The organism is Clostridium sp. DSM 17811, assembly GCF_018861905.1.
GTDB classification, from domain to species: domain Bacteria; phylum Bacillota; class Clostridia; order Clostridiales; family Clostridiaceae; genus Clostridium_AD; species Clostridium_AD frigoriphilum.
The window spans coordinates 172,036-229,706 of the sequence record NZ_JAHLDU010000001.1 but is presented as its reverse complement, the minus strand read 5'-3'; the positions used below and the strand labels follow the sequence as shown (position 1 = coordinate 229,706).

56 protein-coding genes, 2 pseudogenes, 1 riboswitch and 1 other annotated feature (2 of these 60 only partly in view) are annotated in these 57,671 nt (G+C 30.8%); of the genes and pseudogenes, 43 read left to right on the top strand and 15 right to left on the bottom strand.

The genetic code is table 11. From position 1 onward, the window contains the following. The 3 genes in view from KPL44_RS01190 to KPL44_RS01180 are tightly spaced (at most 45 nt apart) and all read left to right on the top strand, a layout consistent with a single transcriptional unit that may run on beyond the window. Positions 1-1,074: the end of a hypothetical protein gene (locus KPL44_RS01190; RefSeq protein ID WP_216246618.1), read on the top strand. 1,245 nt of this gene lie to the left of the window's left edge; only the last 1,074 of its 2,319 coding nucleotides appear in the window; its start codon lies off the left edge, out of view; its stop codon occupies positions 1,072-1,074. A gap of 45 nt (positions 1,075-1,119) precedes the next feature. Beyond that, complete coding sequence (locus KPL44_RS01185; RefSeq protein WP_216208160.1) at positions 1,120-1,386, top strand: EscU/YscU/HrcU family type III secretion system export apparatus switch protein; 267 nt, start codon at positions 1,120-1,122, stop codon at positions 1,384-1,386. A gap of 42 nt (positions 1,387-1,428) precedes the next feature. Then, positions 1,429-2,118, top strand: coding sequence for a metallophosphoesterase (locus KPL44_RS01180; RefSeq protein WP_216246617.1), 690 nt, complete (start codon positions 1,429-1,431; stop codon positions 2,116-2,118). Between the two features lie 167 nt (positions 2,119-2,285). On the opposite strand, the gene KPL44_RS01175 is transcribed toward KPL44_RS01180, so the two are convergent. Then, positions 2,286-3,164, bottom strand: a complete 879-nt coding sequence (locus tag KPL44_RS01175) for a DUF2225 domain-containing protein (protein ID WP_216246615.1) — start codon at positions 3,162-3,164, stop codon at positions 2,286-2,288. Positions 3,165-3,384: 220 nt separating this feature from the next. Here KPL44_RS01175 and KPL44_RS01170 point away from each other — a divergent pair, with 220 nt between their 5' ends. Beyond that, positions 3,385-4,176 carry a GTP pyrophosphokinase gene (locus KPL44_RS01170; RefSeq protein WP_216246613.1) on the top strand — a complete coding sequence of 264 codons (792 nt, stop codon included), beginning with the start codon at positions 3,385-3,387 and terminating at the stop codon, positions 4,174-4,176. Between the two features lie 48 nt (positions 4,177-4,224). Here KPL44_RS01170 and leuS read toward each other — a convergent pair whose 3' ends face one another. From leuS to KPL44_RS01145, 5 genes are all read right to left on the bottom strand, one after another. Further along, on the bottom strand, positions 4,225-6,687 hold the full coding sequence (leuS, locus tag KPL44_RS01165) for a leucine--tRNA ligase (protein WP_216246611.1): 2,463 nt from the start codon (positions 6,685-6,687) through the stop codon (positions 4,225-4,227). Between the two features lie 118 nt (positions 6,688-6,805). After that, positions 6,806-7,023 (bottom strand) — a binding site (T-box leader). A gap of 95 nt (positions 7,024-7,118) precedes the next feature. Continuing rightward, on the bottom strand, positions 7,119-7,622 hold the full coding sequence (locus tag KPL44_RS01160; protein ID WP_216246609.1) for a hypothetical protein: 504 nt from the start codon (positions 7,620-7,622) through the stop codon (positions 7,119-7,121). A 25-nt stretch (positions 7,623-7,647) separates the two neighbouring features. After that, entirely contained in the window at positions 7,648-8,280 is a 633-nt protein-coding gene (locus tag KPL44_RS01155; protein WP_216246608.1) for a J domain-containing protein, read from the bottom strand. After that, entirely contained in the window at positions 8,264-9,205 is a 942-nt protein-coding gene (locus KPL44_RS01150; RefSeq protein WP_216246606.1) for a DUF5685 family protein, read from the bottom strand. Before KPL44_RS01150 ends, KPL44_RS01155 begins: the two co-directional genes overlap by 17 nt. After that, positions 9,205-9,753 (bottom strand): class IV adenylate cyclase, encoded by a 549-nt coding sequence (locus KPL44_RS01145; RefSeq protein WP_216246604.1) that lies wholly within the window; start codon positions 9,751-9,753, stop codon positions 9,205-9,207. The genes KPL44_RS01150 and KPL44_RS01145 overlap by 1 nt, the downstream gene beginning before the upstream one ends. A gap of 307 nt (positions 9,754-10,060) precedes the next feature. Here KPL44_RS01145 and KPL44_RS01140 point away from each other — a divergent pair, with 307 nt between their 5' ends. Continuing rightward, positions 10,061-11,110 carry a nucleoid-associated protein gene (locus tag KPL44_RS01140; RefSeq protein WP_216246602.1) on the top strand — a complete coding sequence of 350 codons (1,050 nt, stop codon included), beginning with the start codon at positions 10,061-10,063 and terminating at the stop codon, positions 11,108-11,110. Between the two features lie 276 nt (positions 11,111-11,386). Here the strand turns inward: KPL44_RS01140 and KPL44_RS01135 are convergent, their stop codons facing one another. The 3 genes from KPL44_RS01135 to KPL44_RS01125 all read right to left on the bottom strand — a co-directional run bounded on the left by KPL44_RS01135 (position 11,387) and on the right by KPL44_RS01125 (position 13,527). Then, on the bottom strand, positions 11,387-12,334 hold the full coding sequence (locus KPL44_RS01135) for a ketose-bisphosphate aldolase (RefSeq protein ID WP_216246600.1): 948 nt from the start codon (positions 12,332-12,334) through the stop codon (positions 11,387-11,389). A gap of 126 nt (positions 12,335-12,460) precedes the next feature. Further along, positions 12,461-12,841 carry a DUF4363 family protein gene (locus tag KPL44_RS01130; RefSeq protein ID WP_216246599.1) on the bottom strand — a complete coding sequence of 127 codons (381 nt, stop codon included), beginning with the start codon at positions 12,839-12,841 and terminating at the stop codon, positions 12,461-12,463. Further along, complete coding sequence (locus KPL44_RS01125; RefSeq protein WP_216246597.1) at positions 12,838-13,527, bottom strand: DUF421 domain-containing protein; 690 nt, start codon at positions 13,525-13,527, stop codon at positions 12,838-12,840. Before KPL44_RS01125 ends, KPL44_RS01130 begins: the two co-directional genes overlap by 4 nt. A 126-nt stretch (positions 13,528-13,653) precedes the next feature. Here KPL44_RS01125 and KPL44_RS01120 point away from each other — a divergent pair, with 126 nt between their 5' ends. From KPL44_RS01120 to KPL44_RS01105, 4 genes are all read left to right on the top strand, one after another. Beyond that, positions 13,654-15,312, top strand: a complete 1,659-nt coding sequence (locus KPL44_RS01120; protein WP_216246595.1) for a nucleoside kinase — start codon at positions 13,654-13,656, stop codon at positions 15,310-15,312. 888 nt (positions 15,313-16,200) lie between these two features. Next, entirely contained in the window at positions 16,201-16,878 is a 678-nt protein-coding gene (gene sdaAB, locus KPL44_RS01115) for an L-serine ammonia-lyase, iron-sulfur-dependent subunit beta (RefSeq protein ID WP_216246594.1), read from the top strand. A 71-nt stretch (positions 16,879-16,949) separates the two neighbouring features. Continuing rightward, positions 16,950-17,825: an L-serine ammonia-lyase, iron-sulfur-dependent, subunit alpha gene (gene sdaAA, locus KPL44_RS01110; RefSeq protein WP_216246592.1), complete on the top strand. Its 876-nt coding sequence runs from the start codon at positions 16,950-16,952 to the stop codon at positions 17,823-17,825. A gap of 58 nt (positions 17,826-17,883) precedes the next feature. Then, complete coding sequence (locus KPL44_RS01105; RefSeq protein WP_216246590.1) at positions 17,884-18,213, top strand: hypothetical protein; 330 nt, start codon at positions 17,884-17,886, stop codon at positions 18,211-18,213. Between the two features lie 149 nt (positions 18,214-18,362). Here the strand turns inward: KPL44_RS01105 and pssA are convergent, their stop codons facing one another. Beyond that, complete coding sequence (pssA, locus tag KPL44_RS01100; protein WP_216246588.1) at positions 18,363-18,875, bottom strand: CDP-diacylglycerol--serine O-phosphatidyltransferase; 513 nt, start codon at positions 18,873-18,875, stop codon at positions 18,363-18,365. A gap of 269 nt (positions 18,876-19,144) precedes the next feature. Here pssA and KPL44_RS01095 point away from each other — a divergent pair, with 269 nt between their 5' ends. From KPL44_RS01095 to KPL44_RS01085, 3 genes are all read left to right on the top strand, one after another. Then, positions 19,145-19,576: a CBS domain-containing protein gene (locus KPL44_RS01095; protein ID WP_216246586.1), complete on the top strand. Its 432-nt coding sequence runs from the start codon at positions 19,145-19,147 to the stop codon at positions 19,574-19,576. A 131-nt stretch (positions 19,577-19,707) separates the two neighbouring features. After that, positions 19,708-20,595 (top strand): YegS/Rv2252/BmrU family lipid kinase, encoded by an 888-nt coding sequence (locus KPL44_RS01090; protein WP_216246584.1) that lies wholly within the window; start codon positions 19,708-19,710, stop codon positions 20,593-20,595. 64 nt (positions 20,596-20,659) lie between these two features. Further along, complete coding sequence (locus KPL44_RS01085) at positions 20,660-21,295, top strand: hypothetical protein (RefSeq protein ID WP_216246582.1); 636 nt, start codon at positions 20,660-20,662, stop codon at positions 21,293-21,295. Positions 21,296-21,366: 71 nt separating this feature from the next. On the opposite strand, the gene KPL44_RS01080 is transcribed toward KPL44_RS01085, so the two are convergent. Then, positions 21,367-23,373, bottom strand: a complete 2,007-nt coding sequence (locus KPL44_RS01080) for a YgiQ family radical SAM protein (RefSeq protein ID WP_216247111.1) — start codon at positions 23,371-23,373, stop codon at positions 21,367-21,369. Positions 23,374-23,819: 446 nt separating this feature from the next. Here KPL44_RS01080 and KPL44_RS01075 point away from each other — a divergent pair, with 446 nt between their 5' ends. The 4 genes from KPL44_RS01075 (at position 23,820) to KPL44_RS01060 (ending at position 28,319) form a co-directional block, all read left to right on the top strand. Continuing rightward, entirely contained in the window at positions 23,820-25,082 is a 1,263-nt protein-coding gene (locus tag KPL44_RS01075) for a magnesium transporter (RefSeq protein ID WP_216246580.1), read from the top strand. A gap of 151 nt (positions 25,083-25,233) precedes the next feature. Beyond that, the gene (sleB, locus tag KPL44_RS01070) at positions 25,234-25,902 is read left to right on the top strand and encodes a spore cortex-lytic enzyme (RefSeq protein WP_216247109.1); all 669 of its coding nucleotides are present in this window, start codon (positions 25,234-25,236) and stop codon (positions 25,900-25,902) included. Between the two features lie 463 nt (positions 25,903-26,365). Continuing rightward, positions 26,366-26,878 carry an RNA polymerase sigma factor gene (locus KPL44_RS01065; RefSeq protein ID WP_216246571.1) on the top strand — a complete coding sequence of 171 codons (513 nt, stop codon included), beginning with the start codon at positions 26,366-26,368 and terminating at the stop codon, positions 26,876-26,878. Beyond that, complete coding sequence (locus KPL44_RS01060) at positions 26,865-28,319, top strand: TolB family protein (RefSeq protein WP_216246570.1); 1,455 nt, start codon at positions 26,865-26,867, stop codon at positions 28,317-28,319. The genes KPL44_RS01065 and KPL44_RS01060 overlap by 14 nt, the downstream gene beginning before the upstream one ends. A gap of 53 nt (positions 28,320-28,372) precedes the next feature. On the opposite strand, the gene KPL44_RS01055 is transcribed toward KPL44_RS01060, so the two are convergent. After that, positions 28,373-29,413, bottom strand: coding sequence for a M42 family metallopeptidase (locus KPL44_RS01055; protein ID WP_253201572.1), 1,041 nt, complete (start codon positions 29,411-29,413; stop codon positions 28,373-28,375). 199 nt (positions 29,414-29,612) lie between these two features. On the opposite strand from KPL44_RS01055, the gene KPL44_RS01050 reads away from it, so the two are divergent. The 22 genes from KPL44_RS01050 to KPL44_RS00945 all read left to right on the top strand — a co-directional run bounded on the left by KPL44_RS01050 (position 29,613) and on the right by KPL44_RS00945 (position 53,696). After that, positions 29,613-30,959 carry a VanW family protein gene (locus KPL44_RS01050; protein WP_216246568.1) on the top strand — a complete coding sequence of 449 codons (1,347 nt, stop codon included), beginning with the start codon at positions 29,613-29,615 and terminating at the stop codon, positions 30,957-30,959. Between the two features lie 56 nt (positions 30,960-31,015). Further along, positions 31,016-32,572 (top strand): MutS-related protein, encoded by a 1,557-nt coding sequence (locus KPL44_RS01045; protein WP_216246566.1) that lies wholly within the window; start codon positions 31,016-31,018, stop codon positions 32,570-32,572. An 11-nt stretch (positions 32,573-32,583) separates the two neighbouring features. Continuing rightward, positions 32,584-33,051 (top strand): tRNA (cytidine(34)-2'-O)-methyltransferase, encoded by a 468-nt coding sequence (locus KPL44_RS01040; RefSeq protein ID WP_216246563.1) that lies wholly within the window; start codon positions 32,584-32,586, stop codon positions 33,049-33,051. 89 nt (positions 33,052-33,140) lie between these two features. After that, a complete protein-coding gene (gene trxB, locus KPL44_RS01035) occupies positions 33,141-34,064 on the top strand; it encodes a thioredoxin-disulfide reductase (protein ID WP_216246560.1) in 924 nt (307 codons plus the stop codon). A gap of 51 nt (positions 34,065-34,115) precedes the next feature. Then, complete coding sequence (locus KPL44_RS01030; protein WP_216246558.1) at positions 34,116-34,445, top strand: thioredoxin family protein; 330 nt, start codon at positions 34,116-34,118, stop codon at positions 34,443-34,445. 74 nt (positions 34,446-34,519) lie between these two features. After that, entirely contained in the window at positions 34,520-35,002 is a 483-nt protein-coding gene (grdA, locus tag KPL44_RS01025; protein ID WP_216247105.1) for a glycine/sarcosine/betaine reductase complex selenoprotein A, read from the top strand. Positions 35,003-35,152: 150 nt separating this feature from the next. Continuing rightward, positions 35,153-36,523: an RNA polymerase factor sigma-54 gene (rpoN, locus tag KPL44_RS01020; RefSeq protein WP_216247104.1), complete on the top strand. Its 1,371-nt coding sequence runs from the start codon at positions 35,153-35,155 to the stop codon at positions 36,521-36,523. Positions 36,524-36,668: 145 nt separating this feature from the next. Further along, complete coding sequence (locus KPL44_RS01015; protein ID WP_216246555.1) at positions 36,669-37,703, top strand: sugar-binding transcriptional regulator; 1,035 nt, start codon at positions 36,669-36,671, stop codon at positions 37,701-37,703. A gap of 81 nt (positions 37,704-37,784) precedes the next feature. Beyond that, positions 37,785-38,792 carry a type I glyceraldehyde-3-phosphate dehydrogenase gene (gene gap / locus KPL44_RS01010; RefSeq protein WP_216120825.1) on the top strand — a complete coding sequence of 336 codons (1,008 nt, stop codon included), beginning with the start codon at positions 37,785-37,787 and terminating at the stop codon, positions 38,790-38,792. A gap of 176 nt (positions 38,793-38,968) precedes the next feature. Continuing rightward, on the top strand, positions 38,969-40,165 hold the full coding sequence (locus KPL44_RS01005) for a phosphoglycerate kinase (RefSeq protein WP_216246554.1): 1,197 nt from the start codon (positions 38,969-38,971) through the stop codon (positions 40,163-40,165). A gap of 78 nt (positions 40,166-40,243) precedes the next feature. Continuing rightward, entirely contained in the window at positions 40,244-40,990 is a 747-nt protein-coding gene (tpiA, locus tag KPL44_RS01000; protein WP_171295607.1) for a triose-phosphate isomerase, read from the top strand. 169 nt (positions 40,991-41,159) lie between these two features. Then, positions 41,160-42,689, top strand: coding sequence for a 2,3-bisphosphoglycerate-independent phosphoglycerate mutase (gpmI, locus tag KPL44_RS00995; protein ID WP_216246551.1), 1,530 nt, complete (start codon positions 41,160-41,162; stop codon positions 42,687-42,689). A gap of 159 nt (positions 42,690-42,848) precedes the next feature. Then, positions 42,849-44,144: a phosphopyruvate hydratase gene (gene eno, locus KPL44_RS00990; RefSeq protein ID WP_216246549.1), complete on the top strand. Its 1,296-nt coding sequence runs from the start codon at positions 42,849-42,851 to the stop codon at positions 44,142-44,144. Positions 44,145-44,376: 232 nt separating this feature from the next. Next, positions 44,377-44,607: a preprotein translocase subunit SecG gene (secG, locus tag KPL44_RS00985; RefSeq protein WP_216246547.1), complete on the top strand. Its 231-nt coding sequence runs from the start codon at positions 44,377-44,379 to the stop codon at positions 44,605-44,607. Positions 44,608-44,790: 183 nt separating this feature from the next. Next, positions 44,791-45,093 carry a YerC/YecD family TrpR-related protein gene (locus KPL44_RS00980; protein WP_216208072.1) on the top strand — a complete coding sequence of 101 codons (303 nt, stop codon included), beginning with the start codon at positions 44,791-44,793 and terminating at the stop codon, positions 45,091-45,093. Positions 45,094-45,341: 248 nt separating this feature from the next. After that, positions 45,342-47,621: a DNA helicase PcrA gene (gene pcrA / locus KPL44_RS00975; protein WP_216246539.1), complete on the top strand. Its 2,280-nt coding sequence runs from the start codon at positions 45,342-45,344 to the stop codon at positions 47,619-47,621. A gap of 245 nt (positions 47,622-47,866) precedes the next feature. Beyond that, complete coding sequence (ligA, locus tag KPL44_RS00970) at positions 47,867-49,861, top strand: NAD-dependent DNA ligase LigA (protein ID WP_216247101.1); 1,995 nt, start codon at positions 47,867-47,869, stop codon at positions 49,859-49,861. A gap of 173 nt (positions 49,862-50,034) precedes the next feature. Continuing rightward, complete coding sequence (locus KPL44_RS00965) at positions 50,035-50,322, top strand: ArsR/SmtB family transcription factor (protein ID WP_216246536.1); 288 nt, start codon at positions 50,035-50,037, stop codon at positions 50,320-50,322. 86 nt (positions 50,323-50,408) lie between these two features. After that, positions 50,409-50,587, top strand: a riboswitch (cobalamin riboswitch). A 171-nt stretch (positions 50,588-50,758) separates the two neighbouring features. Further along, complete coding sequence (locus tag KPL44_RS00960; RefSeq protein WP_216246534.1) at positions 50,759-50,899, top strand: hypothetical protein; 141 nt, start codon at positions 50,759-50,761, stop codon at positions 50,897-50,899. Positions 50,900-50,917: 18 nt separating this feature from the next. Continuing rightward, positions 50,918-51,862, top strand: a complete 945-nt coding sequence (locus KPL44_RS00955) for an ABC transporter substrate-binding protein (RefSeq protein ID WP_216246532.1) — start codon at positions 50,918-50,920, stop codon at positions 51,860-51,862. A gap of 16 nt (positions 51,863-51,878) precedes the next feature. Continuing rightward, positions 51,879-52,931 carry a FecCD family ABC transporter permease gene (locus KPL44_RS00950; protein WP_216246530.1) on the top strand — a complete coding sequence of 351 codons (1,053 nt, stop codon included), beginning with the start codon at positions 51,879-51,881 and terminating at the stop codon, positions 52,929-52,931. Beyond that, complete coding sequence (locus KPL44_RS00945; RefSeq protein WP_216246528.1) at positions 52,932-53,696, top strand: heme ABC transporter ATP-binding protein; 765 nt, start codon at positions 52,932-52,934, stop codon at positions 53,694-53,696. It abuts the gene before it with no gap. An 85-nt stretch (positions 53,697-53,781) separates the two neighbouring features. Here the strand turns inward: KPL44_RS00945 and KPL44_RS00940 are convergent. Continuing rightward, positions 53,782-54,465: pseudogene (locus KPL44_RS00940) on the bottom strand (metal ABC transporter solute-binding protein, Zn/Mn family); the annotation flags it as partial. Positions 54,466-54,627: 162 nt separating this feature from the next. Between KPL44_RS00940 and KPL44_RS00935 the strand changes: the two are divergent. From KPL44_RS00935 to KPL44_RS00925, 3 genes and pseudogenes are all read left to right on the top strand, one after another. Beyond that, positions 54,628-54,802: pseudogene (locus KPL44_RS00935) on the top strand (ATP-binding cassette domain-containing protein); the annotation flags it as partial. A gap of 16 nt (positions 54,803-54,818) precedes the next feature. Then, positions 54,819-55,049: a metal ABC transporter permease gene (locus KPL44_RS00930; protein ID WP_216246527.1), complete on the top strand. Its 231-nt coding sequence runs from the start codon at positions 54,819-54,821 to the stop codon at positions 55,047-55,049. 55 nt (positions 55,050-55,104) lie between these two features. Next, positions 55,105-55,503, top strand: coding sequence for a ribosomal maturation YjgA family protein (locus KPL44_RS00925; protein WP_216246526.1), 399 nt, complete (start codon positions 55,105-55,107; stop codon positions 55,501-55,503). Positions 55,504-55,788: 285 nt separating this feature from the next. Here the strand turns inward: KPL44_RS00925 and KPL44_RS00915 are convergent, their stop codons facing one another. Further along, a complete protein-coding gene (locus KPL44_RS00915; protein ID WP_216246525.1) occupies positions 55,789-56,181 on the bottom strand; it encodes a rhodanese-like domain-containing protein in 393 nt (130 codons plus the stop codon). A 283-nt stretch (positions 56,182-56,464) separates the two neighbouring features. Here KPL44_RS00915 and KPL44_RS00910 point away from each other — a divergent pair, with 283 nt between their 5' ends. Then, a complete protein-coding gene (locus KPL44_RS00910) occupies positions 56,465-56,785 on the top strand; it encodes a thioredoxin family protein (protein ID WP_216246524.1) in 321 nt (106 codons plus the stop codon). Positions 56,786-56,865: 80 nt separating this feature from the next. On the opposite strand, the gene KPL44_RS00905 is transcribed toward KPL44_RS00910, so the two are convergent. Next, positions 56,866-57,372 carry a hypothetical protein gene (locus tag KPL44_RS00905; RefSeq protein WP_216246523.1) on the bottom strand — a complete coding sequence of 169 codons (507 nt, stop codon included), beginning with the start codon at positions 57,370-57,372 and terminating at the stop codon, positions 56,866-56,868. Between the two features lie 184 nt (positions 57,373-57,556). On the opposite strand from KPL44_RS00905, the gene KPL44_RS00900 reads away from it, so the two are divergent. Next, a protein-coding gene (locus KPL44_RS00900) for a response regulator transcription factor (protein WP_216246522.1) crosses the window boundary here: on the top strand, positions 57,557-57,671 show its 5' portion. It continues 578 nt past the right edge of the window; only the first 115 of its 693 coding nucleotides appear in the window; its start codon is at positions 57,557-57,559; its stop codon lies beyond the right edge, outside the window.

Below are 57,671 nucleotides of genomic sequence, written 5' to 3'. Positions count from 1 at the left end.
TCAAGTTCTACTATTAAAAGTTTAGGAACGGGTGAAACTTTAGGATCGGGTGAAACTTTAGGATCGAATGAAAAATTGGAACAAGTTGAAAATTTACAACAAGATAAAAATTTGGAACCAAGCAAAAATTTGAAATTACAAATTGGAAGTTTTAATAAAGGAGAACTTAAAACTTTAGTGGACAAAATTTTAAAAATGGAAAATATAGAAATAAGTTCAGATAGTAGTACTAAAATTATAGACAATCTAGAGGAAAAATTAAATACAAAAGAAATTGAGCCTAGCAGTAAAAATTTAGACAATATAAAGCAAAATGGAGAGATTCCTTTGAATAAGTTGGATAAAACTACTGTTAGTGATGGTAAAATAGATAATAAAAGTTCTACAAATACCAAGGTTAATGGCTATGGTAAAAACAATTCACTTAACGAAATTATAAATATGATAAAAAAAGAATTGAATTTTTCAGAGATAGATAAAAAAGTTATAGATAATGTAGAAAAGGAGATAGCAAAAACAACTACGGATATCCTTATTAAGGATCAAATCAAATTAAAGACAGGTGAGATTAAAGATATAGTTAAGGATATTATTCAAAATAAGCTTAACCTTAAACCAGAGACTTATGAGAAGGTTATGGATATGTTTAATCAAAAACTTAATGATATAAAAATATTTAATTCTATTTCTCAGCAGTATTATTATTTGGATTTGCCTATAAATGTTAAAAATGATGAGTATCAACTTAAATTAATCATTAAAGATGATAGAAATAAGGGCAAAAAGATTGATAGTACAAATGTAAAGATTGCTACTAGTATAAAAACAATAAATATGGGAACAGTTGATGCATATATTAAAATTAGTAATAGTAGTATGAATATTGATATTAATTGCAATAAAATTTTTGTCGAAGTTTTGGATATTAGCAAGGAAAAGTTAGTTAAGGATTTATCAAGTTTAAGTTATAGAGTTAGCATTAATGTAAACAAGAAGGTTAACGAGTTTACGTTAGCCGAGTGTGGGGAATTTTTTAATGATAGAAGTTTTAATGCAATCAATATAAAGGTATAATGTAATTAAGGTGTTTAAGACGATTAGCATATGAGGTGTGTTAAAATGAAAAAGATAAAAAAAGCTACTGCAATAAAATATGAAAATGGATATGATGCTCCTATAGTGACGGCAGCTGGAATAGGATACATTGCAGATGAAATTCTTAGAACTGCAGAGGAGAGTAAGGTTGCCATAGTACAAAATGAAGAATTAGCGAATCTGCTCTCAAATGTTGATATAGGATCGGAAATACCCGTAGAATTATATGATGCAATAGCGAAGGTCATTGCTTATGTTATGGATATAGATGCATTAATGAAAAAAAATTAGAGCTTAAAAAAGAATATAGTGTAGTTAATTAGGAGGTATATTATGGCGTTGTGGGCAATATCAGATCTTCATTTAGCTATCAATTCGGATAAACCTATGGATATATTTGGAGAAAAATGGAGTAATCATCATGTGAAAATTAAAAAAAATTGGATTAACAAAATATCTCCAGAAGATACGGTACTAATTGCGGGAGATATTTCGTGGTCCATGCATATGTCTGAGGGCATGGATGATTTAGATTGGATTCATGAGCTTCCAGGAAGAAAAATACTTATCAAAGGGAATCATGATTATTGGTGGAGTGGTATAACGAAGCTTAATGCTCTCTATGAAGATATGAATTTTATTCAAAATAATTTTTTTGATTATAATGATGTTGCTATATGTGGAACGCGGGGATGGAATTGTCCGGGGTCAAAACAATTTTCTATTCATGATGAAAAAATATATAATAGAGAATTAATAAGACTTAGAATTTCATTAGATGCAGCAGTTAAGAGTGGATATAAGAAATTTATTGTAATGCTTCACTATCCACCTACTAATGATAAGTTTGAGGAAACTGAACTTATTAGTATAGTAAAAGAATATAATGTTTCAAAAGTAATTTATGGTCACTTGCATGGGCCATCTTTAAATAGGTTATATGAAGGAAATATAGAGGGTGTTGATTATATAGTAACGTCTTGTGACTATTTAGATTTTAATCCTTTAAAAATATTAGAATAAAATATAAGTTAATGCAATGTGTATAATTAAGAAAAATAAACTTGTTTATGTGGATAACTTATTAAATAGTCAAAGGCACATAAAGATAAATAACAGGTCAAATAATCACGTTTTAAAATGTGAGTATACTGACTTCTTGTTTATTTTTATATGCCTTATTATTATTATTACTTAAATAATTTGGAAAAAAAACTAGATTTTTTGGTGTTTTCTAATGGCTCAAAGTTTTCTGTAGAAGATTTGTTTGAATTATCAGTATCGGCTAATAATGCAGCAGCTTCTTCTTTGATTAGATCTTTCATGTCTCGTGCAAGTTCTTTTAAATTTTGTTTAACATTAGGGGTTGTTATCACATTGCTAAACCAAACTAAAGAATCTTCTGTATGTCCAAGGCGTCTATTTAATTCTCCGATAAGGTACATAGCACTGTATTTATCCATGCCATATATGGGGAATGCTTCGGCGTAGTATGCATCACTAAGGCCTTCTAGAGCTTGGCCTAAAAATACTAGTTCGATTTCTCTAGAGGCCTGCGTATCTATTAGCCTGTACATCCAGGCAAGCTTCATGCAATTTATTGCTTTCTTACTAGATTTCGCATTTGTTATAACATAATTTAAAAGAGATAACTTATATCTTTCAATAGCAACATGAACATCGTAAACTTCTGGGTACATTCGTCCGTGCCACTTGGTTGATATAGATTTTTGGACTTGCTCTATTTCTATACTTCGTATAGTATAGAAATCTGTTTTCATAGCTGCATATCCACAAGAATTACAAAGCCATACATCATAGAAATAAGGATTAATTAATGAGTACCTAATAAAAAAATCACTGTCTTTTTTTATCATTCTATAAGCAGAGGATTTTACTGTTGCAGCCTTGAATACGTGGTTACAAACAGGGCAAGTAACCTCTTTATTATATAGAAAAGATTTTTCCTTGCTTTCTTTTACGGCTTCAGTTTCTTTGTTATATATGTTAATATGGTCAATATTATCAAATCCCATATTCTCTAGACCGGAAAATATATTTTTATCCATTTAATCACCTCAAAGTTAGATTTAATGTGGTATGATTAGTTATATAATTTACTATATTTTACTTAATAAATTGCTATTATAGTAATTTAGTAGTAAATTAATTATAACAGAAAATTAATATAAATATAATATTAATGTAAAACGTAACTCCAAAAATCTGATATGCTAATTATAAACCTTAAAAGAAGGCACATGAAATATTATGTAAAGGACTGAGGATATGGCAATAAGAGAGTGGAAAAGATTTCTAATTCCTTATGAACAGGGTGTGGAGGAGTTAAAAGTAAAATTCAGAAGTATAAGAAGAGAATATAGACGTAAAAATGACTACTCACCTATAGAATTTGTTACAGGGAGAGTCAAAGAGATATCTAGTATTCTTGAGAAAGCTAATAAATTCTGTATTCCTTTGGACAGAATTGAATTTGAGATGGAGGATATAGCTGGAATAAGAATAATGTGCCAATTTGTTGATGATATTGATAAGGTGGTAAATTTAATTCGCAAGCGACGTGATATGCAGATAGTTTATGAAAAAGATTATGTTGCAAATGTAAAAGGTAGTGGATATAGAAGTTATCATATGATTATAAAATATCCTGTGAACTTAGCTGGTGGTCAAACTGAAATACTCGCAGAATTTCAAATCAGAACACTTGCAATGAATTTTTGGGCTACGGTTGAACATTCTCTAAATTATAAATATAAGCATGATATTCCAGAGTATATAAGAAAAAAACTTAAAAATGCTGCAGATGCTGCTTTTCAACTAGATGAACAAATGCTAGAAATTAAAGATGAAATTAAAGATGCACAAAAACTGTTTGAGGTAAAATCTAATTTGGTATCGGATATAATGAATAATATACTTATGTTATCATCTCTTGGAAAATTAATGGATGCAACTAGGTATAGAGAACAAATAAACAAGTTATTAGAAGAAGGGGAAGTTTTTGAACTTAGTAGTTTACTTCGTGCAACTCAAAAAACATTAGACATGTATAAGGCATAATCAAAAATGAGTAGAACATTTTAAATAAAATGTTCTACTCATTTTTTTTTAAGAAACTACTATATTAACCAGTCGTCCTTTGATTACAATAACCTTGCGCACAGTTTTACCTTCAAGAGCGGCAATGAATGTTTCATCATTTAAAGCGGCTTGTTTTATACTTTCTTCATCTAAACCTTGAGCTATAGTTATTCTAGATTTAATCTTACCATTTATTTGAATGGCAATCTCTACTTCATCTTTAATAAGAGCACTTTCATCAAAGGTAGGCCAGCTTTGGTTGAATATGGAGTAATCCATACCTAATGTCTCCCATTTTTCTTCTGAAAAGTGAGGAGCGAAGGGAGCTAAAAGCTTAAGGTAATCTATAAGCACTTCTTTTAATAATTTACTGTTTATACTTTCGTAATTAACATATTTTGATACAGCATTTGTAAGTTCCATAAGTCTTGCAATTGAAGTATTAAATTGAAGTTTCTCAGTATCTTCGCTAACACCTTTTATTGCGAAATTTCTCCAATAGTTCAATTCTTTCTCATTAACACCAATAGAAGTTACATTATTAGTTCTTTTTAAAATTTCGTCACTTCCAGTGTCTACAGCTCTTTCTATTCTATCAACAAATCTTGATATAGCTTTTATACCATCATCACTCCAAGCGCCACCCTCAGTATAGCCAAAACCAAACATTAAGTACATTCTAAATACATCTGCTCCAAACTCTTTTATGTACTTGTCTGGTGAGATTGTGTTCCCTTTGGATTTACTCATTTTTAATCCATCTTCTCCCAGGATTAAACCTTGGTGAGTAAGAGATAAGAATGGTTCATCGAAGTTTAAATATCCCATATCTCTAAGAGCTTTTGTGATAAACCTTGCATATAGTAGATGCATGCATGCATGTTCAGGACCTCCTACATACTTGTCTACAGGTAACATTTTGTTTATTAAGTCCGTATCGAAAGCTTTTTCACTATTTTTATTATCTACATATCTTAAATAGTAGAAAGAAGAACAAACGAATGTATCTAAGGTATCAGCTTCTCTATGAGCCGGGCCTCCGCAAACAGGACAAGTTACATTAATAAACTCCTCACATTTAGCTAAAGGTGATTCGCCGTTTGGTGTAAATTCTACGTCATAAGGTAACTCTACTGGTAGCTGGGCCTCAGGTACAGGAACAGTTCCACATTTGTCACAGTGAATTATTGGAATAGGTGCACCCCAGTATCGTTGCCTTGAAACTAACCAATCACGAAGTCTAAAGTTTACTTTACCGGAACCTAAGTTCATGGTTTCCAATTTCTTAACTATTGCTTCTTTTGCATCATTTGTAGATAAACCATTAAATTCTTCACTATTTATAATTTTACCATGTTCAGTATAAGGAAGTTTTTCATCGTCTTCTTTCTTGCTTTTAAAACCAACGATTACTCTTTCAATAGGTAAATTGTATTTAGTAGCGAAGGCAAAATCTCTATCATCATGAGCTGGAACAGCCATTACGCAACCAGTTCCATAAGTGTTTAGAACGTAGTCTGCAATCCAAATAGGAACTTTGCGTCCATTTATAGGATTTATAGCATAAGAACCTGTAAATACACCAGTTTTATCTCTTGTAATAGACTGCCTCTCTATATCGGTTTGTTTCCTGGCATCATATTTATAAGATTCAACAGCATCCTTATATTCATCCTTAGTAAGAATGTCAACAAGATCATTTTCAGGAGCTATAACTACATACGAAACGCCATATAGAGTGTCTACCCTTGTTGTAAATACACTAAAGTCTAAATCGGAATCGGATACCTTAAAAGTAACATCAGCACCAGTAGATTTACCTATCCAATGTCTTTGCATTGCTTTAGTTTTTTCTGGCCAATCTAAAGTGTCAAGCATTTCTAGTAGTTCCTCAGCGTAGTCAGTAATTTTTAAAAACCACTGAGTTAAATTCTTTTTAGTAACTTCAGTGCCACATCTCTCGCAAGAACCATCTGCAAGTACTTGTTCATTCGCAAGAACTGTATTACAACTAGGGCACCAATTTACTGGGGCTTTCTTTCTATAAGCAAGACCTTTTTCAAATAATTTTAAGAATAACCATTGAGTCCATTTATAATAATCAGGTCTGCAAGTTACAACTTCATGATCCCAATTAAACATAGCTCCCATAGCTTTTAATTGTTTTTTCATATTAATAATGTTTTGCTCAGTAGAATCTTTTGGATGAACACCTGTTTTTATTGCGTAGTTTTCGGCAGGTAGACCAAAAGCGTCAAAACCCATTGGTTGAAATACATTATATCCTTGCATTCTTTTCATTCTAGCCCAAGTATCTACGGGGCCATAGTTAAACCAATGTCCAGCATGTAATTGGCTTCCAGATGGATAAGAGAACATTTCAAGTACATATAATTTTCTTTCAGTATTATTCTCATCAAATTTGTATAGATCCGTGTCTTCCCATTTTTGTTGCCATTTTTCATCGATGCCTGTATTATATTTTGCCATTAATATTCCTCCTTGTTATGTTTAAATCTTAAATATGATTAATTATTTTTTCTATATAGATTTTTTGTGATTAAATGTAAAAATATGTATGGCTAAAAATAAAAAAACTTCCATCTCAAAAAGAGACGAAAGTAATATTCCGCGGTACCACTCTAGTTAGGTTTTACACCTCACTTGCAAATATAACGGTTTTAACCGTACTTGTTTTTACAAGTAGGCTCTTACTTACGATGTAAGTCTATAGGTAAGTTCATATTTTATCATTACTGCTTTGCAGCTAACAGCAGCTCTCTAAAAAATGATATAAATACTAATACTCCTAATCAAAGCTATATATTATATTAGTGTTTGTTTATTGTTGGATTATTATCCATTATAATTTAAATAAAATTTTGTGTCAATACCATAAGCTCATGAGTACTTAGGTATTTTTATTTGAATTTCTTTAAAAGGTTTTTATTGGCATAAGCTATAAAAGCAGTAAGTGCATAATCATAGACTACAAAGCCAACCTCCACAAGAATAAGGAGCAAATAAAGATTTATATTTATATTTGGGATTTTTAGGAATAACATTTTATATATAAACACGATTATACCTGAGGTTATATTAAAATACAATAACTTTAGTACAATTTCTATAGGGATATTTCTCAATTTTTCCACATAATATTTTACAAAACCATAGGAACCAAAAATTAATATATAGCTCAGGCCTATAAGCTTTGATGGTATAATAAATAAACTAAGCAAGGAAACAGCACCGTAGACTACAACAGTATTCTTTACTCCAGTAAGCATAATGGAAAGAGGAATAATGCAGGAAGCTATACAGAGTACAGATAATCTGTTTGTAGGTATAACGGAGGATATATATAGTAATATCAAACTAAGTGCTGCGAATATTCCACCTTTAGCAATATGGTTAGATTTCATAAAATCATCTCCTAAATTAATAGACTTAGCAACACGAAATAAGATCTCCGCCTAAACATTCACAAATGGTATCTGCACACCAGAGGTTAAGGCACATGTTACCCATGCCGCCGGAATTGTTATTTGTCCTACCATAATAGTTATTTCTATAATTTGAAGATTGATTATTTAGTTGATTAAAGCTTTGTCTGTATTCAACATTATTAGGTTCTTGAGTGCAGGCACGATTAATAAAAGTATAGGCACTATCATGCCAACCTTTTTTTAGATGAACTGTTCCCATTAAAAAATTCCACTCAGCAGTTTTTGTGTTCATGGAACCTAATTTTTGCTCAGCAGAGGGGAGGTTACCACTATTTATATCCATTCTTATAGATTGATATATATTGTTATTATTGTAGTCATTATTTGAACTTGAACCATTGTTAGAAGAACTATAATTGTTTGATGAACTGTTATTATTAGAAGATCCATTGCCTTTCATAAGGGTATCATAAGCTTCATTTAGTTCTCTCATTTTAACTTCTGCCAAATCTTTTAATGGATTATCACCATATTGATCAGGATGATATTTTTTTGCTAGTTCTCTATAGGCTTTTTTAATTTCTTCTTTAGAGGTTCCTTCTTTTACACCAAGTACTTCATAGGGATTTGCCATTTTTATCTTCCACTCCTTTTAAATTATCAATAGTTTCTTTATTAAACACTTTATCCATTTTTTCCATGAGTCCTAGCTCTAGTATATTACTTAATATATCTTCATTTTTAATCAAAGGTAAATTATTCAAATATTTTAAGCACGAAGATGCACAAGTAGCCAATATAAAATCAATTCTTGGCTTAATTAATATAGAAAAACTTTTGAAATCCAGATTATCTGTATTAAGTAATGAATTTATAGCATTAAAAGAATTACTTTTTATATCTTTTTCTAAATCATCATAAGCATCTATAATATATATCCATTTACCTAAATTATATCCAAGCCAGTATAAATCATCTTTAAAAGAGGCTTCTTTATAATAAAAGGATATTATAAAACCTGTAAGATCAGCAAAGACATGCGATAACCCATCTATAGATAGCTGTTCATCTATAGATAGATGCTCATAAGTATCCATATCATTATGATTTGCCTCTAGAGTGTTTAGAAGTAACAGTTTGTCTTTTGTATACTCCATTACATCAGCATATGATAATTCTGCTTTTGGTAAATAGGTTTTTAAAAATATTGAATAAATTTTGCTCTTCATTGTTTTATTATCTTGGACATCATCCATTAGTTTATAATAAGCTAATGTAACATTGCAAAAAGCAGCGTAATCTAAAGCTTTATTATTATTTATCATAAGTCTTTTTTTTAATGGGTGTATTAAACATTTGAATTTAACGAAATTATATTTACTTTCTGATAAGGAATCCAAAAGTACTGCTAAAAATGTCATGTCAAAATTTAGAGTAAGTCTTGGAAGATTACCAAAATCATTTTTTATGGAATTACATAGACCACAATAATAAGCTTTGAATATCTCGTAGTCTTTTATCTTCATTTCCATTTTACATGGAGTTACATATCCAAACATTATAGCTTTTCCATTGATTTTTTGGCTTTTAATATTTCATAAATACTTTTAGAGGTAGTATCTGCTAAACTATAACCAAGTAAGCTTACAACTTCTTCAATCTCAGCTTCCGATTCACTTTCAATTTCTATATAAGGAAAAGGACAAAATTCCTTCTCATTTATGTCAATTTCTATAAGAGTATTTTTATATTTATAGCTTTCTCTATATTTTTTAATAGACTGCATAAGCTCGAGGCCTAAGGCTTCAAATATTCCCCTCGCTGCAATTTCATCTTTAATTTCAGATTCATGCTCATCCATAATTTTATATTTCTCTTGGCTTATAAGTTTTTTTGTGGTGATATAGTGAATAGTTGAATTTTTTAAATTGTCTTTAACTGTACGTATTCTTGCATAGCCTTTACCGAGTAGTAGTCTTTTATCCGAGAAATCATAAATATTATTTATTTGATCCTCTTGCTTTACTTTTAAACAATTTAAACTTAATAATTTTTGGCGAATTTCCTTAACATCAATGTCTATAATTCTAAGCTCTATTTCTTTCAAAATAATCCTCCTTGATACTTTAGGGTATATAATGATCAATTAATTAATTAACCATTAATTGTGATTATATCATAACTTAAATAAAGTAACATTAATAATTCATTAAAATTATCAATTTTGATAGCAATATATGACTTTGTTATAATCATAAATACATAGTATAATAGTTAAGCACATTCAAATAAGTAAACTCATTTTTTGCAGAGCTGTTGAAGCATCTATTAAGAGATGTTACAGTTCCTCAGGAGATGACTTAACTTGCGAATTATTTTCATGTGCCTTAGATAATTATTAAGGTGGTGTTTTTTTGGAGTATATAAAAGAAGTTAATATAAATGAGGCTATTATTCATGTTTTAGACAATAATGCAGATGAACCTATCTTGAATGAATATGCATTAGATTTAGATGAAGAAAAATATAATTTTATACTTAAACATATTCAAAAATGCTTAAAAGATGAAGACTTAAAATATGGGGTATTTTCTCCTGAGTCAAATATAGTAAAAGATTTATCTCAAGAATATTTAAATGGTGAGAATAATATACTCGCTGTTTCAAAGGAACTAGCAAAACAAATGTTTATTTTAATGCGATCTAAGGGGAGTATTCCTTCTTGCGATTTAATAGTAGTATCTTTTACTACGGAGTTTGGTCCAGTACTTGGTATATTTAAAATGGATTATATAAAAAACTATGTCCACACTATTGAGTTTGTGGATGAAAAATTAGGAATTGATATAGTGCCACAGTTTACGGGTCTACCTGGTAGTGCCCAAAGGATACAAAAATGCGCTTTTATAAAACCAATTAGAGAGGAAAATAGTTTTGATTTAATGGTTATTGATAAAAGGAGCAAAACCAAGGAATCAAATAATGAGAACCAAGAGAATGACTCAAACTATTTTATTAATAATTATTTAGGTTGCACGATTGTTGACAATGAAAGAGATGTAACTAAAAGTTTTGTAAAGGCAGTTGAAAAATTCACCCAGAATACTTTCGCAGAAAATGCAGATGAAGCAGAAGTTGTTAGAAGTACTATAAAAAGAAAACTTAGAGAAGAAGATAATATTGATGTTAAAGAATTGTCGCAGCAGATATTTCCTGAAAATAATGAAAACAAGGAGAAATTTGTTGAGTTTATAGCACAGCAAGGAATTTGCGAAAATATTAGTCTTGATAAAGAATGGATAGACAAGAAATTAAAAAGAGTAAGACTTAAGATTGATAAAGATATAGATTTATATGTAAATGAAGAAACATATCATGATGATAGTCGCTTTGAAATACAAAGAAATGGTGATGGAACAATTAATATGGTTATCAAACATGTAAGTAATTACGTTGAAAAATAAAGAGAAAAAGTATATTTCACTAGTAATGCAGTCACTTCGCTAAGAACTACTAATTATATTTTTAATTAATCTGCTAAAAAGCATAAACTCGCTGTGCTCAAACATATGCTTTTCTTAACGCATCTTAATTAAAAATATAATAAGAAGTTCTAAAGCTCGCTTCAATGCATTATACGTAATATATACTTTTTTTTGGCGTAAGAAATTTAATGCAAAATAAACCCAAAAGACCCACAGCATATTATACTGTGGGTCTTTTGGATTTAATAATTCAGATTACTTAGATGAGTTAGAAGATCCTAAAACATTAGTAATTTTACCTTCAACTAATTTAGTTATGTTAGTTCTTGCTTCTCCTAGATATTTTCTAGGATCTATTTCGCCAAGATTTTTTGTAAGTACTTTTCTTATTGAACCAGTCATTGCAAGTCTTAAATCAGTATCCATGTTTATTTTACAAACAGACATAGAAGCTGCTTTTCTAAGCATTTCTAGTGGAATTCCTTTTGCACCCTTCATTTCTCCACCAAATTCATTGATCATAGTAACATATTCTTGATCTACAGCAGATGCACCATGAAGAACTATTGGAAAATTATGAAGACCAGCAGCTTCTAATTTCTCTGTAATTAAAGTTAATCTTTCAAAATCAAGTTTAGGTTCACCTTTGAATTTATATGCACCATGGCTTGTTCCTATAGCTATAGCTAAAGAATCTATACCAGTTCTTGTTACATAATCTACTGCTTGTTCTGGATCAGTATATGTTGCATCTGCTGCTGAAACACTAACAGCATCTTCAACTCCAGCAAGTTTACCAAGCTCAGCTTCAACTACAACACCTTTAGAATGAGCAAAATCAACTACTTCTTTAGTTGTCCTTACATTTTCTTCATAATCAAAATGAGAACCATCATACATTACTGAAGTAAATCCAGAAGCTATTGCAAGTTTACATTGTGCTAAATCTGAACCGTGATCTAAGTGAAGAGCTATATCAAGACCAGTGTCTTCTATAGCAGCCTCTACCATTTTTCTAAGGTAAGTTGGTCTTGCATATTTCATAGCGCCACCTGATACTTGAAGTATAACAGCTGACTTGTGAATTGCACAAGCGTCGATAACTCCTTGAATTATTTCCATGTTATTGATGTTAAAAGCACCAATTGCGTAATTTCCTTTTATTGCCTTTTCAAACATTTTAGTAGTAGTAACTAAAGCCATATTAATTCCACCTTTCAAATTTTGCAGGGACATTTATTGTCCCTGCGGGACTTTTTATGATTCCTTATAATTATAAGCTATAAATGGACTATTTTCTACCCTTTTACTATAAATGATATCTATAAATTAAAAAATATTGCTTATAGATACCTTTTCATGGGACATTATATGATCAACAAGATATTTCATAACATGAACAGTTGCTAATCCTTCTGACTTATCTTTAATTTTTATATATTGAGTTAATTTTAAAATCTCGCTATCTATATTATCTAAGTCTTCATGGTGTGTATATATAGTTAAAAGTTTAGAAGTTTTCTTCCACTCAGCTATGTAATCTAGTGATAATTTGTATGCATCTTGATACTTTTCTTTAATTATATAGTTCTCAAGAGTACAATTTAAATCTTGTAACTTGCTACATTTGACGTTTATAATATTTACAGATAAAAATATTCCTACCATCATTATAACGAACAAGCTAAAAGCTATCAAAACATTTTTCATTTTTTATTACCTTTCCCTTCTTTAAGTTGATAATAAAACTTATGTTTAGAGTCAAGCATTCCTATGAAGAGATCACTTGCATAGGATATTTTATTTCTCTTTAATATGTTTTTTAGCCAAGTTTCATCTTTTTCTAAAAGTTTTAAATTCTTATAATTAATGATACCATCCATAATTAAAGGTATAGGTAAAGACTCTTGAGTTATGGGTATATTTAAATCATCTTTTGTAGCCGTAGATTGACCGGTTTTTGGTAATATAGACAAGGCACCACTAGTTTCCAAAATAGCATATTGGATATCGGATAAATTAAAATATCCTTTTAATCTAAGTTCTTCTAGCAAATCATTAATATTAAATCTTTGATATCTTAGCTCTTTGACATCAATTTTTCCGTCTCTTATTAATATGCTGGGTGTTCCTGTTAAGAGTTTCCTAGCCTTTTCACTTTTTAGCTCAATATAAGATGAAGCTACTTGTAGAAATAGCAAAGTAATTATTGGTATAATAGCATGTAAAAGGGGTATTCTTATATCTTCCATTGGAAAGGTTGCAAGATCGGAAATCATTAAAGCAATTACTAGTTCAAATGGTTCAAGCTGACCTATTTGCTTTTTACCCATCATCCTCATAATAAATATTATTGAAAAGTATAAGAAAAAAGTTCTGATTACTAAAACAAGCACAATATCACCTCTTTACTATATAATATATATGGTTTGTTAAATCACGAAAATTATAAGGGGTAAATGATACATTTTTTTTAAATTACAGTATAATAGTAGTAATAACTAAAAATAGGGGATGGGCAAATGGGCAGTTTCGATATAGTGCTTAATGATGGTAGAAACGTAGTAGCCAAAGAGGGAACTACGTTAAATGATATTGTTAAAGAAAATAATTTAAAAAATGATTTACCAGTAGTTCTAGGTAAAATTAATAATAAAATTTATGAACTAGGAACCACTATTATGAATGGGGGTAATTTTGAAACTGTGGATATTGCTAGCAAAATAGGAATGACGACCTACGTTAGGACTCTTCAATTTGTATTGATAAAAGCAATTTCAGAATTATTTCCAAGCGCTAATATTTCTATCGAACATTCTTTAAGTAAAGGGTTGTTTGGAGAAATAGATAAAACGCAAGCACTTGATATTGATGATATATATGACATAAAAAATAGAATGAGTGAAATAATAAAAGCAGATACTCCTATAAGAAAAATAACATTTTCTAAAGAGAGGGCAGTGGAGATATTTACGCAGTATAATATGCAAGATAAAGTAAAGCTTTTAAAATATGTTAACTCAAAGGAAATAAAACTTTATGAATTAAATGGAAGATATGATTATTTTTATGGACCTATGGCCTATTCAACAGGGATATTAAAAGTATTTGATTTGATGTATTATGAGCCAGGTTTTATACTAAGATATCCCACTATTGATGACCCAGACAGAATTCCTAAGTTTAACAAACAAGAAAAATTAGCTAAAGTGTTTTATGAAGCAGCGCAATGGGGAGAAATACTAGGGGTTGGAAGTGTCGGTGCACTAAATGATGAAGTGGTAAATGGTGACATTGTTAATTTAATTAGGGTGGCTGAGGCGCTTCATGAAAAGAAAATCGCATATATTGCGGATATGATTCATAAGAGAAGATTAGCTAAACTAGTGCTTATAGCAGGACCATCGTCTTCAGGGAAAACCACTTTTTCAAAGAGGCTAGGTGTTCAATTAACTGTAAATGGATTGATACCAATATTTATTTCGTTAGATGATTATTTTTTTGATAGGGATATTACCCCAAGAGATGAAAATGGTGATTATGATTTTGAATCTATATATGCTTTGGATTTGAAACTTTTTAACAAGGATTTAGAATTACTACTTTCTGGCGAGGAAATCGAAATACCGAGTTTTAATTTTAAAACAGGAAAGAGGGAATGGGTTAATAATAAAATTAAAATGCCCAAAAATGGAATTGTGATTGTAGAAGGAATACATGGATTAAATGAAATTTTAACTTCCTCAATACCTAAAGAGAGTAAGTTTAAAATATATATAAGTCCTTTAACGCAACTAAATGTAGATGATCACAATAGAATTTCCACAACAGAGGTAAGAATGATTAGGAGAATAGTTAGAGATTATTTATCTAGGGGATATGGCGCCGAAGAAACTCTTAAAATGTGGCCTTCTATAAAACGTGGAGAGGAAAAAAATATTTTTGTATTTCAAGAGCAGGCAGATGTAATGTTTAACTCTAGTTCAGTCTATGAGCTTTGTGTGCTTAAGAAATTTGCATTAGAAGAGCTTAATAAATTGGGAGAAGATAGTCCAGTGTATTATGAAGCAAGTAAATTAAGAAGTTTTTTAAACTTCTTTAAAGATGTAGATAAAGATTTGGTTCCAGATAATTCAATAATAAGAGAATTCACTGGTGGAAGTTGTTTCTATCAATACTAATATGAAAAGTATAAAGTTTCTCCTACACACCTTGCAAACGAACTCGAAACGTGAAATCACATTAAGAAATTCTAATGTTTTACTTATGTGAAATTTTCTACCACTCACACTCGACGTCCTGTCTCGGGTTCGTTAGCCTGACTTCCTGTCAGGCCTACGAAAATTTAACATTCGCAAAACAAGAATTACTAAATGAAATTTCAATTGTTTTTTCGTTTCGTATTGCAAGTCACCTTGGAGAAACTTCATACTTGTTGTCAATGGTATATTTTAAATGCCATCGAATGTTCGTTAGCAGACTCTAAGTAATGTTTCAACGGTATCTATAAGGTAGAATGATTAAGAAGTGCTAGCACAACCGGGAGGAGTGTAGGTGAGTAACAATTAATAATTGTTATGCTTCCTAGGATGCTTAGGCCAAATATTTATTCGTAAACCAAGAATTTGTAAAACTTACTATATACTATTTGTAATACTTTTACATGTTTTCATCAGCATAGTTATAAATTTTATTTTACACAATAGATTTAAAGTTGAAAAGTATGATATTTCTCCGAAGTGATTAGCAACAAGAAATTAAAAAACTATTGAAATTTAATTTAAAGATTCTTCTTTTGCTGATATAAAATTCTCGTAAGACTGCCAGGAAGGCAGGCTAGCGAACCTGAGGCATGATGCCGAATGTGAGCGACATAACAATTAATAATTGTTATGTCCCCCAAAGAACGACCCAGAGGAAGAGAATTTTATATATGCAAAAGATTAGAATCTTTTAATTGAATTTCTTGTTTTGAATTCGGTTGCTAATCACGTAGGAGAAATTTTGATACATGACTTAGTTATTTTTTTAAGAAATAGAAATGTCTAGGGACGATAAAGGAGGACAAAATGAAAAATTATAGTGCTTTTGATATATTAGGTCCAATTATGATTGGGCCATCAAGTTCTCATACAGCTGGGGCGGCGAGGCTTGCTAAGGTTGCTTCTATTATTGCGGGTAAGGGCATAATGTCGGTCCAATTTGTGCTTCATGGGTCTTTTGCTAAAACATATAAAGGACATGGGACAGATAAGGCATTAATTGCAGGGATCTTAGGGATGGATCCTTGGGATGATAGGCTTAAAGACTCAATGAATATAGCTAAAGAGGAAGGACTAAATGTTGAGTTTGCTTTCGCAGATTTGGGTGATGTTCATCCGAATACTGTAAAGTTTGTTATAACGAAAGAAAGTGGTAGAGTAATAGAAATTATTGGCTCCTCTGTTGGAGGAGGAAATATTTTAATATTTAGTGTTGATGGAGAAGCAGTTGAGTTTACAGGTAATTATCCAACAATTATAGTTAGGCATAAAGATATTCCAGGTATGATTTCAAAAGTAAGTACTATATTATATGAGGAAAATGTTAATATAGCATTTATGAATGTATATAGAAATAGTAGAGGATTAAATGCCACTATGGTTTTTGAAACAGATAGTATAGTTGGTAAAGATGTTCTAAACAGAATTAAGAGCATGGGCAATATATATAATATAAGAGAAATTGCACCATTGGTAGAGTCGTAATAAAAGTAGAGATATTAGAGAATAATTAAGAGTAAGATTTTTAACTAAAGATATTACAAGGGGGAAAAATTGTGTTCGTAGACAAAGGAATAGAACTTCTAAATATATGTAAGGAAAAGAATATACCAATTTGGGAATATACTATAATGTGTGAAATGGATGAGAGTGGGCTTACGCGTAGTCAAATTATTGAAAAGATGAGAAAAAATTTAAATACTATGAGAGAAGCAGCAGAATATGGGCTCACGAACGAAACTAGGTCAATAAGTGGGTTGATAGGAGGCGATGCAATTAAACTAAACATGTATGCAGAGGCTAAAAATACATTAACAGGTGAATTTATGATAAAAGCAATGGCAAGAGCTGTTTCTTGTTCAGAAGTAAATGCAACTATGGGTAAAATAGTTGCAGCACCTACAGCGGGCTCTTGTGGAATAATTCCAGCTGTAGTTATTACTGCAGGGGAAAAATTAAATAAAAATGAAGATGAACTAATTAATGCGTTATTTACATCGGCTGGGATAGGTATTATAATTGCTAAAAATGCTACACTATCAGGAGCGGAGGGCGGATGTCAGGCTGAATGTGGTTCAGCGGCTGCTATGGGTGCGGCTGCGGTAGTCGAAATGATGGGTGGAACACCTGCTATGGCAATGGATGCAGCAGCTATTGTGATAAAAAACATACTAGGGCTAGTATGCGACCCTGTTGCAGGTTTGGTTGAGGTACCTTGCGCTAAGCGAAATATAGCTGGGGCAGTAAGTGCTTTAACCACTGCAGATCTTGTTATGAGTGGAGTTACAAGCCGAATACCTTTTGATGATACAGTTATTGCAATGTATAAGGTAGGCAGGCAATTGCCTTGTGAATTAAGAGAGACTGCTATGGGTGGCCTTGCAACTACTCCTACAGGAATAAAACTTGCAAAAGAAATTTTATCAAAATAAAAAAAATATAACATAATCTAATTTATTTTATAATATAATTAAACTAAAAGGTGATTATTTGGCACATAGAAGAGTGGTTCAGAATTATTACAATGATATAAATAATCTGGCAGATATTTTATCTAAATTAGTTAGTTCATATCGCTTATTAATAGGCGGAGCAAATGAACTAAATGGAATTGCATTATCTAAAAAAAGTGATGTTAAGGATGCGCTTAAAAGAGCGGATGGGGTAGGGAATATTATAGATGAGACAATAAAGGTGCTAGATGATGCAAGTTATAGTTATATGTCTTATTGCAAAATGAAAACCGAAATTATGAAAAGCAAGCTTCAAATAGAGTATATAGAATCAGAAATTGATGAGGACTTAAGGTTAAAAGATTAAGGTTTTTGATCTTACGTGAATTAGAAAATATTAATTTAATACCTATTAGTTAAAGACATAAAAAATGTATTTAACTAATAGGTATTTTTGTGTGATTTAATTAATAACAGAGATATAAAATGATTTTTATATTATAATTCAAATCTTTGTCACCTTTTTTTAATTTGTAATTTACTTACCATAAGGTAAGAGAGTATAAACATTATAATAATAGTAAGTGGGAAGCTATGCGTTGAGTTTAAAGTAATTAGAGCATAAAGTGCTACGAGTATCCCGGCTAAAGTAATAGGAATACCTGTATAAACATTATTAAACGTAGAGTTATTATATCTTGCTAGTCTATATGCACCAGCTACAGGGTATACTAAAAAACAAATATAACCTAAATTCCCAAGCGAGATGAAATCATATAAATTAAATATTAGTACAGAAGGTGCAACTCCAAAAGAAACTAGATCTGCTAATGAATCTAGTTCTTTTCCAAGTTCACTAGATACTTTTAAAAGTCGTGCTACTTGTCCATCATATCTGTCCATAAGAGCAGCTAATAATATAAAAATTATAGATAACTTGTAATTGGCTTGAAATGTCATTAACAAAGATAACAAACCAAAAACTAAATTTCCAAAGGTAAGAATATTTGGTATAAAAGATTTTTCCACTAAACACCACTCCCTAAATAATAAAATTGCATTATAAACTTAACACTAGGTTAGCATATAATTTGTATAAAAGATATTTTTAATTATACATTATTTTATAATAAAAATAAAATATACAAATTTTATATTTTGTTTTAACGACCCAGGAGATGATTTTATGTTTTCTAAAAAAATATAAGTAGAATAAAAAACATTAATATAAATTTTTAATTATGGTTAAAATATAATAATTGTTATCTAACATAAAGAGAGATGAGGAGGATTATAAAATGAAAATTTCGGAAATAATGACTAAAGAAGTTATAAGTTTATCAGTAGATGATACGGTTGAACGTGCAGCCCAAATTATGAGAGAGTATAATATAGGATCAATTCCTGTAAATACAGAGGGTAGAGGATTAGTTGGTATTATAACTGATAGAGATATAATTTTAAGATGTGTAGCAGAAGGTAATGACATTAAAGTGCAAAAGATAAGACAAATTATGACTTCGAACCCAGTGGTAGGAGATGAAAATATAGATGTTAATGATGCTACTAGGATTATGGGTGAGAGGCAAATAAGAAGATTGCCAATTACTTCAAATAATGAATTAATTGGGATCGTAACCCTCGGAGATTTAGCATTAGAACCAAATTTAAAACAGGAAACTACAGACGTCTTGGGTGAAATTTCAATTCCTTGTTCGCATTGTTTTTAAAGGCAATTGTAATAAGTCTAATATTATTTAATAAACATCCACAAGAAAATGGAATCTTGTGGATTTAATTTTAAAGAGGTATAATGTTTATAAATAAATCGTTAAATTAGGCGGAAATAGGAGAGAATGGAATGAATAAGGTGAAGTTTATTTACAACCCATATTCTGGAGAAAGCACTATAACATCAGATCTAGACCAAATAATAATGATGCATCAAAAATATAAGTATACAATAGTACCATATAGAATATGTAATGAATATCCTATATCAGATGCTTTTTTTGACATAGATGAAGGTTATAAATATGTCTTAATAGCAGGTGGCGATGGAACAATAGATAGTGTAGTAAATGAGATGAAAAAAAAGGAAATCGATTTACCTATAGCAATTCTTCCAGTAGGTACTGCAAATGATTTTGCAAACTATATAGGAATGCCGCATGATGTGTATGATGCATGTTATCAGATATTAAATAGTGATGCAAAAAAGATAGATTTAGGAAAGATAAATGATAAATATTTTGTAAATGTAGCGAGTACAGGGTTATTCACAGATATATCTCAGAAAATGGATATGAATCTTAAAAATACTATAGGTAAATTGGCTTATTATGTAAAGGGAATAGAGCAATTGCCGAATTTTAGAAAATTAAAAATAAAGGTCACTTCAGATGAAGTTTTGTTTGATGGTGATATGTACTTAATGTTAGTATTTAATGGACAAACCGCAGGAAGTATGAGATTTGCATACAAGGCTAAAGTGGACGATGGACTTTTAGATGTAATAATAATAAAGGCTGGAAATATGAAAAACATTTTAAATATTTTCATCAAAATGTTAAGGAATGAACACCTTGAGAATGTTGAGGGAATTGTTTATTTTAAGACTAGTAAGCTCGAAATAGAATGTCACGAGGATATCGTTACAGACATAGATGGGGAGAGAGGACCAGATTTTCCTCTACTTATTACTTGCGAAAAGGGTGGAATATCTGTAATAGGATCTAAAATACAATAAATTATGCATAATTTCATATGCTAATTAATAAATATTAACAGTAGCAATTTTAGGGAGAATAAGAATGAAAATATATTTTTTACTACTGTTTATAATGATTTTATTATTATATGAAGGTATAATTTGTAGTCTATATTATGTTCCTAGAAAAATCAAAATAATAAGTTTTGTAGCTTTAACTTTAATGACATTTAGATACATAACCTTAATAATACTTTTAATTGTAAATGAGCAAAATTATTTATATATGTTAAAACCTTTGGTATACACAAACTTTTTGTGTATACCAATATGTGGCATCATCTCAGCTTTTGTATTTGCTAGGAAAAATACGATTAAATTAAGAAGAATTATATTGATATCTGGAATTTTGTGTTTGGGTTATTGTATTGTCATATATAATTCTAGTGCAAATACTGCTATATCAAATCTTTATGGACATATTATAAAATTACAATTAGAGAATTATTTTTATTATGCGTCACTTATAATAAATTCAATCCTTATAATTATGGGTATAAATCTATTTAATAGACGCTATTCAAATAAACTGGGAGCATCATTAATAGTTATATCAGCGAGTATTACATTAATAGCAGTCCTTCTAACTTCAATAAATACAAGTTTCAATTTTTTATTGCTAGGAGATATTTCTTGGATTTTAACAATGGATTATGCTTTGAATAAAGTTAAAAGGTGAGATTTAAAGTGAAATATCAAAAGACATATGTAGCTATAAAAAATTATAGCTACATATGTCTTTTACTTTTTTTATCCTTGTCTTTTTCTAGGACTAAGGTTTGATGTACGTTTTTTAGAGGGTTTTGAAGCAGTCTTCAAATTTGGTTTTGATGTTGTTTTTAAAGAAGGTTTTGTAAAAGTCCTTGGAGCAGGTTCAGAAACATGTCCAGGTTCTGTATTTGGTGTCCTAAACTTAGAATGTTTCTTCCCTTGATACTTTGGATGATTATTTGCTTTGGTAGGTCTTGATGGTATTAATGATTTTTTATCAGAACCAATCAAATCTTCTCTATGAGCTTTTACTAGAGCCTCTCTTACAATGCTGTAGTTTTCTGGATTTTTAAATTGCATAAGGGCTCTTTGCATATTTTTTTCTTTTTGCTCGGTAGGAACATAAACCTTTGCACCACTGAAGGGATTTACTCCAGTATAAAATATAGTAGTAGATAAACTTCCAGGTGTTGGGTAAAAATCTTGAACCTGTTCTGGAGTGTAGCCCATTTCATTTATATATTCTGATAATTTAATTGATTCTTCGAGGTCACAACCGGGGTGGCTTGACATAAAGTATGGAACTAAAAATTGATTTTTATCTAGTTCTTTGTTAGTTTCGTTATATTTTTTCACAAATCTATCAAATACTTCTTGTTTGGATTTTCCCATTTGGTCTAGTACTTTGTCACTAATGTGTTCTGGGGCTACTTTTAATTGTCCACTAATATGATGTTCACATAATTCTTCAAAAAATTTAGTGTTTTTATCATATATTAAATAATCGTATCTTATTCCAGAACGAATAAAAACTTTTTTTATGTTGGGAATTACTCTAACTTTTCTCAATAAATCTAAGTATTCGGTGTGGTCAATAATAAGATTTTTGCATGGAGTTGGAAACATGCATTGTTTATCGCGGCATACACCTACTTTTTCTTGAATCTTGCAAGCTCTGTGTCTAAAGTTTGCAGTAGGACCACCAATATCGTGAATGTATCCTTTGAAATTCTTTAATGTAGTTAAAAGAGTAGCTTCGTCTATTATAGATTTTTGACTTCTGTTTTGTATAACTCGACCTTGATGAAATGTTAATGCACAAAATGAACAACTACCAAAACATCCTCTATGGCTTGTTATAGAAAATTCAACTTCTTTAATTGCAGGAATACCACCTTTAGCTTCATATATAGGATGGTAGGTTCTGGTATATGGCAGACCATAAGTTATATCCATTTCAGCTTGGGTTAAAGATATCTGTGGAGCATTTTGAACTACATATCTGTCATTATGCTTTTGTACAACGACTTTTCCTCTTATATCATCTTGTTCTAATGATTGTAATTTGTAACTCTGCGCATAAGCAAGTTTATCAGTAGAGACAGTTTCGAAAGAAGGAACTTCTACATAATCCTCAAGGTTACTAATGTCTTTTGTAGCATATACGCTGCCCCTAATAGAAGTCATTTTTTCTATACTCATACCATATTTAAAAAGATTAGCCATTTCAACTATGGTTTTTTCGCCCATGCCATAAAGTAGCAAGTCGGCTTTAGCATCAATTAATAAACTTCGTCTTACTTTATTGGACCAATAATCATAGTGAGCAAATCGCCTAAGACTTGCTTCTATACCACCAATTACAATTGGAACATTTTTAAAGGCTTCCCTGGCCCTGTTACAATATACAATTACGGCCCTATCTGGTCTGTGACCTGATTCACCACCTGGAGAATAAAGATCATCATGTCTCTTTTTTTTTGCTGCTGTATAGTGATTAACCATAGAATCTATATTTCCAGAGTTTATAATGAATGCGAATTTAGGTTTACCAAGTTTTCTAAAATCTTCAATACCCTCCCAATCGGGTTGGGCTATAATGCCTACAGTAAAGCCTTCTCGCTCTAGAGTTCTTCCAATTATAGCGCTACCAAAGGATGGATGATCTATATATGCATCACCTGTAATTATTATAAAATCTAATTGAGATATATTTCTTTCTTTTAAATCATTCATGCAAATTGGTAAAAATTGTTTATTTACTATCATATAATCCTCCTGAGAGATTAGTCGAATCTTTAGCTAATTTAATAATTATTAATTAAACTAAAGTTAGTTTTCTTGTGTTTACGTTATATAATAATATTAACATATCTATAGAAAAATATGAACTAGAAAAGTTTATAAATATAATTGAATTTCACTTTTTTAGTTGCATTTTGAAGTATATATATAATATAATTATATAGTGAGAATATTTTTTACAATTAAGAAAAGATAATATAATCTACTAATATAGAAGAAAAAAATTATAGGTGGTGAAAAAAAATGGAAAATGGCCCTCGAAGTAGAAGGTCAAAATTAATTTTAAAATTTAATATTATTATGCAGAGAATTTCTTAAAGTATAAGTTGACATAGATAAAGTGGGAATATAAGTAAATGAGTTAAAATTCCATTTTGATGTTTCTCTGCATAAGAGGAGGGATATCTATGGAAATAATTTCTGTGTTTTATTTAAGCTCAATCTTAAATAAAAATGTGTATGATGAGTTTGATGATAATATTGGGAAGTTGCTTGATCTTTATGTTACTACTGAGCAAGGATATCCAAGAGTTATAGGATATAAAATTAAAAAGGAAAGCGAAATTTTTAATTATGAATTTAGAAATATTGAAGTAGGAAAAGAAGACAAAAAAATAACAGTACAGGTAAGAGGGGTTAAAGAGATAATTCCTAGAAAATTTTCATATCTTTTATCTAAGCATTTATTAAACAAACAAATAGTAGATGTTAATGGAAAAAAAGTAGTTAAAGTTAATGATTTAACCATGACGAAAGTTGGTGGAGAAATAAGAGTTATAGCTGTAGAATCAGGTATTATTGCAGCGGCTAGAAAATATAAATTAGATGGCATAATAAAAATTTTTTATAATATTTTAGGCAGAAAACCTCAAGATAATAGCATAACTTGGGAAAGTGTTCAATCACTCGAGATGGTAGATCACAGCTTAAAGCTAACACAGCCATATTCAAAACTTACTAAACTTCATCCAGCAGATCTTGCAGATATTTTAGAGGGACTCGATACAATCGCTAGAAATAAAATTTTTGAAAGTCTAGACAAGGATTTGGCAGCACATACTCTAGAAGAATTGCAGCCAGAGGTTCAAGCAGATATTTTAAGTACTATTAATAATCTGCTTGCACAAGAAATCTTAGATGAAATGCCTAATGATGAGATTGCGGATATTTTAGATGAAATGAAGGAAGACGATGCAGAAAAAATCCTCTTAAATTTTAATAAAGATGATGAAGAAGAAATTAGAAATCTTATGAATTATGAAGAGGAAGTTGTTGGTAGCATAATGAATAAGGATTTTATATCTTTTAATGTAAATATTACGGCTAGTGCAACTATTGAAATTTTAAGGGAACTTCAGCCTGAAGATGAGGTAATACATTATATATATATCGTAGATGAAGACAAAAAACTTCAAGGAGTCATTTCTTTAAGAAATTTAGTTCTTTCAGCTCCTGCGAGGAAACTTAAAGATATCATGGACGATGAAGTTATTAGAATAAAAGATAGTCAAGATATCGAGGAAGCTGTTGAAATAGCGCTTAAATATGATTTGATTTCTTTACCAGTAGTTGATATTGATGAAAAGTTATGTGGAATAGTAATTATGAATGATATTATTGAAGAACTATTGTCTCCAAGATGGAAAAGAAAACTTAAAAAAATTATATAAAGAAATACACTGTGCCTTATAGTAGCATAGTGTATTTTTTTTGGAATTAAGCACAAACTAATACCATTAATGACATTTATATATTGTTATTTAAGGAGGAATAGGTTTGAGGCTTAAAAAACATTTACTCAAAAGATGTAGCGCTGTAGTTATGATTATCTTAATAGCATATTTTTCAAATGAAGTTTATTTTAATATTTATACTAATCAAGCTATAGCACAGGTTTATAAATATGGCGCGCGTGGAGAACAAGTTAAACAAATTCAAACTAAATTAAAAAAGTGGGGATATTATAAGGAAAGTGTCGATGGAATATATGGCTACAGTACATATCTTTCCGTTAAGTCTTTTCAAAAAAGTAATGGATTAAAAGTAGACGGAATGGCAGGAAATTCAACACTCGCAGCTATAGGTCTTCCGTCTAGTACGCAGGCCTCTGGGTCGCCTTCTAACAAAAATGTAACGAATAATAAGGATGTGGATTTAGTAGCTAAACTTATAAATGGAGAGGCTAGAGGAGAACCATATGAGGGGCAGGTGGCTGTCGGAGCAACGATTTTAAATAGAACAAGAGATGCAAGATTTCCATCTACAATAGCAGGAGTAATTTATCAACCAGGTGCATTCACGGCGATTGTGGATGGACAAATAAATGCAAAAATTGAAGAAAGTTCTATAAGGGCTGCAAGAGATGCACTAAATGGGTGGGATCCTTCTGGAGGTGCTGTATTCTATTTCAATCCTGCGACAAGTACGAATAAGTGGATATGGTCACGTACACTTATAAAAGTAATTGGTAAACATAGATTTTGTAGCTAACTTAACGACATTTCAGAAGGAAAGTCTCCCACCTTTATAAGTGAGGATATATACTGTAACAAAATGAAAACTTAAGTGGATCTCTAAATCTCCTTCTGAAGTCGTTAGCACTGCAGCTCCCAAGGAGATGATTAATCATCATGATAAATTTCACAGGAGCTACCTGGTAAATAAAGTTTACCAAGTGGCTTTTTTATAAATGGTTGTAAAACTTTATGTTTTATTATAAGTTATTGTTAATATGGAAGTATATAATTATATTTCCATATACAATAGACTTATTAATATTATGGTATAATATTAATAAGTATGTGTGAACATTTAACACATATTTCATACATATTTTACATAAAAACTGGTAAAGCATGCAACTAAATATAAGGTTTCACGTATATTATGTGAAATGTTTTTTTAAAACCAGTTGTATTTATATGAAAACAAATTATGATGGGGGTACTGCTTAATGCCAAGTAAGTTTGAACAGCTGTATGACATGTACTACAATTGCGTTTATAGATACATTTTTGTTTCTGTAAAAAACAAATGGAATGCAGAAGATATAATTGCTACTGTGTTTACTAAAATATATGAGAACAAGGATAAAATTACTGAGGTAGAAGCAAGCAAGAATTGGATATTTAAAATAGCTCATAATACTATTATAGATTTTTATAGAAAAAACAGTAAAGTAATTCCTATAGAAAGCTTTTTGGATAGAGGCGACGAGGATTTTGGATATGAAAATATAGCTATTAGAGATGAATTTGAAGGTGTAAAGAAAATAATTGATATATTACCAGAAGAAACGAAAAAAATGCTTTATTTGAGGTTTTATGGTGGTCTAAAATTCAGGGAAATTGCAGAGGCGGTAGATATAACAGAAAGTACTGTTAAGTCAACCATTTCTAGAGCTATAAAGAAAATTAAGAAAAGTTATGAACATAGTTTAGGAGGTGATGTAATTGGAAATAAATGAAAACAATATTGAGAAATCATTGTGTAATGATGCAGCAAAGATCGTTATTGATGAGGAATTTAAATCAGATTTAAAAAATAAAATAATGTTTGCAGATAAGTATAACAATATTACAAAGCAGCCTAAACATAAAAGCAACTTTATGAAAAATAAATATTTTAAAATAGCTTCGGGTTTTGTAATTTGCGTGTTTGTTAGTGGATCAATATTTAAGGCTATTGATATTCAAAATAAAAATATATTTACAAGGTCCAAAGGAATAACTAATTCAGCTATTCCAGCTATTCCAGCTATAAGTCCAAAAGGATCACTTGAGGATAGTAGTAAGCAAGCAAATGGATTAAAGATTTTAGACGATATGATAAATAATAATTATAAAAACAAACAATTAGCAGTAATAAAAGGAAACGCAGGTAGCGTGAGTGATGTCCTAAGTGGTAATAACGTTAAGAAGCCTATAAATAATCTTTTGGCACAGAATATTATTCCTAATAACGCTATCACGGGAGTTGTAAATCATGATAATAATGATGCCCAAACAAATCAAGGCCAAGGGACTGAGGTTAAACCTGTTATAACGGAAACAGTTATCCCAGAAATAGTTACAAAACCAACGATAGATGTTCCAAGTGCACCTCTTGTTGCATTAACAACATATGATCCAAGGTACTCTATCGACGCAACGAAATTAGCTAGTGTTAAAGATGACGGCATATATATAAAAGATTTAAAATCTTCAAACGAGAAGATGTTAATAGCCTATAGTGATAAGACACAAGTAGTTAATAAGCCCAATTTTACACCTAGTGGCCAAATAATTTATTTTAAAGCAAATAAAGTAGCTCTAGAAAATGGTGCTATCTATTTATCTAGTGAAAATGGAAAGGTATCTACTAAGATTGCGGATGGTAAAAATCCTATGGTGTCCAAAAACGGAAAAAAATTACTGTATGAGTCTAAAGGTCAAATATTTATTCAAAATTTAAAAGATAATACTAGTAGTTATGTTGCTAACGGTAAGTATCCTGCTTTCTCTAATGATGACAATCTAATTAGTTATGTAAAAGAAGGAATAGAAACACAAAGCCCAGATATAAGTACTGTAAAAACAGCAGGTTTTGCAAAAATGGCTACTTTTTCAAGAATGACGAGCTTTGCAAAGGTAACACCTACCGAAAAAACAATTTCTACTTTATGTGTTTATAACATATTAGCAGATAAATCTTATAGCATAACGGATAATGGATCAATTGCAGATAGCAGTACTGAGTCTTGGTCAGGAGCTATACGAAATGTAGAGGATACTAGTGGGTTAGATGCAACTAGTCAATACAGTTATTGTGATAGTATTTGGAGTTTAGATAATAAAGAAGTGCACGTTATTAAAGTGGATAATGAAACAGGGGATAGGGTCGTGACTAATTTTAAGTTAGATAATTAAAAGTTATTTTAGAAGGCTAGACAATTGTAATTGTCTAGCCTTTTAAAGTTACTTTATTCTTGAATACAGTATTTTATTATTAAATTTAGCGTGTTTAATATTGAATCCATATGAGTTCTTTCATAGCCATGTGAAGCAAAAATCCCAGCACCAATTAAGGCTGCTTTTATGTCCCATCCAGCTCTTAAAGCTGCAGATGCATCAGAACCATAGTGTGGATAAACATCAACCTTGTAATCAATTTTTTCTTTTTTGCATATTTGCGTTAATTTCTTTCTAAGTTTTAGATCATAAGGTCCTGATGAATCTTTAGCACAAATACATACACTGTATTCAGAAGAATTTTGATCAAGCCCCGGGCAACCCATATCTACAGACACAAATTCTTTAGTTTTTTCTGGTATGGATGCAGAGGCTCCATGTCCAACTTCTTCATAATTGCTAATAAATATATTTGTTGTATATGGAAGTTTTATGTTGTTATCTATTATATATTTGATAGCATAAAGTAGTATTGCAACGCTAGCTTTATCATCTAGATGCCTAGATTTCACAAATCCTTTTTCAGTAAAAATGGTTCTTGCATCAAAACAAATAAAGTCACCAACGCTTAAACCTAAATCTTCTACCTCTTTTTTTGTAGATATTTTTTCATCAAGAATTATTTCCATATTCTCAGGGGTTCTCTTAAGTCCCCGAGCGTCATCTCCGCTAATATGGACTGAAGGCTTTATACTTTGAATAGTGCCTGTAAAAGATTTGCCATCAATAGTTTCTATAGTGCAATTTTCACCTTCTATTGAATTCATCATATATCCACCGATAGGGTCTAGTGAGAGTGAACCGCTTGGATTAATTTTTTTAACCATTGCTCCAAGTGTATCAACATGTGCAGAAAGTGTTCTTTGAAAATCGTTGTTTTCACCTTTTAGTGTTGCTATAACTGCACCTTTATTAGTAACAAAATATGGCACCTTTAAAATGTCTAGCTCTTCTTTTATGTACTTCATAATGTTCTCTGTAAACCCTGAGGGACTAGAAATTGAAAGGATATTCTTTAAATAATATTTAATTTTATCTTCATTATAATTCAAATTATCACTCCTTCAAAATAAGATTAATATAAGTATAATTTTACCATAGAAGATGATGAATTAATACAAGATTGTGAATTTAAAGTCGATAAATAAGAAAAAGAAAAAAGTCAAACTTAGATTTGCATGACGTTAGTAGCATATAGGAATATCGACTTCTTTGTAGTATAATATTTATGAGTATAAAAGGAGATTATAGATGAAAAAAAAGGCAATTATAATAATAGGAGTTTTAATCTTATTTAGTACATTTACATTTAGTGGCTACTCTTATATTAGAGTGAAATATTGGGATTCTTTGATTTTACCTGGAGTTAAAATTGAAAATGAAGATTTAACAGGTAAAACTAGGAAAGAAGCGCAAACGATAATTAATGACAAATATGCTAGTAAGGTCATGAAGAAAAAAATTACTATAGTAACTGATGAAAAAAAATATATAGTCGACTATAAAATGGTAGAGGCAAAGTACAATGTTGACCAAGCAGTAGAGCAAGCATTAACTTATGGGAAAGATAGGAATATGTTTCAAAAATACAAAGCCATAACACATCCTGTGAGTAAACAAATAAAACTAACCTTTGAATATAATGATAAGGCTGTTGACAAAATATTAAAGGGAATAGCTAAAGAGATAGATAAAAAGGCAAAGAATGCAACTATAGCTAAGGAGAGCGGTGGACAATTTGTTGTTACAAATGATGTCATTGGAAAGCAATTAGAAGTAGACAAATTAAAAAACGATATTAAAAGCAAAATTGATGTTGGCGTATCCAAGGATGATGCCTATATAAAGGCTGCGGTTAAGGACATAAAACCTAAAATTTCAGAGGCTGCATTAAAGACAATAAATACAAGAATATCAAGTTATACTACTAACTTTGGAAGCTCATCAGAAGGTAGAGCGACAAATATAGCATTAGCAACTGGGAGTATAAATGGGAAACTACTTATGCCAGGAGATGTTTTTAGTTTTAATGATGTTGTAGGAGAGAGAACTGCTTTAAGAGGGTACAAGGCAGCAGGTGTAATAATTGGTGATAAATTGGAACAGGGGTTAGGCGGAGGCATATGTCAAGTCTCATCTACTTTGTATAATGCAATGCTCTCAACTTCGATTGTTTCTGTAGAAAGAATTCATCATACAATATCATCGGGTTATATTCCGAAGGGACAAGATGCTACAGTTGATTATGGAAATCTTGATTATAAGTTTAAAAATACATTGGAGTATCCAATATATATTGAAGGCCTTTTGTCAAATGGAAACATACATTTCAATATATATTCTAACTCTACATTAACTAAAAGAACTTATGAAATAGTAAATGAGGTGTCGGAACCTACGGACCCTAAAACAGAAACTATACAAGACCCAACAATGTATCAGGGTCAAAGTGAGATTGTAAAGACAGGTTATGCAGGTTTTAAGGTTAAAGTGACTAGAAAAACTTATGAAAATGGAAAGTTAGTTAATACTGAAATTATAAATAAAGATACGTTCCACGTTATAAATGAAGTTAAGAAAGTTGGAACTAAGAAATAATAGCAGTTTGATTAAACTAAAGTGAACATTAAAAAAATCTAAAGGAGCATTGTACTATGATTAACAAATATTTAGGATCAATAAGAAAAGATTATAATAAAGATGCGGATAAGACAAGAAACATTGAGAAGGCTAAGAAGTTTTTTACCATGCGTGAAAGGAGTGAATACACAATAGACGATCAGACATGGGATGATTTAGATATGAATAAGGTGTATGAAAAGCTGGATAGATCATATAGCAGTCCTGGAGAAGCGTCTTTATACTCAATGCTTAGAAATCCTCTAATGAAGGAAGATAAGCTAAAAGAAAGAGGAAAATTGATTCAGTCTATTAAAGAAAATACGAAGCTTCGAGAGACTCTTCAGTGTATTTTTTTTGAATTAAATAGTGATACTAAAAATAGTTTTTTAGATATGATTGAAACTGACCTTATCATAAATAAAACTAAATATTATGTGTACAGCATTCTAGGCAAGGTAATACCAGCGATAGCGATTTTACTTGCAATATTTGCAAGTCCTAAATATATGATATTATTATTTGCTATAGGTTCAATTAATATGATTATAAATTCTACAGAAGTAAGGGCAATTAAGTCTAATGGTATATTCTATTTGCAAAAGAATATTAAGGCAGCTAAAAAAATAGCAAGTATAAATGATAAAGAAATTCTTTATTACAAAGATAAGATAAAAGAGCTTCTTAAAGGTATGAAAGACATAGATTTGAGTACAAAAACAATAGGAATTATAAATATGTGGGGAGGTGTTTTTGAATTCATTTCTGTTATTTTTCTTTTAGAGGAAACAACCTATTACTCTATATCTCATAAAATAAAAAGAGAAAAAGAAAGGTTAATGGATCTTTACTACATTGTTGGGGAATTAGAAGCATTAATCTCAATTTCAGGTTACGAACATAATCTGAAGGAGCAGTGTGTAAAACCTAAGTTTACAAAGACGATTAGTTTGAATATAAAGGATGGGGTACATCCTCTTATAGAGAATGCTGTTCCTAACTCAATTAACATAAAAAAAGGCGGAATTGTGCTTACAGGTACAAATATGGCTGGAAAATCAACGTTTTTAAGAATGATGGGAGTAAATATAATTTTAGCACAAAGTTTTAATTTTGCATTGGCTAAAGATTATGAAGCACCTTTCTTTAACATAGTTTCATCAATTAGTCCGAATGATGATTTAACAAAGGGAAAGAGTTTCTTTATGGCAGAAGTAGAATCTATACAACGTATAATCAAAGCTTTAGAAAAGGAAGCACCTGTATTTTGCCCTATTGATGAGATATTTAGAGGTACAAACCCAATTGAAAAAATTTCTATGTCGGCAGCTATATTAACATATATAAATAATGGAAAAAGTATTTCAATTGTAGCTACACATGATAGAGAATTAGTTGATATTTTAAAAGAAAATTATGAGTTTTACTACTTTAGTGAAAAGGTTGATAACCACAAGGGTTTAAGCTTTGACTATAAGATTAAAAAGGGAGTTTCACAAACAAGAAATGCAATTAAACTTTTAGAATATATGCATTATCCAAAAGCAATAACAGATGCAGCATATAAAAGAGCTGAGACAATAGAAAAATAGGAGGATTAATTATGAATTTAAATATAGTATTATTTCAACCTGAAATCCCACAAAACACTGGTAATATAGGAAGGACATGCGTTTTAACAGATTGCAAACTTCATCTTGTAAAACCTTTAGGATTTAGTTTAGAGGAGAAACAACTTAAAAGGGCAGGACTAGATTATTGGCCTTATTTAGATTTAGAGTTACATGATTCATATGAAGAACTACGCGTAAAATATAAGGATTCAACTTTCTATTTTTCTACAACAAAGGCATCGAATTTCTACACAGATGTAGAATATAAAGATGGAGATTTTATAGTATTTGGAAGAGAGTCGTCAGGACTTCCAGATAGCGTTCGTGATAGCGACCCAGAGAGATGTATAAAAGTACCTATGATAAGCAGTACAACTAGGTCGCTTAATCTTTCAAACACAGTAGCTATCGTTGCATATGAGGCACTTAGACAGATAGGGTTTAAAGGCATGAAGTAAAAAGAAAAACATTTTTATATTGTAAGTAAGTATATATTACATAACAAAAAATGAATTTAAATAAGGTGAAAAGATAGGAGGATTAAGTCATGGAACATATTTATGATACTATAATTATTGGCGGGGGACCTGCAGGATTATCTGCTGGGCTATATGCATCAAGATCAAGAATGGATACTTTAATAATAGAAAGAGCAGAGTTTGGTGGACAGGTAGCTACAACTAATGAAATTGATAACTACCCAGGATCTATTGAAAATTGTACAGGAGCAACACTCAGCAAACGCATGAAGCAGCAAGCAGAAGAGTTTGGAACACAATTTGCAAGGGAAGAGGTAGTGGAAGTTGAACTTGAAGGCGATATTAAAGTAATCAAATGCAAGGATAAAACTTATAAAACTAAGACTATTATAATAGCGTCAGGAGCGTTCCCTAGACTTAGTGGGTTTAAGAATGAAACAGAACTAAGAGGTAAGGGTGTTTCTTATTGTGCAACTTGTGATGCTGACTTTTTTGAAGATTTAGACATTGCAGTGTTAGGAGGAGGAGATTCAGCTATATCTGAAGCTATATACCTTTCTAAGTTTGGGAAAACTGTTACCGTAATACATAGAAGAAGTGAGCTCAGAGCTGCTAAATCACTTCAAGAAAAAGCTTTCAAAAATCCAAAAATAAAGTTTGTTTGGGATACCATAGTTGAGGAAGCTAAAGGTAAAGAAATGTTAGAAAGTTTAGTACTTAAAAATGTTAAAACCGGTGAACTTAGTGAATTAAAAGTAGAGGGATGTTTTGTATTTGTAGGATATCTTCCAATATCTGAATTGTATAAAGGGAAAATTACTATGAATGAGCGTGGTGATGTTATCACTGATGAGAATATGAAAACTAATATACCAGGAGTATATGCAGCGGGTGACATAAGAGTGAAGTTATTACGACAAGTAATTACAGCCTCAGCAGACGGTGCAATAGCGGCTACTCATGCTGAACATTATATTGAAAACAAATCATAGAAATGTATTAGTTTTATTATTATAAAACTAATACATTAGGAGGCATTAGTAATGGTAGAACTCACCAAAGATAATTTCGAAGAAGAAGTATTTAAATCAGAAAAACCTGTATTTGTGGATTTTTGGGGTGATAAGTGCAAAGTTTGCCTAAGACTTATGCCAGGGGTAAATGAACTCTCTAAAAAATATTCTGATAAAATTAAATTTGCCAGTTTAAATATATCAATGTCAAGAAGAACAGCCATAGCCCAAAGGGTTCTTGGACTACCAACAATGATAATATATAGTGGAGCAGAGAAAGTCTCCATAATTACGCCAGATAAAATTTCGTCAGTAGATGATGTAGAAAATTTTATAAAAGAGTACTATAATACATTATAGTTTGATGTTTTAGATTATGGTGAAAGATGGATGCAATTAAGCATTTAGTAACTTGTAAAATGCACGAGAGGAAGATGAAAATGCTTAAGTTAAGGAAGGTTATAATAATTGGAGATAGAGACGGAATACCTGGACCTGCAATAGAGACCTGCGTAAAGTCTGCTAAAGCACAAGTTGTATTTTCAACAACGAAATGTTTTTCCTGCAGCTTAGCTGGAGCGATGGATATAGAACTTCAGCAAGTGGTAAAAGACCTTACATCAAAATTTGGTGCAGAAAATTTAGTAGTGGTTATTGGAGGAGCAGAAGCTGAGACATCTGGAATAACGGCAGAGACAATAGCTGCAGGAGATCCAACCTTTGTTGGACCACTCGCTGGGATTGCTTTAGGGCTCCCCGTATACCATATATTTGAACCAGAGATTAAAGAAGCTTTCATAAAATCAGTTTATGATGAGCAGTGTAGCGTAATGGAAATGATTTTAGATATAGATGAAATAATAACTGAGGTAAAATCTTTTAGAGATAAGTTCTGTAAGGTTAGCTTAAAGCAATAAAAAACTCAGCATAGTTTCCAACCATTTATTATAGTGATAGGAAAATATGCTGAATTTTTTTATTTTTAGTCCTAGCTTAAGGTATAATCTATTCGCGCTATGTTATAATATTTATAAGATGATTTACATGAGGTGATGGATAAAATGAATATTAATTTTGGCTTAAACCTGGTCCAAGAACAAAAATTAATAATGACGCAAGAAATGCAAATGTCTGTTAAACTTCTTCAAATGTCAGCACAAGAGCTTGGTCAGTATGTTAATAAGGAAATGCAAGAGAATCCAGTGCTAGAGGAAAAAGATTTGCAAAACAGCAAAAGTAATGACTATGATGTTAATGATTATAAAGAAATAATTAAATACCTTGATAAAGATGGATATAAAGTAAAAAATCATGCAACAAAGAATGATGGTGATGAAGTTTCTCCATTTTACTATATTGCAGAGGAAAAATCTCTTAAAGATTATATTAAGCAGCAAATAGGTGAGCTTACTCAGAAAAGTGATATTTTGAATATATGCAAATACATGGCAGAAAATTTAGATGCTAAGGGTTATTTAGCAGCAAGTCTACCTGATATATGTAAAGAACTTGGAATATCAAATAAAAAGGCAGAAGTAGCTCTTTCTATTTTTCAATCTTTAGATCCAGAAGGTATAGGAGCTAGAAATCTAAGAGAATGTTTATCAATTCAATTGTACAATCTAGGGATGGATGATGAAAATATATGTAAAATAATTAATGATTATTTAGAGCTACTCGCAGAAAATAAATATAGTGAGATAGCGAAAAAATTAAAAATTAAAATAAGCGAAGTCCAAAAATATGGAGATATAATAAAAAATTTAGAACCTAAACCATCAAGAGGATTTTATACGGGCGAGACTGTTAAATATGTTGTACCAGATGCTTATATAAATAAAATTGATGATCAATATGTTATTTCTATGAATGAAGATGTACTTCCTAAATTAAATATAAATAATTTGTATAAGGAAATAATTAAAGATGAAAAAGATGTTGAAGCCGTAGAATATGTAAAAGATAAGCTTAATAGCGCGATGTTTCTTATAAAAAGTATTGAACAAAGAAAAAACACTGTACATAGAGTTTTAGAAGAAATATTAGAAGTTCAAAGGGAGTATTTTGACAGAGGGCAAGAATATCTAAAGCCAATGACGCTTAAAATAATAGCTAACAATTTAGAGATGCATGAATCTACCATAAGTCGTGCAATTAGAGAAAAATATGTAAGTATAAATGATGGTAAAGTCGTTAAAATTAAAGACTTTTTTACCAATGGAATAACATCAGGTATAGGCGGAGAGGATATATCTACAATTAATATTAAAAAGAATATTAAGGAAATGGTAGAGAACGAGGATGCAAAAAAACCTTTGTCTGATCAAATTATTTGTAATCGGTTAAATGCTGAAGGGGTGAATATTTCTAGAAGAACAGTAGCAAAATATCGCGAAGAACTTGAAATTAAAAGCTCAAGTAAACGCAAAAGATTTTAAAAATTTGTTTATTTAAGGACTCCGTTAACAAAATGTTAACATATTTTTTGGAAATACTAATTTAAAAATGTTAGCATTTCAACTATAATGTAAGTGGGAGCAGAAAATATATGCTGGGACTTAAACAGTCCAGAAAGGTGTTCAAGTGGAGAATATTTTAAAGTTAGAACAGAAGATAGTGCCTGAATTGATAGAACTTCTTGAGAAACGGCATGATATATTAAGAATGATATGTTATAATCAACCTATAGGACGTAGGATTTTATCAAATCATATGTGTATAAGCGAGAGGATAGTAAGAAATGAAATAAATTTTCTGAAGTCTCAGAACTTAATTGAAGTTAATGCATTGGGTATGTTTATAACATCTGATGGAGAAGAAATTATACATCAGTTAAAGGGATTCATTCATGAAATCAAAGGATTATCTAAAATTGAGAAATCTATTGAAAAACACTTGAAACTTAAGCAAGTTATAATTGTTCCCGGAGATGTAGAAATTGATAAAAGTGTTCTTAAAGAACTAGGGAAGGCAGCGGCAAATTATGCTATGGATATCATTGAAGATAATAGTATAATTGCATTAACCGGTGGAACTACTGTAAAAGAAGTTGTAGATAGTTTCCCTAAAAACAATAAGTACAAAAACATCTTGGTGCTTCCAGCTAGAGGTGGTATGGCGAGAAATGTAGAAATGCAAGCTAATACTCTGGTTGCAAGGCTAGCAAATAGAATTGGTGGAAATTACGAGTTACTACATGTACCTGACAATTTAAGCAACGCGGCATTAGAAACTATATTAAATGAAAAAGATATAAAAAATATAATTGATAAAATTCGAAGTGCTGATATTCTTCTTTATGGTATAGGTATCGCAAAAGATATGGCTCTTAAAAGGGGAATACCACAAAAAAAGATTAGGGAACTTGAAGAATTAGGTGCAGTAGGTGAAGCATTTGGTCAATATTATAATGAATTAGGTGAGATACTTTATTCCACACCTACTATTATGGTAAAAAATGAAGATGTTAAACATGAAAAAATACTAATTGCAGTAGCAGCAGGAAAGAATAAAGCTAGAGCAATTATTGCCACTGAAATCAACCGTTCTAGTACTGTTTTGATAATTGATGAAGCGGCCGCACAAAAAATTATAAATATTTTAGAAAAAAGAGAGTAAACTATATAATGATTTTATTAAAGAGAGAATTATATATTTACATATAATTATTTAATTAAAATTTTAGGAGGTTTTGCCAAAATGGTAAAAGTAGGAATTAATGGATTTGGAAGAATAGGAAGAAACGTATTTAACGCATTAGTAAAAAATTATTCAACAGAGTTAGAAGTAGTAGGAATCAATGATTTAACAGATGCTGCTACACTAGCACATCTTTTAAAATATGATTCACTTTACGGAAAATTTGACGGAACTGTAGAAGCTAAAGAAAATTCTATAGTTGTTAACGGAAAAGAAATTAAAATATTCGCTGAAAGAGAACCTAAAAACATTGATTGGAGTTCACTTGGAGTAGAAATCGTACTTGAGTCAACTGGATTCTTTACAGATGCTACTAAAGCAGCTGATCATTTAGGAGTTAGTGTTAAAAAAGTTCTTATATCTGCACCAGCTAAAAATGAAGATATAACAATAGTTATGGGTGTTAATGAAGAAAAATATGATTCATCAAAACATAACATAATATCTAATGCTTCATGTACTACTAATTGTTTAGCACCATTTGCTAAAATATTAGACAAAGAATTCACAATAGTTAAAGGCTTAATGACTACAATTCATTCATATACTGGAGATCAAAGATTATTAGACGCTCCTCACAATGATATGAGACGTGCAAGAGCTGCTACATTATCAATGATTCCTACTACAACAGGTGCAGCTAAAGCAGTAGCATTAGTTTTACCACAATTAAAAGGAAAATTAAACGGATTCTCATTAAGAGTTCCAACTCCAACAGTTTCATGTGTAGATTTAGTAGCTGAACTTGGAAGAGATGTTACTATAGAAGAAGTAAATGCAGCATTTAAAAAAGCTTCTGAAAATGAAATGAAGGGTATCCTTGGATACAGTGAAGAACCATTAGTTTCTATAGATTACAAAGGAGACGAAAGAACTTCTATTATTGATGCAATGTCAACTATGGTTATTGAAGGAAATATGGTTAAAGTCGTTTCATGGTACGATAATGAAGCAGCATATTCAAGTAAATTAGCTGATTTAGCTAAATTTGTTGCAGATAAACTATAAAATTTAGTTTACTATAAAACTGTAAGTATAGTATTGAGGTCTGGTTTTATAGGTAGTCTATGGAACCAGGCCTTTTTATTGCTTATTCTAGTATATGAGTATGGTTCACAGAACATACTACATTTGATAGAAAGTACAAAAGTTTATAATATAAACAGTGTGAGAGGAGAATGTGTATGAAATTTAATAAGAAAACAATTGAGGATATTGAGGTTAAGGGCAAAAAGGTTTTAGTAAGATGTGATTTCAATGTGCCACTAAAAGATGGAGAAATTACAGATGTAAATAGATTAGTAGGTGCAATGCCAACAATAGAATATTTAATTAAAAATGGAGCGAAATTAATTTTATGCTCACATCTTGGAAAACCAAACGGTGAGGCAAAACCTGAACTTTCTTTAGCACCAGTAGCTAAAAGATTAAGCGAAATGTTAAAAAAAGAAGTGATTTTTGCAGCAGACCCAAATGTTGTTAGTGATAATGTGAAATCTGTCGTATCTAAAATGAATGATGGAGACGTTATATTACTAGAAAATACAAGATATAGAAAAGAAGAAACTAAAAACAAAGAAAACTTTTCAAAAGAATTAGCTTCTCTTGCAGATATTTTTGTAAATGATGCATTTGGAACAGCTCATAGAGCTCATTGCTCTACAGTTGGTGTAACTGAGTTTGTTAAAACATCAGTATGTGGATATTTAATTCAAAAGGAATTAAAATTCTTAGGTGATGCAGTAAATAGCCCTGTTAGACCATTCGTTGCAATTTTAGGTGGAGCTAAAGTATCTGATAAAATAGCTGTTATTGCTAATTTACTTGATAAAGTAGATACACTAATAATTGGTGGAGGAATGGCATATACATTCTTAAAAGCCGGTGGTTACTCTGTAGGAAGTTCTCTAGTTGAGGAAGATAAAGTAGAATATGCTAAAGATATGATGCAAAAGGCTGAGTCAAAAGGAATTAAATTCTTAATACCAGTTGATCATATAGTTGCAGATAAATTTTCAGCTGATGCAGAGCCAGTAGTTACAGAGGATCAAAACATTAAAGATGGTTACATGGGACTTGATATTGGACCTAAGACTTGTGAAATATATAAAGGTGCTATAAGCACAGCTAAAACTATTGTTTGGAATGGCCCAATGGGTGTATTCGAATTTAAAAACTTCGCAAAAGGAACAATTGCTGTAGCTGAGGCTATGTCAAAAGTTGATGGAACTACTGTAATAGGTGGTGGAGATAGTGCAGCAGCTGTTAATCAATTAGGATTTGGAGATAAAATGACTCATATATCTACCGGTGGTGGAGCGTCTCTTGAATTTTTAGAAGGTAAATTATTACCAGGAATTGAAGCTCTTACAGATAAATAGGTAAATAAAACTATGCTACTTTAAAGTTTTGAATATATATGTTTTACCGATTACAAAGAAATATTGGGAGGTTTTTTTATGAGAAAAGGTATAATTGCAGGAAATTGGAAGATGAATAAAACTGTAGCGCAGGCTGTAACTTTAATTGAGGAAATGAAACCATTAGTTAAAGATGCAAAATGTGATGTTGTGGTTTGCCCTACATTTTTATGTTTAGATGCAGTAATAAAAGCAACTAAGGGTACAAATATAAAGGTTGGAGCTCAAAACATGTTTTATGAAGAAAGTGGTGCTTTTACAGGCGAAGTTTCTCCAGGAATGTTAGAAGATATTGGTGTTGATTATGTTATAATTGGACATAGTGAAAGAAGACAATATTTCAATGAGACAGATGAAGCTGTAAACAAAAAGCTTAAAGCTGCTTATAGCCATAATATCATTCCTATACTTTGTGTAGGCGAAACTCTTAGTGATAGAGAAGGAAATATTACAGAAAAAGTTTTAGCAAGTCAAGTAAAATTAGATTTAGAAGGACTTATAAAAGAGCAAGTGGAAAAATTAGTTATTGCTTATGAACCAATTTGGGCTATAGGAACAGGTAAAACTGCAACTGCTGATCAAGCTAATGAGACAATTGCATTTATAAGAGCAACTGTTGGAGCTATGTTTGGTAGTGAAGTAGCTGAAAAAGTTAGAATTCAATATGGTGGTTCTGTTAAACCATCAACTATAAAAGAACAAATGGCTAAATCAGATATAGATGGTGGTTTAATCGGAGGAGCTAGCCTTAAGGCACAAGACTTCGCTGGAATAGTAAACTACTAAGTTGTTTTTTAGACAAAGCTACTTTAGCGAATTCGTTTACTAAAGTAGCTTCATCTACTAAAATAGCTGGCCATATTGGTTGGTTAATTATAATTATAACAAATTACAAAAAATAGCAATACACAGAAATGTGTATTGCTTTTAGAAACAATTAGTGGGGGGAAAATAAATGTCAAAAAAACCAGTAATGCTAATGATTTTAGATGGATTTGGATTATCAAATACCGTTGATGGAAATGCAGTAGCTGCAGCAAGCAAACCGAATTATGATAGGTTAATAAAGAAATACCCAAGCACAAAATTAGTTGCAAGTGGACTAGAAGTAGGACTTCCAGAGGGCCAAATGGGAAATTCAGAAGTTGGTCATTTAAACATAGGTGCTGGTAGAATTATATATCAAGCACTAACAAAAATAACAAAAGAAATCAAAGAAGGAGACTTCTTTGCGAATGTTGCTTTTAACAAAGCAATAGATAAAGCAATAAAGACGAATTCTTCAATTCATCTTTTAGGATTACTTTCTGATGGAGGAGTTCACTCTCATATTGATCATTTGAAAGCTCTAATAAAGCTAGCTAAAGATAAAGGTGCTAAAAAAGTTTATGTTCATGCGTTCTTAGATGGTAGAGATGTGCAACCTGGTTCAGCACTTAAATACATAGCAGAAATAGAAGAATATATGAATGAAATAGGTCTTGGTAAAATCGCTTCTATTTGTGGTAGATATTATGCTATGGATAGAGATAAGAGATGGGAAAGAGTGGAACTTGCATATAATGCTATGGTCCTATCTAAAGGTGAGAAAGACACATCAGCAATAGAGGCAGTTAAAAAAGCTATGCATGATAACAAGACAGATGAATTTGTTCTTCCAACTGTTATAATGGAAAATAATAAACCAGTTGCAGCTATTAGTAATAACGATACTGTAATATGTTTTAATTTTAGACCAGACAGAGCTCGCGAACTTACTCGTGCAATAAATGATAAGGTATTTGATGGTTTTAAAAGAGAGTCATTAAAGCTTAATTATGTATGTACTACTCAATATGATCTATCTATAGAAAATGTTGATGTTGCGTATACACCAGAAAGTTACACTAATACACTTGGAGAATATGTTAGTAAAATGGGTAAAAAACAGTTAAGAATAGCTGAAACTGAAAAATATGCTCATATTACATTTTTCTTTAATGGTGGGGTTGAGGCTCCAAATGATAATGAAGATAGAGCATTAATTCCATCTCCAAAAGTCGCAACATACGACTTACAGCCAGAAATGAGTGCCCGCGAGGTTACTACAGAGTTACTTAAAAGATTAGATACAGATGAGTACGACATGATAATATTAAATTATGCTAATCCAGATATGGTAGGCCATACAGGAGTTTTTGAAGCTGCTAAAAAGGCTATAGAAACAGTTGATGAATGTCTTGGAAAAGTTGTTGAGTCAGTACTCGGTAAAGACGGAACTGTATTTATAACAGCGGATCATGGAAATTCTGAGCAAATGATTGATTATTCATCAGGTAAGCCAATGACTGCACATACTACAAACTTAGTTCCATTCACATATGTGTCAAATCACAGTAAAGATTTAAAAGAGAGTGGAATACTTGCAGACATTGCACCTACTATGCTACAAGTTATGGGGCTCGATGTACCTAGCGAAATGACAGGGAAATCTTTAATTAAGTAATCTCCTGGATCGCTGAAATATCATTAAATTTTAAACTAAATGAAAATTGAATCAAACTATTATATTATCTAAGTTTAGTTTAAATTCTATTAACTTAGGATTATATTGATTAAACTTAGGTAATAATAACATAGATAAAAAATTTGGAGGTAAGATAATATGAAAAACTTTATTGAGATCATTGATATTTTTGCAAGACAAATTTTAGATTCAAGAGCATTTCCAACAGTTGAGGTTGAGGTAACACTCGAAGATGGAACAATAGCAAGAGCATCAGTACCATCAGGTGCTTCTACTGGTATATTTGAAGCAGTAGAATTACGCGATGGAGATAAAGATTTATATAATGGTAAAGGAGTTTTAAAGGCTGTTAATAATGTAAACAATATAATAGCTGACGAACTAGTTGGAATGAATGTATATGACCAAGTAGCAATTGATAAGGCAATGATAGCACTTGACGGAACACCTAATAAGGCAAAACTTGGTGCTAATGCAATTCTAGGAGTATCACTTGCATGTGCAAGAGCTGCTGCTGAGTCATTAGGACTTGGATTGTATCAATATATTGGTGGAGTAAATGCTAAAGTTTTACCAGTTCCAATGATGAATATTATAAATGGTGGAAGCCATGCTGATAATAATGTAGACCTTCAAGAGTTTATGGTTATGCCAGTAGGAGCAACATCATTTAAAGAAGCTTTAAGAATGAGTGCAGAAGTTTATCATGCACTAAAAGCATTATTAAAGAGTAAGGGCCTTGCTACTGGTGTTGGTGATGAAGGTGGATTTGCTCCAGATTTATCATCAAATGAGGAAGCTATAAAAATCATAATAGAAGCTATAGAAAAAGCTGGATTTGTTCCAGGAAAAGATATATTTATAGCACTTGACCCAGCAGCATCTGAATTCTTTGAAGATGGTAAGTACAACTTAGCATCAGAGGGAAGAGTACTTACTCCAGAACAAATGGCTGATTATTATGTAGAACTTGTTAACAAGTATCCAATAATCTCTATTGAAGATGGAATGGCTGAAGAAGATTGGGATGGTTGGAAATACTTAACAGATAAAATCGGGGACAAAATTCAATTAGTTGGCGACGACTTATTTGTAACTAATACAGATAGATTGAAAATGGGAATTGATAAAAAAGTTGCAAATTCAATTCTTATAAAATTAAATCAAATAGGAACACTAACTGAAACTTTAAATGCTATAGAAATGGCAGAGCGTGCAGGATATACTGCAGTAGTTTCTCATAGATCAGGAGAAACTGAAGATACTTCAATAGCTGATTTAGTTGTAGCTATGAATGCAGGACAAATTAAAACTGGTGCTCCAGCTAGAAGTGAAAGAGTTTCTAAATACAATCAGCTTCTAAGAATAGAAGAAGAGTTGGAAGAAGCAGCTGAATACAGAGGATTAAAAGCATTTTATAATATAAAAAGATAGTTAGTAATGAAATAGGAGTATAGTCTTTAGGGCTATGCTCTTATTTTTTATTCAAGTCAAGGTGGATTTTTAAATGAAATTGTGTTAGAATTAACATAAAAATATAATGATAAAAATATATTTTTATGTTTTTTGCAATGATGGTGGAGTAAGTAGATAAATTACATTTTATTGTAAGATACCTTAGAATATATTAAAATAGTCAAGTATTTATTAAACAGGGGGTGTACATATGCGTACTTTAATAATGGTTTTATTGGTTATATCGTCAATTGCTATAATTGTTTCAGTTATGATGCAACCTAGTAAAACAGATGGACTAAGTGGCCTTATAGGAGGGACTTCGGAAACTTTTTTTGCAAAAAACAAAACCAAAACAGCTGAATCAATGCTAGCGCGAGTTACAGTAGTTTCTGCACTTTGTTTTACTTTTTGTATAGCAATGCTAAATGTAGTAAAATAATTAATCATAGTTTAGGTACACTAATAAATATTTTAGATTTTAGAGCAGTTTATTTAAATAATTTTAATAAACTGCATTTTTTTATATTTTAAAAAGTTATTATATAAAAAAAGATGTCTAGTATATAAGTAATATGAATGAACATTAGTTAAAGCAGTCTATGATTATTAGAGGTGAAGGATGATGAGCGAATATAGTTCAAAATTAGAAAGTAAGGATATGGATTTTCTTTTTGAAGGTATTTTAAGCCTTCAAACAAAAGAAGAGTGTTATAGATTTTTTGAGGATATATGCACTATAAACGAAATAAAGGCATTTGAACAAAGATTTCAAATAGCAACAATGCTTGCAGATAAAAGGACATATATGGACATCACAGGTGCTACAGGCGCAAGCACTGCCACAATTAGTAGAATCAATAGAGCACTAAATTATGGTAGCGATGGATATAAACTTATATTAGAACGTTTGAAATCAAAAAAATAAGTGTGACTAATTTTAAAATATGAATTAAAACATAAAAAGTGACGGTTAATATATATTTACTCGATTTAGCTAATGATAAAAGAGTGATATAAATTAACCGTCTATATTTTTTATAGTGTTTAAGTTCTTGCACAATGTGATATAATTATAGGTATATTTATGCCTTAAGGTGGAGTGGTAAAAAAGTTAGATAGATCTAAAATAACACTAGACGTAACTAGTATTAATATAATATAAGGAGTGGTTTCATGGATTTAAAAAATTTGTTAAATAAAGAGCAATGTGAGGCTGCAATAACGGTTGACGGTCCATTGCTAATACTTGCTGGTGCAGGTTCTGGAAAAACTAGAGTTTTGACTTATAGAATTGCACATATGATTCAAGATTTAAACATATATCCATCACAAATCTTATCTATAACATTTACTAATAAAGCTGCTGGTGAAATGAAGGATAGGGTACGATCACTTGTAGGTAATATAGCAGATAATATGTGGATTTCTACATTCCATTCTAGTTGTGTTAGAATTCTAAGACGGGAAATAGATAAAATAGGATATAATAAAAATTTTACTATATATGATAGTTATGATCAAAAAAGTTTAATTAAACAGTGCATGAAGGAAATTGATATAAATGATAAAGATCTAACAGATTCAGAAATTTTAAACAAAATATCAAGTGCTAAAAATGAACTCATTTCTGCTGCTAAATTTAAAAAAGAAAATGAGGGCGATTTTAGAAAAAATAAAGTAGCTGACGTATATCTTCTTTACCAAAAGAAACTAAAGGGTAATAATGCGTTAGATTTTGATGATTTAATATTTAAAGCTGTTGAACTCTTAAAAAACAATAAGGATGTTTTGGACTTTTATCATTCAAAATTCAAATATATTATGGTGGATGAGTATCAAGACACAAACAAAGCACAGTATGAGCTTATAAAACTTTTAGTAGATAAGACAGAGAATATATGTGTAGTTGGCGATGATGACCAATGCATCTACGCTTGGAGAGGTGCGGATGTAACCAATATCTTAGATTTTGAAAAAGATTATCCAAAGGCAAAGGTTGTTAAACTTGAGCAAAATTATAGATCAAAAGGTAATATACTTATGGCGGCTAATGAAGTCATAAAAAATAATTCTCAAAGAAAAGATAAGGCTCTTAGAACTGAAAAAGAAAGTGGCGAGAAAATTAATCTGTATAGAGCATTTACAGATAGAGATGAAGCAAATTTTGTATCAAATCAGATCAAGACAATTATGGGTGAGGGAAATAGAAGTTATAAAGATTTTGCAATTTTATATAGGATGAATTCTCAATCACGTATTTTTGAGGAAAGTTTTCGAAAACATTTAATTCCATATAAGATAGTAGGAGGATTAAAGTTTTATGATAGAAAAGAAATAAAGGATATAATGGCATATTTAAAGCTTATTAATAATCCGCTTGATGATATTGCCTTAAAGAGAATTATAAATGTACCTAAAAGAAATATAGGGGATGCAACTATTCAAAAGATTCAAGAATTTGCAAATGGAATAGAGCAATGTTTATATAGCGCTATTTTGGATGTAGAGTATATACCTACACTTACGACTAGAAATAAATCATCTATAAGTAAATTTGTAAGTCTTATGAATAATTTTATGGCTAAAAATGAAGAGGTATCAGTATCTAAGCTTATTAAGACTATAATAGAAGATACAGGATATTTAAAGCAACTCGAAAACTCTAAGGAACCAGAAGATGAGAGTAGAGTTGAGAATATAAAGGAATTAGTATCAGATGCTGTAGAATTTGAAAGAACTTCAGAGGATAAATCACTCCTAACATTTTTAGAGGGTGTAAGTTTAGGTTCAACCACTGATGATCCTGATGAAACCATTGATACGGCAGCAATGATGACAGTTCATAGTGCTAAAGGGTTAGAATTTCCAGTAGTATTTATGGTAGGAATGGAAAATGGAATATTCCCAGGTATGTCCTCCATTAATAACCCTACTGAAATGGAAGAATCAAGGCGTTTATGTTATGTTGCAATAACAAGGGCGGAAGAAAAACTATATATAACTTCTGCAGAAAGTAGAATGGTATTTGGTAGAAATGTTTCATATCAACCATCAGATTTTATTAGTGAGATTTCTCCGGATTTAAAAGAAATTATAGGTGGAGCTAAAAATAGGACTACGCAGGTGTTAAAGAGAAAAAATGCCAAGGAGTCACAAAGATATAATCCACATGGTCTGTTAAGTAAAACTGCGCCACAAGATTATGTATCAGCTACGGCACATGGAGATAATTCAGGTCAGCAAAGTATTAATAGTGAGAATGTTATTAATAATGGATTAAATAACATAAGTAGCGAAGCTACAGTAGGTAGAAAAGTTAGACATACTAAATTTGGAATAGGAACAATAGTGTCAAGGTCAAGTTCTGATGGTGATACTCTGATTTCAATAGCCTTTGATAACATGGGAATAAAAAAGCTAATGTTATCAAAGGCACCACTAGAAATGTTATAAGGTTTGTAAAATAAGACTAGTATTTTGATTGATATTTATTTGAAGGTAACTTGTGCATCATAAATGTAATTTGTGCATAGTGTATGCAACTGAGGCATTTTGGATAAAATAGCTAGTAAGAATGCTAGTCATTTTATTCAAAAGGCCTAAAAGTTGTGTGCTGTTTTGCGTAAAGGTTATAGTTTATGAATATGAGTGAAATTTGATTAAAGCAACTTCTAGAGGGATAGGTGAAGAATGATATGATGAATGAAGAAGATAGAATTAATAAAGTTAAAGATATAATTAATTATCATATTGATAGATATTATAATCAGGACAATCCAGAAATATCAGATTATGAATACGATCAAATGATGTTAGAACTTAAAGAGATAGAAAAAGATCACCCAGAACTTATTACCTTAGATTCTCCAACTCAAAGAGTAGGTGGAAGTGCTAAAAGGAAAGGTGGGGTGCTGGTAAAACATAATGTTCCAATGCTTAGTTTGCAAGATGTATTTGCAAAAGAAGAGGTATATGCTTATGTAAATAAAATGATTGAGGAACTGGATGATCCAACATTTGTTGTTGAATTTAAAATTGATGGCTTGTCAATGTCTCTACGTTATGTAGATGGTAACTTAACAGTAGCTGTTACAAGGGGTGACGGAATAATACAAGGTGAGGATGTCACTGAAAATGCTAAAGTAATTAAGGATGTTGTAAAGACACTGAAAGATAAAATTCCATACCTTGAAATTCGTGGAGAGGTATATATGTCAAATGATGCCTTTGATAAGATTAATGAACAACAAGAGTTGTTAGGTAAAAAGATATTTGCAAATCCAAGAAATTGTGCTGCGGGTACATTAAGGCAGTTAGATAGTAAGATAACAAAAGAAAGAGGAATATCTCTATTCATCTTTAATATTCAAGATATTAAAGGAATTGAATTTAAAACACATACACAAGGTTATGAATGGTTAAAAAAGCAGGGAGTAAAGGTCATTGAGAATTATGTAAAATGTAAAACTGCTGATGAAGTGTGGAGTGTTATTCAAGATATTGGAGAGAAAAGAGGAACCCTAGCATATGATATTGACGGAGTTGTTATAAAAATTGATAATTTGGAAGATAGGAAAGAACTTGGAAACACCTCGAAAGTTCCTAAATGGGCTATAGCATATAAATTTCCTCCAGAAGAAAAAGAAACGAAATTACTTGATATTGAAGTATCAGTAGGGAGAACCGGTAGAATTACGCCTACAGCAATATTCGAGCCGATTCGTTTATGTGGAACATCTGTATCAAGAGCAATCCTTCATAACCAAGATTTTATCGATGATTTAGATATAAGGATTGGAGACATAATTGTTGTTTATAAGTCAGGAGAGATTATCCCAAAAATCAAGTCTGTAGTGAAAGAAAAACGTATTGAGGGATTAAAGGAATTTAAAATTCCAGAAATTTGTCCAGTTTGTGGAGCCCCAACAGTGCGTGAAAAAGATACTGCTGACATCAAATGTATAAACCCTAATTGTTTGGCGCAATTAGAAAGACGTATAATTAATTTTGTAGGCAGGACTGCTATGGACATAAAAGGTTTTGGCAGCGCATATGTTAAGGAACTTATCCGTTTGAAATATATCAAAGATATTGCGGATGTATATTCTTTGTTTAATTATCGAGAGGAACTTGTCGATCAGGGTATAATTGGAAAAGAAAAAAATACAGATAAGTTATTAGAAGCTATAGAAAAGTCAAAGGGAAATGAAGCACAGATGTTACTTACAGGCCTCGGAATTCCTAACATTGGGAAGGTGGCAGCGAAAAGTATAATGAAACATTATAAATCTATTGAAGACTTGCAAAATACGTCGTTAGAAGAACTGCAAGATGTCTCGGATATAGGTGAAATAAGTGGCTTGTGTATATTGAAATTTTTTGAAGATAATAAAAATAGAGAAGTAATAAGTAGATTAAAAGATTATGGAGTTAATATGGCTGTAGAGGACGGCGATAACGAGGATAATAAGTTTGATGGATTAACTTTCGTTGTAACTGGAACATTAGCGACTATTGGTAGAAATGAGGCCACAGCAATGATAGAGAGCCATGGCGGAAAGGTATCAGGCTCCGTTTCTAAAAAAACAAGTTACGTGTTAGCAGGAGAAAATGCTGGAAGTAAACTTACAAAAGCACAGGAACTAGGAATTGCAGTTATATCTGAAGAAGAATTAGTAAATATGCTAAAATAATTAATAAGTTAACTAAAAAATGAAGTTCTTAAAAACATAAGAAATAACATGTTAATTGATAATATAATTGGCATGTTATTTTTTATTAGTATTGATATTATCTGTTATTTGTATCATAATATATGAATATAACAATATTAATATGAAAATACATTTAGAAAGAGGTAATTGTCATGGAAAAGGATTATATGGAATATAATGAAATTGCAGAAATGCTTAAGATATTAGCTCATCCAGTAAGGCTTTGTATTATTAATGGATTACTTGGAAAAGGAGCATGTAATGTAAGTCACATGCAAGATTGTTTAGGTATTCCACAATCTACTTTATCTCAGCATTTACAAAAATTAAGAATGGCAAAAATAATTGTAGGGAAAAGAAATGGGTTAGAGATAAATTATAGTATTTGTAATGAGGAAGTCAGGGAATTAGTAGAATTTATTTTTAAAAACAAGGATTAATGTATGCATTTTCAATATTTTCAAAATTAAGTTATTTCAATAGAAAACATTGATTAAATTGTTAACATGGTGTAAACTAAAATCAAATTGAATAATAGAATATAGGTTTAATTAAATTTAATTAAAAGGGAATCAGGTTAAAATCCTGAACTATCTCGTAGCTGTAATAGATGAATTTAAGTACAATATGTCACTCGTAAACGGGGAAGGCGTACTTAGATAATGATTCTTAAGTCAGAATATCTGCCTATATTTTTGCACCGTAACTCTACGAGTGATAGAGGGAGCTTTATAATGAAGATTTGTTTGTTGATTTTATATTATTAAACATATTTTTGATTGTTTCCTTCTAACGCTTTAGTTAGAAGGTTTTTTGTTTTGGTTGTAAATTATTCTACAATGCTGAAATTAGGTAAAAATTAAAAGGTGGTGGAATATGAATAAGGATGTGAACCATCATCATAGAACTGGAGTAGCTTATTCAAATTACCGAAAGTATAGAAAAAAGAATGTAATCATTTTTAAAAATAAGCTACTTAATTGGAATGTAAAGTGGACTATTTTTATAGAAGATTAATTATTATGGAGGTTTTTTATGTTTAAAAGAAAAAATTTAATAACTATAGTTTTAGTTGTCTTTTGTTTTGTTCTAAGTGCGTGTGGCAATAATGGAGTTATTAATAATGGACAAAATACTACGAAAAAAGCAACAAGTACTGTATCCTACCCACTAAAGGTGATTGATTCATATAATAGAACAATTACTATTGAAAAAGAACCTAAAAGGATTATTGCAATTGCGCCAAATATAACAGAGGGAATATATGCCCTTGGAAAAGGCACAAGTCTAGTTGGTAGAAGTGATTATGATGATTATCCAGCTAAGGCCAATAAGGTTACATCTGTTGGTGGATTATTAAAACCAAATATAGAAAAGATTGTAGAGTTAAAACCTGATGTAGTAATAGCATCGACTCATTTTGATAAGGATGTTATTAAAAAATTAGAAGGTCTTAATATAAAGGTTGTAGTGCTTTATGGTGAAGAAAATTTTGATGGTGTATATGATACAATGTCAAAACTTGGACAAATTGTAAATGCAAGTGATAAAGCGTTGTCAATAATATCAGCTATGCAAAAGAAGGTTGCAGATGTAACTAAGAAGGTAAAAGGAGCTAAAAAACCTACAGTTTACTATGTAGCGGGTTTCGGTAAAAGTGGTGATTTCACAGCAGGTAAAGATACATTTATAGGGAATATGATTGATATGGCTGGTGGAGAAAATGCTGCTAAGGATGTAGTCGGTTGGAAATACAGTGTAGAAAAGCTGGTAGAAAAAAATCCTGATATACTAATATGCTCAAAGTTATATGATTCAAAAAAAGGCATAAAAGATACAAGTGGGTATAAAGATTTAAAAGCAGTAAAAAGTGGAAAACTATTAGAAGTTGATGAGAATATTATTGCTAGGCAGGGACCAAGACTTGCAGATGGTCTAGAAGCAATTGCTAAATTAATTCATCCTGAACTTTTCAAATAAAAGGAGTTGCTTTGCCATGACGTTTATAGAAAAGAAGAATTTTTATAGAAGAGTTTTTATAATGGGATTGTTTTTGCTCCTAATTGTAATAATTGCTTCGGCAAATGTTGGAGTGGCGGATATTTCTTTTAGGCAGGCAGTATTTATTGTAATAAGCAAAATTCCCATATTAAATAATTTTGGGTCATTAGATGGAATTAAGTCTACATCTGTGATCATAATGTTAAATTTAAGACTTCCTAGAATACTTTTATCATGCCTTGTAGGAGCAGCGCTTTCAGTGGTTGGTACTTCTTTTCAGGGCATTTTTAAGAACCCAATGGCAGACCCGTTTGTTCTTGGAGTTTCATCTGGGGCTGCACTTGGAGCTACTATAACTATGGTTTTCCTTAAAAGCATTCATATTTTTGGAATGAGCATGGTAGCATTAAGTGCGTTTATTGGAGCTATAATAACTACATTTTTGGTATACAATATTGCTAGAGTTGGTACAAAAGTCCCAGTTACCACGCTGCTACTTGCGGGTGTTGCTCTAAATTATTTATTATCCTCGATTATTTCATTAATGATGACATTTAACAGAGAAAACATTGAAGAGATAGTTATGTGGACTATGGGTAGCTTTTCGACAGCTAATTGGGATGAGGTGATTCTACTATTTGTTATAGTAGTCCCTTCAATTCTATTTATATCTATATTTTCAAGAGATTTAAATGTTATGATGCTTGGAGAGGATAGTGCAAGAAGCCTTGGTATAGATGTAAACGGGTTTAAAAAGTATATATTTGTGATAAGTACATTAATGGTGGCGGCAGTTGTTGCTGTAAGTGGAATAATTGGCTTTGTAGGGCTTATAGTGCCTCATGCAATTAGGATGATGTTTGGATCTGACAATAGGATAGTTATACCATTTTCTGCACTTGGAGGAGCTATATTTTTGATAATGTGTGATACTCTCGCAAGGGTTGTTGTGCCTCCTTCAGAAATACCAGTTGGAATTATTACTTCAATTTTTGGAGTTCCATTTTTTGTATATTTATTATATAAAACCAAGAAGAAGGCGATTTAATTGATAGAAATAGATAATGTGAGTTTTTCTTTTGAACAAGAGGTATTAAGGGATATTAATATAAAATTTGAAAGTGGTAAATTTTATACGATACTAGGACCAAATGGATCAGGGAAGACTACGCTTTTGAGATTACTAGCTAAATCACTCCATAGTGATAAAGGAAAGATTATTATTAATGAAAAGGAATTAACCCAAATAAAACCAAGAGTGTTAGCAAAGGAAATGGCTGTGGTTTTACAAAGTACAGAGATAGAATTTGATTTCTCAGTACAAGATATAGTTCTTATGGGAAGAACGCCTCATATTTCTAGGTTTTCCTCAGAAAGTGAAAAAGACATGGAAATTGCCATGAAGGCTATGAAAGCGACAAACACTTGGGAACTTAGAAATAAGAGTATAAATACATTAAGTGGGGGAGAACGACAACGAGTGGTAGTTGCAAGAGCGATTTCGCAAGAAACGGGGATAATACTTTTAGATGAGCCCATTTCACACCTAGATATTCATCACCAGATTGAAATAATGGATCAATTAAAACAATTAAATTTAAATAAAAAAATTACAATCATTGCAGTATTACATGATCTGAATATAGCGGCGGCATATTGCGATCATATGATACTAATGCATGATTGTGGAGTTTACAAAGAGGGAATTCCAGAGGAAGTATTAACACAAGATATACTTAAGCAGGTTTATGGATTAGATGTGCATATAACTAAGAATCCTAGAACTGCAAAGACTTTTATTATGCTCTTTTAGTATGAAATTTATATGGTTAATATAAAAAATAGACTATGGGCTAATAATAAATATTTGGATGCCACGTAAGTGGTATCCATTGCTCAAAGCTTTTTTCAACTTTAGCACCTACTTCTTTAGCTAGAGCATCTGAAACCTTAGTGCTTACCATATCCTCAACAAATATAGTCTTAATTTTATTCTTTTTACAATAATCTGTTAGTTCTTTTAATTTTTTAGCACTGGGTTAACCTTCTGCAAAAACGCTTTCTACGCTGTTTTGTTTTAGTCCGAAGTCTCTGCAAAGGTATGCAAAAGCGGTATGGCCAGTTACAAAGTTTTTGTTACTAACAGTTTTAAATTTCTTGTTGTATTCATTCTAAAGAGTATCAAGCTTTAAAGCAAAATAATTATAATTTTTTTCATAATAAGCTTTGTTAGCTGAATCTGCTTTTATTAAAGCATCTCTTACATTTTTAGCTTGATTTTCTGCACCTTTTAAACTAATCCATAGATGTTGGTCATATTGACCGTGTTCTTCTTTTTCAGCAGAGTCTGTATTTTCAATTGGGGTTGAACCCTTTGATGCCTCAACTGTTATTAAATTTTTATTGTCTACAGATTTTAAAACCTTATCTTTTCATATGGCAGTAGAAATTTCTCTCATTGCATTAAATGAAACTACAACTTTTACTTTGTTTTGAGTCTTTACAGTAGTAGTTTCTGCCTTCTTACTACCACAGGCTGTGAAGGTTACTATTGTACAAATAAGTAAAATGAATATTGACATTTTTATCGCTCCTTAAAATTTCTTCTTGAAAATCATTTACATTATCACTTACAATACAAGTATAAATGGCACCTTTGTCAATAGCAATAACTTTAATTATTACTAAATTAGTATATTAATGCTTTGATAAAGTGACAAAACTATATAAACTGGAGGACAATTATGATTCAAATTAATAATTTATTCTTTTCTTATACAAGCGGAGGCACCATATATCCTTAATGACATTAGTTTAACTATAAATAACGGAGAGTACCTATCGATATTAGGAGATAATGGTTCAGGTAAAAGTACTCTTGTAAAATTAATATTAAATTTCTTGTCTCCTACTAAGGGTACTGGTTTTAAGCTCAATGATTGCTTTGCCTGTTGCTAAAGCAATGCAACTAGGGAAAGGATTTAAATCAACTCTTTTATACTCAGTACTCTTTAGTGTTATAGATATACTCTTGTCACTATTTATTTCATATTACATGAATTGTGCGCCTGGAGGTATAACTGCATTGATTTCAGTTGTATTACTTGCATTAGTTATATTAATAAAAAATGTAGGTCTATTATTATCAAAAAAGCGTTACAATTAGTTTAGGTAAAAAAACACCTATAATTATAGTTACGTAGGGAGGGAATAAATAAATTATGATATATAAACGTAATAGATTATTGTATGCTGCGATGACAATGGTTGTAATTATTTTAGGATTAGGTTCAAGAAAGATGGCTAAATTTATTCCAGATTTATTGAATATATATTTGGGGGATGCTTTGTGGGCATTAATGATTTTTCTTGTTTTTGGATTTGTTTTTAGAGAGATGAAAACAAAGTCAGTTGCAATAAGTGGGATATTATTTTGTTATCTTATTGAATCAAGCCAGTTGTATCATTCTAATTGGATAGATACTATTAGAAATACAACAATTGGAGGATTGACACTTGGATATGGATTTTTGTGGAGTGACTTATTAGCATACACAATAGGAATTGGGGTAGGTGTAACTATTGAAATTTTAATCAGAGTATTAAAAAAGGTTGATTAAGTTATAATCAATCTTTTTTAGAGTATTTCAATAATATTCATGGACACTTTCCAACCCATATGATAATCATCAGCCTTAGCTTGTACATGAACGATTACATGTCCAGACTTAACATGGGTTCCTGAAGGAATAAAGGTGAATTCTCATTTGTTAGCAGATTGTTCTATAAACATATAAATCATTTTATAGATCTTGGATTTAAAGTAATTACTATTTTATTATAAAATACAATACCAATTACAGTTGGATTTCCACAATTATTTTTAATATTATCTTTATAATTAATTATTTTTTTAAATTTCCATTAAAATCTGCTAGTCCATGATTCATGTGATATATGGGACTAAATTTGTTTTTTAATAATACATTAACGGCTTTAGGACTTCTTCCACCTGATGCACAATGTACTAAAATTGCTTTGCCACGAAACTTTTCTAGTTCTTTAATCCTTGAAGCAATCTCATTAACAGGCATTAGCTTAGAAGCATTTATATGTCCTGTTTGGTATTCGCGTTTAGTTCTTACATCTAAAACAATAAGGTCCTTATTTTCTTTTATAAGATTAAGGGCTTCATCTCCAGAAATATTTGTTACATTTTTATTAAATTTAATTGCTACTTTAGGATATATTATATAAGCTATTACAAAGATTAATATTATGGTTAATATAGTATTCATGATTTTCCCTTCTTTCAATTAATAAAGTACGATTTTAATATGTATCTTAACTGTGAAATTTATTTTTAGGGTTTTAAAGTAAATGACATTACATACCCCCAGTGGGTATATAATATCATCATTATTCAAAAACTTCAATATAATATTTTAAATATTTTTATATACGTTAAAGTAGTTTATGGAAAAATTAAATTGATATTTGACAAGGAGGATAGGTGCACTTATAATTTTAAATATACCCTAGGGGAGTATAAAAAAGAAAGCATAAAGAAGGAGTAAAACTATGAAGAATTTAAATTCTATAGATGATATAAAAGATTTTATTAAAGAAAACAAATTTGTTATGTTGTATTTTTCATCAGATGGGTGTAGCGTGTGTGATGATGTTTTACCAAGAATTGAAGAACTACTTAAAAAACAGCCTAAAGTTGTGAGTGGACATGTAGAAATTCAAAACATCCCATCTGTAGCTAGTGTTTTTGGTATATTTACTATTCCTGCAGTTATTATATTTTTAGAAGGAAAAGAGATAGTAAGACAAGCAAGATACATTAATTTTCTAGAACTAAAAGAAAAAATCCAGAGATTTTCTGAATTTGTTTAATAAAAAAAACATGCTATTAAAAAGTTAGCATGTTTTTTTTATTAAATTATAATATATTATTTGTGTTCTTATTTTGAAATTTAGCGTCCATTACCCATCATTCCACCACCATTTCCATGAGTATTGCTTGTTCCACGAACATTACCTGTTCCGTTTGAATTCTTATTTCCTTCACCGAAATTGCCTGAGCAACTTGCCGTGTTAGTTTTTATATTTTCCTTTAAAGTAGTACCTTCTTCTTTGGTTATAGTGCCTTTTGTAACAGAAGCATCTATCGCTTTAGATTTTTCAGCGAGTAGAGCAGCCTTAAATTGTTCTTCGCTCATATCTTTTTCTTTAGCAAGATCATATACTGTTTTTCCCGAAGCAAGTCCAGCGGTTATTTGGGTGTCTGTAAATCCTTTGGTTTTAAGCACAGAGGTTACGTAGTCATATCCTCTAAGCCCTGTGGTCCTAGCCAGGACAAGAGTTTTGTGAGCTACTGTAGTTACTGGGACAGTTGTAGAAGTTTCAGCGGCGAATACAACCCCGCTTGTAACCAGTACTAACGACAAAGTTAATGCAACCCATAATTTTTTACTTTTCATATTTGTTCCTCCTTAAATTCTTATTTTGTTTGGTATGACTATATCATAACGAAATTATGGTTTTAAAAAGTGTTATTTTTGTGTCATTTCTATTAAAAAGATTTTATTTTTTTGCCACAATTAGTACACAAGTGCGTGTTTAATAAATGGTATAATTTAAGAAATGTTTACTGGAGGTAACCCTATGGGAAAGAAGATACTAGTTGCAGATGATAATGAAGAGATTATAAAAATTTTAAAACCTTATCTAATTAAGGAAGGTTTTGAGATAATAACAGCACATGATGGAAATGAAGCTT

Excerpts from the sequence above, each read along its gene's own strand:
- KPL44_RS00965 (WP_216246536.1), top strand. The coding sequence starts at position 50,035 with ATGGAAAAGGATTATATGGAATATAATGAAATTGCAGAAATGCTTAAG.
- grdA (WP_216247105.1), top strand. The coding sequence starts at position 34,520 with ATGAAAATGCTTAAGTTAAGGAAGGTTATAATAATTGGAGATAGAGAC.
- KPL44_RS00905 (WP_216246523.1), bottom strand. The coding sequence starts at position 57,372 with ATGAAAAGTAAAAAATTATGGGTTGCATTAACTTTGTCGTTAGTACTG.
- KPL44_RS01030 (WP_216246558.1), top strand. The coding sequence starts at position 34,116 with ATGGTAGAACTCACCAAAGATAATTTCGAAGAAGAAGTATTTAAATCA.
- sleB (WP_216247109.1), top strand. The coding sequence starts at position 25,234 with ATGATTATCTTAATAGCATATTTTTCAAATGAAGTTTATTTTAATATT.
- KPL44_RS01120 (WP_216246595.1), top strand. The coding sequence starts at position 13,654 with ATGGGCAGTTTCGATATAGTGCTTAATGATGGTAGAAACGTAGTAGCC.
- KPL44_RS00930 (WP_216246527.1), top strand. The coding sequence starts at position 54,819 with ATGATTGCTTTGCCTGTTGCTAAAGCAATGCAACTAGGGAAAGGATTT.
- KPL44_RS01085 (WP_216246582.1), top strand. The coding sequence starts at position 20,660 with ATGAAAATATATTTTTTACTACTGTTTATAATGATTTTATTATTATAT.
- KPL44_RS01095 (WP_216246586.1), top strand. The coding sequence starts at position 19,145 with ATGAAAATTTCGGAAATAATGACTAAAGAAGTTATAAGTTTATCAGTA.
- gap (WP_216120825.1), top strand. The coding sequence starts at position 37,785 with ATGGTAAAAGTAGGAATTAATGGATTTGGAAGAATAGGAAGAAACGTA.
- KPL44_RS00915 (WP_216246525.1), bottom strand. The coding sequence starts at position 56,181 with ATGAATACTATATTAACCATAATATTAATCTTTGTAATAGCTTATATA.
- KPL44_RS00960 (WP_216246534.1), top strand. The coding sequence starts at position 50,759 with ATGAATAAGGATGTGAACCATCATCATAGAACTGGAGTAGCTTATTCA.
- KPL44_RS00980 (WP_216208072.1), top strand. The coding sequence starts at position 44,791 with ATGAGCGAATATAGTTCAAAATTAGAAAGTAAGGATATGGATTTTCTT.
- KPL44_RS01090 (WP_216246584.1), top strand. The coding sequence starts at position 19,708 with ATGAATAAGGTGAAGTTTATTTACAACCCATATTCTGGAGAAAGCACT.
- leuS (WP_216246611.1), bottom strand. The coding sequence starts at position 6,687 with ATGGCAAAATATAATACAGGCATCGATGAAAAATGGCAACAAAAATGG.
- KPL44_RS01160 (WP_216246609.1), bottom strand. The coding sequence starts at position 7,622 with ATGAAATCTAACCATATTGCTAAAGGTGGAATATTCGCAGCACTTAGT.
- KPL44_RS01150 (WP_216246606.1), bottom strand. The coding sequence starts at position 9,205 with ATGTTTGGATATGTAACTCCATGTAAAATGGAAATGAAGATAAAAGAC.
- KPL44_RS01170 (WP_216246613.1), top strand. The coding sequence starts at position 3,385 with ATGGCAATAAGAGAGTGGAAAAGATTTCTAATTCCTTATGAACAGGGT.
- KPL44_RS01005 (WP_216246554.1), top strand. The coding sequence starts at position 38,969 with ATGAAATTTAATAAGAAAACAATTGAGGATATTGAGGTTAAGGGCAAA.
- KPL44_RS01130 (WP_216246599.1), bottom strand. The coding sequence starts at position 12,841 with ATGAAAAATGTTTTGATAGCTTTTAGCTTGTTCGTTATAATGATGGTA.
- KPL44_RS01075 (WP_216246580.1), top strand. The coding sequence starts at position 23,820 with ATGGAAATAATTTCTGTGTTTTATTTAAGCTCAATCTTAAATAAAAAT.
- KPL44_RS00925 (WP_216246526.1), top strand. The coding sequence starts at position 55,105 with ATGATATATAAACGTAATAGATTATTGTATGCTGCGATGACAATGGTT.
- eno (WP_216246549.1), top strand. The coding sequence starts at position 42,849 with ATGAAAAACTTTATTGAGATCATTGATATTTTTGCAAGACAAATTTTA.
- tpiA (WP_171295607.1), top strand. The coding sequence starts at position 40,244 with ATGAGAAAAGGTATAATTGCAGGAAATTGGAAGATGAATAAAACTGTA.
- trxB (WP_216246560.1), top strand. The coding sequence starts at position 33,141 with ATGGAACATATTTATGATACTATAATTATTGGCGGGGGACCTGCAGGA.
- secG (WP_216246547.1), top strand. The coding sequence starts at position 44,377 with ATGCGTACTTTAATAATGGTTTTATTGGTTATATCGTCAATTGCTATA.
- KPL44_RS01050 (WP_216246568.1), top strand. The coding sequence starts at position 29,613 with ATGAAAAAAAAGGCAATTATAATAATAGGAGTTTTAATCTTATTTAGT.
- KPL44_RS01175 (WP_216246615.1), bottom strand. The coding sequence starts at position 3,164 with ATGGATAAAAATATATTTTCCGGTCTAGAGAATATGGGATTTGATAAT.
- KPL44_RS01185 (WP_216208160.1), top strand. The coding sequence starts at position 1,120 with ATGAAAAAGATAAAAAAAGCTACTGCAATAAAATATGAAAATGGATAT.
- KPL44_RS01135 (WP_216246600.1), bottom strand. The coding sequence starts at position 12,334 with ATGGCTTTAGTTACTACTACTAAAATGTTTGAAAAGGCAATAAAAGGA.
- KPL44_RS01065 (WP_216246571.1), top strand. The coding sequence starts at position 26,366 with ATGCCAAGTAAGTTTGAACAGCTGTATGACATGTACTACAATTGCGTT.
- pcrA (WP_216246539.1), top strand. The coding sequence starts at position 45,342 with ATGGATTTAAAAAATTTGTTAAATAAAGAGCAATGTGAGGCTGCAATA.
- KPL44_RS01045 (WP_216246566.1), top strand. The coding sequence starts at position 31,016 with ATGATTAACAAATATTTAGGATCAATAAGAAAAGATTATAATAAAGAT.
- KPL44_RS01040 (WP_216246563.1), top strand. The coding sequence starts at position 32,584 with ATGAATTTAAATATAGTATTATTTCAACCTGAAATCCCACAAAACACT.
- ligA (WP_216247101.1), top strand. The coding sequence starts at position 47,867 with ATGAATGAAGAAGATAGAATTAATAAAGTTAAAGATATAATTAATTAT.
- KPL44_RS01180 (WP_216246617.1), top strand. The coding sequence starts at position 1,429 with ATGGCGTTGTGGGCAATATCAGATCTTCATTTAGCTATCAATTCGGAT.
- gpmI (WP_216246551.1), top strand. The coding sequence starts at position 41,160 with ATGTCAAAAAAACCAGTAATGCTAATGATTTTAGATGGATTTGGATTA.
- KPL44_RS00955 (WP_216246532.1), top strand. The coding sequence starts at position 50,918 with ATGTTTAAAAGAAAAAATTTAATAACTATAGTTTTAGTTGTCTTTTGT.
- sdaAB (WP_216246594.1), top strand. The coding sequence starts at position 16,201 with ATGAAAAATTATAGTGCTTTTGATATATTAGGTCCAATTATGATTGGG.
- KPL44_RS00910 (WP_216246524.1), top strand. The coding sequence starts at position 56,465 with ATGAAGAATTTAAATTCTATAGATGATATAAAAGATTTTATTAAAGAA.
- KPL44_RS00950 (WP_216246530.1), top strand. The coding sequence starts at position 51,879 with ATGACGTTTATAGAAAAGAAGAATTTTTATAGAAGAGTTTTTATAATG.
- KPL44_RS01155 (WP_216246608.1), bottom strand. The coding sequence starts at position 8,280 with ATGGCAAATCCCTATGAAGTACTTGGTGTAAAAGAAGGAACCTCTAAA.